Raw genomic sequence first — 55060 nt, 5'->3', positions numbered from 1 at the left:
CTCCGTCGGCCTGCCGTTGGCGGAAGTCGGCGAGCATTCCCTCGAAGCGGGCGGTCCGTCCTTCGTCGTTCCCGCCGGTGTCGCTGTCCACGCCTTCACGGACCAGCAGCCGGAGCATGTCGGGCTGCGCCATCGCCGCGCGGGCGTAGGCACCGACCACCTCGCCGAGGGTGCCGGCGTCGGCGGTGATCGTCGGCTCGCTCGCCCGCCACTGCTCGGCGACCGCGCGGTAGAGACCCTCCTTGCCGCCGAAGTAGTACGAGATCAGCTGCTTGTTGACCCCGGCCCGCCGGGCGATCTCGCTGACCCGCGCGCCGCTGAAGCCGTGCGCGCCGAACTCGGCGACGGCCGCGTCCAGCAGCTGCTGCCGGCTCCGCTCGGCGTCGCGCTGCCGCTCGTCGGGTCCTGGTGATCTCCGCACGCAGTGATGGTAGCGGACTGCCAACCAGCGTGCTAACTTAATCAACCATACGGATGATAAAGTCGTCGGAACGGTTGATTAGGGAGAGTTGTGATGCGAGTAGCGGTCGTCGGTGCGGGGATCGGTGGGCTGGCGCTGGCTCAGGGATTGGCCGAGGCGGGCGTGGACGTGCAGGTGTACGAGCGGGATCCGTCGCCGCGGCATCGCAAGCAGGGGTACCGGATCCACATCAGCCCGGTCGGGGAGGAGGCGCTGGCCTCGATGCTGCCGGAGGTCGTCCGTCGTCGTGTCATCGAGACCGCGACGCATCCCGGGGATCTGCTCGCCGGGTTCGACAGCCAGTTGAAGCCGATGTTCGAGCAGGTCTTTCCGGGTGGCGGGCCGGACAGGGTGACCGCGGTCGATCGGTATGCGTTCCGGCGGGCGCTGATGACAGGGCTCGACGACGTCCTCGTGTTCGGCAAGGAGTTCGTGTCGTACGTCGCTGACGGCGACGGGGTCGGGATCCGGTTCGCGGACGGGACTTCGGCGACTGCCGACGTACTGGTCGGGGCGGATGGTGTCGGATCGCGCGTCCGGGCTCAGGTGGTGCCGGACTTCGAGGTGGCCGACATCGGCGTGCGGTGCATCTACGGCAAGGTGCCGCTGACCCCGGCGGTGAAATCCCTTGTACCACAGGCGTTCCTGCGCGGTTTCAGCTTCGTCACCAACGGGCGCGGGGCGGGTGCGGCGTTCGCGCCGGTGCTGTTCCGGACACCGCCGGAGGAGTACGGCGACTACCTGATGGCGGTCCTCACCGGAACGAACGCCGTACTCGGATGCGCCGATGACGAACTCTTCACGATGTCCCCGGCCGACCTGTGGAGCATCGTCACCCGCGTGACCGCGTCGTGGCACCCGACCGTCCGCGAGTTGGTCGCGTCCGCGGAGGTCGACGCCGCGTTCCCCATCACGCTCCGGACCTGCAAGCAGGTCGCCACGTGGCCCGTCTCCCGCGTCACCCTGCTCGGCGACGCCATCCACCCGATGACCCCCGCCGCCGGCGCCGGCGCCAACACCGCCCTCTGGGACGCCGCCCGTCTGACCCGGGCACTGACCGGCGAAACCCCACTCCTCGAGGCCCTCACGTCGTACCAGCAAGAAGTAACCCCCCACGGCCAAGCCGCCGTCACCGAGTCTCTCCACAACGCAGAACGCCTGTTCGGCCCGCGATCGTGAGGCCGGCCGGAGGCCGGCTGGGAATCTGAGGGTTCCTGCCGCGGATCTGAGGGTTTCCTTCGGATGTTGCAAACGGTGGCGTGAGAGTAGTTATTGGAGTACCAGCAAACAGGGGGAGGTTTCGCGATGAGCGAGGTAGTGGTCGACAGTTCACAATCTGTCGACGAGTTGGACGAAAGTACGCTGCTGCCGTTGAACAAGTCGGCGGGGGTGGTGGCGGATGACCCGGCGCTCGACAGCGAGTTCGCCGAGCCGGGCGGGAACAGCGACGAGGTCGCCTTGGAACCGGGCGAGGAGCCGGGGCAGGAGACCCGGCCGGACGATGCCGTGAAGTCGGCCGACGAGGTCGATCCGGACGGAGGGCAGTGAGATGGCGATCCGCACCGGGCAAGCTGCGATCAACTTCGCTACGGGACAGGTGACCAACCCGAGCCAGGATTGGTTCCGCCAGTGTCTGGTCTTCGTCCGGAAGTGCTTCAACGTCGGACCGCTGTACGGGTCGGCCGAGAAGGGCTACTTCGGGGCCGACCTCAGGCACGGCACCACCAGTACGCCGCCACTCGGAGTCCCCGTCTGGTGGACCAACGGAGGTGACGGGCACGTCGCCATCAGCGCCGGCGACGGGACCTGCTTCAGCAACGACATCAAGCGGCGCGGCAAGATCGACAGGGTTGCGATCTCGTTCATCACCCGCACCTGGGGACAGCGGTACCGCGGCTGGAGCGAGGACGTCAACGGAGTCCGGGTCTGGCGACCCGGGTCTCCGATACCGTTGCCGGTCGTCGACCTCAGCAACGTCATCGACGCCGCCCGCCGTGACCAGTTCCGTCCGAGTGGGGACGGGCTGCACAAGCGCGACGTGCTGATCGTCGAGAAGGCGCTGCGGCACCAGGGCCTCAAGCCGCCGGAGTTCGTCGACGGCTACGCCGGCACCGAGTTCCGCAAGGCCTACGCGCTCTTCCAGAAGGCCACGGTCCCACCGCCGTTCGACGGGATCCCGGGGAGGCTGAGCCTGACGAAACTGGGTGCACGCAACGGCTTCCGCGTCATCGACTGACGCCACGCCACCCAGAACCGCCGGCGGGCGGCCGCACGCCCGCCGGCGATTCGCCGCGCCCCTCGAGGCGGGAGCGGCGAGCCAGTTCTGGGCCGAGGTCTTGCGTTGACCGGGGTGACAGGGTCCACTGCTGGCAGCTCATCGGGCCAGGGGAGGACCGCCACATGACTCTGTCGACGATGCCTGCGTACCGCCGGAAGGCGCGGCTTGCTGCCGTGCTCGCCACGGTGCTCGGGTTGGCAACCGCCACCGTCACCACCGTTCCAGGGGCCGCGGCACAACCGCGGGGAACCGACCACGCCACCACCGCCGCCACCGATCCACATCCGAAGTCGGACCAGGACCTCGGCGACACCGACCGCGCGCGGATCGCCGCGGCGCAGGCCGCCGGCAAGAAGACCGTGACGCTGCTGGTCGCGGCCCAGCGAGACCGGATGTCGGCCGCCGCGGACCAGCTGCGCGCTCTCGGCGGGGTCGTGCTGAAGACCGACGCGACCGTCGACTACCTCAAGGTCGAGATGCCCGTCGGCAAGGCCGAGCAGGCCGCCAAGGCGAGCGCGGTCGAGGCCGTCGACGTCGACGGCCTGTTCAAGATGGACGATCCGCAGCCGGACGGGACCCAGCTGCCGATCCCGCAGACACCGCCCAGCGCGACCACGCCGCGGGTCAACCCGTACCTGCCGACCGGCGACACCCAGGCCGCGCAGTTCGCCCTGGCCAACCCGAAGTGGGACGGCCGCGGCACCAAGATCGCGATCCTGGACTCCGGCATCGATCTCGACGTACCGGCCCTGAAGACCACGACGACCGGGCTGCCGAAGATCGTCGACTGGTACAACGCGAACTCCCCGACCTCGGGTGACGCGACCTGGATCAGTACGACGGGACGCTTCAACGGCACGTTCACGGCCGGCGGCCGGACCTGGACCGCACCGGCGACGGGTGGTCCGTACGCGCTCGGTCTGCTCCGTGAGGCGGCCGGCGAGCTGGCCCAGGGCGAGCTCGGCGGCGACATCGACCGGGACGGCGTGACCGCCGAGTCGATCGGCGTCCTGCAGGACCGTACGACGAAGCGGGTGTACGTCGACACCGACCAGGACGGCGACTTCACCGACCAGACCTCGATGATCGACTTCAAGGTCAATCGCGACACGGGTCACCTCGGCACCGACAACCCGGCGACGGCCGTCAACGAGAGCGTCCCGTTCGTCGTGGTCACCGATCGCTCGGTGTACAACCCGGACTCCGACGCGGGCTCGGTGGTCAACCTGGGCATCGCCGGTGCGCAGCACGGTACCCACGTCGCCGGCATCACCGCCGCCAACGGCCTGTTCGGCGGCCAGATGAGCGGCGCGGCTCCGGGCGCGCAGCTGATGGCGGTCAAGGTCTGCCTGACCACCACGTCCTGTACGACGAGCGGCCTGATCGACGGCGTGCTGTACGCCGCGCACAACGGCGCCGACGTCGTGAACATCTCGATCGGCGGTCTGCCGGGGCTCAACGACGGCAACAACGCCCGGGCGGAGCTCTACAACCGGACGATCGACGAGTTCAACATGCAGATCTTCCTCTCGGCCGGCAACAGCGGCGCCGGGGCGAACTCCGTCGGCGATCCGGCGGTGGCCACCAACTCGATCGCGGTCGGCTCGTACATCACGAGGGCGACCTGGCTCGCGAACTACGGCTCGGATCCCTTGAACAGCAAGGGCTTGCACCCGTTCTCGTCGCGCGGCCCGCGGGAGGACGGCGGCTTCAAGCCGGACGTCATCGCGCCGGGTTCGGCGATCTCCACCACGCCGCTCTGGCAGCCCGGTGGTCCGGTGGCCGGCACGTACACCCTGCCGCCCGGCTACTCGATGCTGAACGGCACCTCGATGGCTGCTCCGGAGACCACGGGCGCCGGTGCTCTGCTCGTCAGCGCTTACAAGGCGACGTTCGGGACCCGGCCGACCGCGGCCGCTCTGCGGAGCGCGATCCGGTCGAGTGCGGCGTACCAGAGTCAGCTCGGCGCTTACGAACAAGGCGCAGGTCTGGTCCAGGTGACGGCTGCCTGGAAGCAGCTTCGCGCCGGGCAGCGGCCGAACGCGATCACCGCGTCCGTTCCGGTGAACACCGTGCTCAGTGGTCAGCTGGCGACGCCGGACGTCGGTGTCGGCATCCACGATCGTGAGGGCGTCACCCGTGGGGTCAAGTACGTCCGCACGTACACCCTGACCCGGACGACCGGGCTCAACCTGCCGATACCGCACCTGGTGCGGTGGGTAGGCAACGACGGCACCTTCACGTCGCTGCCCTTGGTGTTCCTGCCGTTGAACAAGGCGGTCTCGTTCTCCGTCCAGATCAACCCGTCCAGTACGGGCGCCCACTCGGCGGTCCTGCAGCTCGACGACCCGACCACTCCTGGCGTCGACCTGATGACGATGAACTCGGTGTTCGTGCCGGCCGACCTGACGGCGGCCAACGCGTACACGTTCCAGGCCAGCGGCAAGGTCGGGCGGGACGCGACCCGCAGCTACTTCGTCCGCGTGCCGGCCGGCACGAGCGCGCTCAAGGTGGACCTGACCGGCGGCGGCGACCAGGCCGGCGCGGGGCAGATCCGCTTCCTGCGGTACAGCCCGCAGGGTCTGCCCGTGGACAGCAACGCGAGTACGAGTTGCTACGACCCGGACGCCGGCGCAGGTTGTGCGGGTGGCTCACCGCATAGCCGTACGTTCGTCAACCCCCAGCCGGGCGTCTGGGAGGTCGTCGTCGAGGCACGCCGTACGTCGGACGTCAAGGAAGCGCCCTTCGGCCTGACCGCGACAGTCCTCGGTACGACGATCTCGCCGAACCCGGACGTGGTGTCGTCAGTGGCGCTCGGCGTACCGGTCACTCGCAACTACACGGTCTCCAACCAACTCGCCGGCTTCACCGGCCGGCTCGTCGGCGGCGGCTCGTTGGCCAGCACGCAGACCCAGCGTCCGACGATCGCCCACCTGGCGACGCAGACGTTCGACGTCACGGTGCCGGCAGGTGTCACGTCGTACACGATCCGCACCGGGAACTCGTCCGATCCACAGGCCGACATCGACCTCCTCGTCTACCGCTGCGCCCCGACCTGCGTCCTGGTAGGAGCCAGCGGCGGCGCGACGGCCGTCGAACAGGTGACGCTCGCCAACCCGGTCGCGGCGCTGTACAGGATCGAGGTCGACGGGTTCAACGTGCCGAGCGGCAGTACGGCGTACGACCTGGTCGACTCCTACGTCGCGCCGGCACTCGGCACCCTGGTGAGCGCGGACACCAACGCGCTGCACCCGTCAGGCTCGTCGTGGTCGCCCACCGCGACCCTGACCGTCAACGCCGACCCGGGCGCCGGCCGGACCATCACCGGCACCCTCACCGTCCAAACCGACACCAACGCCACCATCGGCGCCGGCTCCGTGATCGTGAACGCGGTCACCGGGCCTTAGCCCTCGAAGCCGTCGGCGGACGCTCCCGCGTCCGCCGACGGCTGTCACGTCCGGGTGATGAGGAGCCAGGCGAGGTAGGCGAGGTAGGCCGCGACGAAGACACCGCCTTCGGTGCGGGTGATGCGGCGGCCGGACATGAAGACGGGTATGCAGGCGACCGCGGCGCCGACCATCAGCAGGAGGTCGCCGCCGATGATCTCGTCGGGGACGTCGACGACGCTGGGTGATACGAGGATCGTGATGCCGAGGATGATCGCGATGTTGTAGACGCTCGAGCCCAGGAGGTTGCCCAAGGCAATGTCCCGGTTGCCTCGGAGCGTGGAGACGATCGTGGTCACGAGCTCGGGAGCCGACGTACCGATCGCGATGATGGTCAGTCCGATGACGGCGTCGCTGACGCCCAGGTCCCGGGCGGCGTCGACGGCGCCGTCGACGAGGAGCGTCGCGCCGATCACGATGACGGCGATGCCGACGAGGAGGCTGACGATGTGCAGCCAGGGCCGCTGCTGTGGCGCGTCGGTGTTCGCCTGGTACTCCGCCTGGACGGCGGGCGTCTCCTGCCGGCTGGTGCGCAGTACCGCGAGGGTGTAGCCGATTCCGAGCAGCACGAGGATGACGCCGTCGATCGTGCTGAGGACGCCGTCGAGGGCGACGAGCAGGAGCACGAGCGAGGCCGCGGTCATGCAGGGCAGGTCGAAGCGGATCGTGCGGGTGTCGAGGGTGAGGGGGCTGATCAGGGCGCTGAGGCCGAGGATCAGCAGGATGTTGACCAGGTTGGTGCCGACGATGTTGCCGACGGCGAGGCCGGCGTTGCCTTGCCGTGCGGCGTCGATGCCGATGGCGAGTTCCGGCATGCTGGTGCCGAGGGACACCACCGTGACCCCGACGACGATCGGCGCGATGCCGAACCGTAGGGCCAGGCCCGTTCCGCCGCGAACCAGCAGCTCGGCTCCACCCAGGAGCCCGATCAGACCGCCGATGATCAGCAGCGCGCTCGACATCCACTCACGGTCTCACGCCCCCTGACAGCGGACCAGTCCACGCCGGACCAGCGGTCAGGCTCGCCAGCGGTCGGCCAGCTCCTCAGTGCTGGGCGGCGGTCCGGGGAGCTCCGAACCGCCGTCCGGTCGTTCGCCGGGCCGACGCATCGCCTCCAGCATCAGCGTGAGGTACCGATGCCGGAGCTGGTTCGTCCGCGCCTCGTCGCCGAGCTTGATCGACGTGATCTGCTCCAGGATCATGCCGAAGTCCTCGACCACGATCCCCGGCCGGAGGTAGTCCTTCGTCCGCGCGTAGATGGCCTGGTTCAGCTCAGCCGCCCGGGCGGCGTCCTGCCAGAGGTCGGGTGTCGGGGTGAACGTGCCGGCCAGCCGCTGGGTCAGTGAGTTGGTGTCGGCGTCGACCAGCGCGTGCAGGAACGCTCCGAACGCGACCCACGGATCGCGGTCGTCGGCGAGCGCTTTCTCCGACTCCTCGATGTACCGGCCCAGGCCGTCGCTGCAGAGCTTGCGGAGCAGCTCCTCCTTGCTCGCGTACCGCCGGTAGAGCGCGCTGATACCGACCCCGGCGCGCTCCGCCACCGCGGAGATCGGGGCGCCGGGGTCGGCGATGAACACCGCCCGGGCCGCGGCCAGGATCACGCCGTCGTTGCGGGCCGCCTGCGCCTGCCGGCCACTGAGAGCTTTCGTCATGTGACCACAATAGCACTTGAACGGAATGCTCCGTTCCGTTAGAGTTGGAACAGAACATTTCGTTCCGTTTGGACCTGGAGCCGATGATGACCGCAGTCGCAGAACTCCCCGCCAGCCAAGCAGCCGTCCCCGAGGCCACCCCGCAGCGCAAGCGCTGGTTCGCCTTCTCCGCGGTCATCACCGCGTCGGTGATGGATCTCCTCGATTCGACCGTGATGAACGTCGCGGCTCCCGCCATCCGCGCGGACCTCGGCGGCTCCTACGCGAGCCTCCAGTGGATGGCCGCCGGGTACACGATGGCCCTGGCCGTCCTGCTCCTGGCCGGCGGGCGCCTCGGTGACCTGCTCGGCCGGAAGCGCGCGCTGCTGATCGGCGTCGGCGGGTTCACCGTGACCTCGTTCCTCTGCGGCCTGGCGGTGTCGTCGGAGATGCTGATCGGCGCGCGGGTCGCTCAGGGCGCGTTCGCCGCGATCATGCTGCCGCAGGGCTTCGGGCTGGCCCGGGACCTGTTCGCACCGGGCGAGCGGGCCAAGGCGTTCGGGTTCTTCGGTCCGGTGATGGGTCTGTCGGCGGTGATCGGCCCGATCGTCGGCGGCACGCTGCTCGACGCGGATCTGCTGGGCATCGGCTGGCGGGCGATCTTCCTGGTGAACATCCCGATCGGCATCTTCACCTTCCTCGTCGCGGCCAAGTACCTGCCGGACACCCAGCCCATCGGCCGCCGGATCTCGCTGGACATTCCCGGCCTGCTGATCGCCGGCGCCGGCCTGGTCGCCCTGGTCTACCCGCTGGTGCAGGGTCACGAGATCGGCTGGCCGCTGTGGTCGAAGGCGCTGCTGATCGCCTCGGTGCCGATCCTCGCCGGGTTCGGCGTCTACCAGTCCCGCCGGCAGCGCGTCGGCGCGACCACGCTGATCGAGCCCCGGCTGCTGCGGAGCCGCGCGTACCTGTCCGGTGTGTTCTTCGCGGTCGTCTTCTTCGGTGCGATGGCCGGCACGTTCGTGCTCGGGATGTTCCTCCAGGTCGGCCTCGGCTACACCCCGATCCACGCGAGCCTCGCGATGGCGCCCTGGGCGTTCGGGGCGCTGATCGGCTCGGCGGTCTCCGGGATCACGATGCAGAAGTACGGTCGAAAGTTGCTCCACGCCGGCCTCGCGCTGATGGCGGTCGGCCTGATCGGGCTGTACGGCGTACTCGCGCTCTCCGGGCTGAACGTCGGGCACTGGGATCTCGTCGCACCCAACCTGATCGGTGGGACCGGGATGGGGATGGTCTTCGTCCCGCTGTTCGACATCATCCTGAGCGGCGTCCGCGACGAGGAGGTCGGCTCGGCCACGGGCATGCTGGGCTCTCTCGAGCAGGTGGGCATCGCGCTCGGTATCGCGGTGATCGGCTCCATCTTCACGGGCAAGGTGGCCCACGCCGCCCCCGCCATCCGCCCGTCGGCCGCCCTCGACGGTACCCAGACCGCCCTCCTCGCAACCACCGGCGGCATCGTCCTCGCCTTCGCGATCGCCTTCCTGCTCCCGAAGACCGCTCGCACCGGCACCGAGCACTGACCCCCGGCCGGCCTGCGAGGCGCCGCTTCAGCGGCGCCTCGCAGGTGACAACTATCAGAAGCACGCCTCGGCGTAGTAGCACGGTTGCGTGTACCACGGGTCGGGCGGGGGCGGGTCGACGAAGAAGATGCGGAAGTGCGCCTGGTTCTGGACGAACCGCCCCGAGTTACCCGTGAGGTAGTTGGCGCGGACGGTCCAGACCTCTCCCGCAACGGTGTGCCTGGCAAGGCCGACCGTCGTCTCGTTCGCGACGCAGTTGCTTCCGGCGACGCGGCCGTTGAAGACGAACGACCCGCTGACGTTGCTCTCGACGGTCCACGCCGGCGACGTGTACGAACGAAGGCCGTTGCCGCCGACCCGGAACGACGTCCAGTCACCGGTGAACATCTGGTAGTCGTCGGTGCCGCCGTCGACAGGCTGGTCCTCGGTCCGCACGCTCCAGGGGTTCACCGACGTCAGATAGACGTGACCGTTCGTCCGGCACCCCGTCGCCTGAGCGGGCCCGGCAGAAACAACCGAGATCGCCGCCACCGGAACCAACACAGCCGCTACGGCCGCCAGCCGTCTCACCAACCGCCACCAGCGGCTGGATTTACGCGTGTCCTGCATGACTCTTTCCTCTCCCACAGATGCTGATCGCTCGACCGGTCGACCGAAGGAACACCCGTCGTTCGCGACCACCGCCCCCGCAGATAGCCGACGGATGGTTGCTACCGTGGCGCGGCCGACTGCTGGAGGGACTGCTTCAGCGCGGCACGATCCGGATAGCCGTGCCGGGCACCGACTGTGTAGACGTAGTGCCGATCGCTCTTGATCACCGCGGCGACGTACCAGACCGGGCTGCCGGCGGCCAGCATCCCCACGATCGTTCGGTGTTCGGGTGTCGTGCACATGCTGACCCTCCTCGGCTCGGTGGTGGCTCTGACCGTGATTCGGAACCGATGAGTTACCGGATTGTGCCGCCGTTGCTCGTGCGGGTCTGGTCCTCCGGTGGTTCGTTGGGTACAGGTTGGTTATGACGATGCGGCGGGCAAGTGTGACTGCGGTCGTCCGGACGCGGAGCTGGCGGTTGCTCCGGGGTGTCCTGGCGATGCTGGTGTTCGCGCTGCCTGTGGTGCTCCTCGGGTTCGCCGTACGGCAGCAGTTCGATCCGTTGATCAGGGCCGACGAGGCGGCGATCCGGACGGCCACGGGGTTCAGCGTTCGGCATGGGCTGGTGCCGGCGCTGACCGTGGTTCAGCTCATCAGTCAGCCGGTTTTCGTGTACCTGCTGGCGACCGTGGTGGTGGTCTGGGCGTGGAGGTCCAAGAAGCTCAAGGGGCGGGCGTTGTGGGCGTTCGTCACGATGATGGTCGGCTGGGGGATCGGCGGCATCTCCAAGCTCATCGCCCAGCGTGCCCGGCCGGTCGTCGACGACTCGGTGCCGCACGCGGAGGGTTACTCGTTTCCCTCCGGCCATGCCTTGAACATCACCTTGGCGGCCGGTGTCATGGTCTTCCTGCTCTGGCCGCTACTGTCCGCGACCCAACGTCGCATCGCCGTCGCGCTCGCGATCGTGGTGCCGGTGATCGTCGGTCTGGACCGGCTCTTCATCGGCGCGCACTTCCCGTCCGACATTCTCGCCGGGCACGTACTCGGTCTGGGCATTATGTTCGCTTCATGGATTGGATTCATCGGCAAGACGGCAGCGACCTCCTCACCCGGACCGTCGCACCCGGCGTAGCCCTCGGTGGCGTGATCATCGGCATCGGGCTCGCACTCAAGGGACCACTCGAGGGGATCTCCCACGCCGAAGAGTCGGTGAACAAGGATCTCGCCGCCGACCGGACCGGAACCTGGGACACGATCACCGCGGTGTGGTCGCAGATCGGCAACACCGCGGGCGTGATCGCGGTCTGCATCGTGGTCTCGTCCCTGTTGCTGTGGCGGACCCGGGACCTGCGCCTGGCGCTCGTCGCACCGGTCGCGATCGCCATGCAGGGCCTGATCTTCCTGATCGCGGCCAAAGTTGTGGACCGCGACCGCCCAGAGGTCGACAAGCTCGACGCATCACCACCGACCGCGAGCTACCCCAGTGGGCACGTCGGCGCCTCGACCGGCTTGTACGTCGCCTTCGCGCTGCTCGCCCTGCGCATCGAACGCACCTGGCTGCGATGGACGACCGTGATCCTCTGCCTCGCGATGCCACTGCTCGTAGCGTTCTCGCGCCTCTACCGCGGAATGCACCACGTGACCGACGTCACCGCGGGAGTCCTCAACGGCGCCATCTGCGCCCTCCTCGCCTACGCCTGGTACCGCCACTGCGCCAGCCGCCGCCAAAGCACCCCTACATCGCAACCCACCGCCACCACCCGGCACCAACGCACCCGCCCGTAATGTCACGAGCACTTGCGCTGCATGTCAGGCGGTATGCGGTGCCTGGTGGTCGCGGTGGCGTTGCACGCCCAGACTGATGCCCAGACCCGCCCCACTCAGCGCGATTCCGCACAGGGCGCCGAGTGCCACTGAGCTCAGATCCACCGTGTCGGCCGCCGGCGGCGGGCTGTACTCGATGGATCCGCCACGCGGCTCGGGAGGCTCCATAGCCATCGCCGGCGCGGCGGTCGTCATGAAGGCGAGGCTGACTGCCGCCCCTGCGGCCAACCGGGCGAGCCGGCTGGTCATGGATTGCTTCCTGGTGCGTCCGGCGTTGGTGATCATGGCTCCCTCTCCTGCTCGAGCGAGGTCCGCCGTGGTTGGCGGTCCGGCTGCGCTTCGAGCGTTGGAACCGTTGTCCCGCCCGGCGGTATCGAGCCGACCGAGGCCGGTATCACGGCGGTATCAGCGGCCTTGACGGGTGGCTGACCACAGTCGACAGTCGAAGAGTGGGTATCGCCGTTCTCGGCCCGCTCACGATCGAGGGGGAACACAAAGTTCTCGGACGACGTGATCGCGTCGTGCTCGCGGCTCTGGTCGTCCACCCGGGGGAAGTGGTCAGCGCAGAGGAACTGGCGGACGTGTTGTGGGGTGAGCAACTGCCGCCGTCGTGGGTCAAGATCGTCCAGGGGTGCGTGGTCCGGCTGCGCAAGCTGCTGGGCGTTCATGCCATCGAGACGACCGCTCTCGGCTATCGGCTGGTCGTGCCGTTGGACGAGATCGACGCGCAGCGCTTCGAGCGTGCCATCTCTCGGGCGCACGACCTGCTCGCCGCCGATGACGCGGAGCGGTCGGCGCTTGTGCTGGCGGACGCGTTGGCGTTGTGGCGGGGCCGGCCGCTGGCCGAGATCGACGGATGGGACGCCGCCCGGGTCGAGGCGGCCAGGCTGACCGAGCTCCTGTACACAGCCGAGGAGTTGTACGTCGAGTCAGCCCTGCGGGCGGGCCAGCACGACAAGGTCCTGGCGAAGGCGCAGGCGTTGGTTGCTGAGGCCCCGTTGCGCGAACGTCGGTGGGCCCTGCTGGCCACGGCGCAGTACCAGTCCGGCCGTCAGGGTGAATCGCTGCGGACGCTTCGCCAGGTCCGCTCGGTGCTGGATCGTGACCTCGGGGTGGATCCAGGACCGGAGATCGCCGCCTTGGAGCAGGCGATCCTGCGGCAGGATCCGGCGCTGGTCGTGGAGAGCGCGCTGCCCGAGCCGAGCGCAGTGTGCCCGTACCAGGGACTCAAGCCGTACGACGTCGACGACGCGGAGGTGTTCTTCGGTCGGGATGCCGACATCGCCGCGTGTCTGCGACGGCTGGCCGACAGCTCGGTCCTCGCCGTCGTCGGGCCGTCGGGGTGCGGCAAGTCCTCGCTGGTCCGCGCCGGCGTCACCGCCGCCCTGCGCCGCGACGGGGTCCGGGTCGTCGTGATCACCCCCGGCGTGCATCCAGTCGCCGCGCTGGCCGACGCGATGCCGCGGTCAGGCCCGACGCCGGCGCTGCTGGTCGACCAGTGCGAGGAGGTCTTCTCGCTGTGCCAGGACACCGCGGAGCGCGACGCGTTTCTCGGCGCGCTGGCCAAGCACCCGACCGCGGCGCCGCTGATCCTGTCGTTCCGGGCCGATCGGCTGGCCGACATCTCGTCCCATTCCGGGTTCGCGCGGGCCGTGGAGCAGGGCCTGTACCTGCTCGCCGCAATGGCTCGAACCGACCTCCACGCCGCGATCGAGGAACCTGCCCGGCTTGCATCGCTGGTGGTGGAGCCAGGTCTGGTGGATCTACTGGTGAACGAAGTGGCCGACCAGCCCGGTGCGCTGCCGCTGATGTCGCATGCGCTGGCCGAGACCTGGCGACGTCGCGAGGGCCGGACCCTGACCGTCGCGGGCTACAACGCCTCGGGTGGGATCCGCGGCGCGGTCGCCCAGTCCGCCGAGGCGGTCTACGAACGGATCCCGCCTCAGCGTCGCACGGTGCTGCGCGACCTGCTGCTGCGACTGATCACCCCCGGTCCGGACGGCGAGCCGGTCCGCAGCCGGCTGCCGCGGCGCCTGGTCGTCACCGGGCCGGACAACGAGGCGATGATCGATCTTCTGGTCGGCGCGCGGCTGGTCACCAGCGACGACGGCGTTGTCGAGCTCGCGCACGAGTCACTCGCCCGCGCCTGGCCCCGGCTGCGCGGCTGGCTGGATGACGACCTGGAGGGCCAGCGGATCCTGCACCACCTGACCGTGGCCGCGGACTCCTGGGACGGTCTCGCTCGTCCCGACAGCGAGCTCTACCGCGGCGTCCGCCTCGCCAAGGCCCTGGACTGGCAGCACCACAGCAACCCGACGCTGACCGACACCGAACGCGACTTCCTCGCGGCCGGCCGCCGCCTGTCCGAGGCCGAGCTCCGCGCGGCCGAAGACATCGCCCGCCATCAGATCCGGGTCAACCGCCGCCTCCGCACCGCCCTCACCACCGCCGCGTTCCTGCTCGTCGGCGCGCTCATCGCCGGCTTCGTCGCCGTCCGCCAGGCCGAGCGCGCCGACCAGGAAGCGGCCGCCGCCGAGCAGGCGGCAGTGGCTGCGGATGCCGGCAAGGCCGGCGCGAAGGCCGTCGTACAGGACGACATCGGCAAGTCGATGCTGCTCGCCGTGGCCGGCCTCCGGCTCGACGACACCCCCGAGTCCAGGGACAACCTGCTCGCCGTACTTGCCAAGAACTCCCAGCTGATCCGGTCGTTCGAGACCGAAAGCCTGGACGTCCGCGGCCTGGACATCAGTCCCGACGGCAGGACTGTTGTTGTGCACGACTCGACCGGCACGGCCGTGGTGTACGACCTGACGACCGGCAAGCGGACGGCTGAGCACCGGCCCCAAAGCCAACCGGGCCAGGAACCCGAGGACGGGTGGGGAGCAGTCTTCAGTCCGGACGGCCGTCAGTTGGCGATCGGGATGGCCTCGCCGACGACTCAGCCAGTGCTGCTGCTCGATCCGAAGACGCTGGAACCGGTGCCGGAGTCGCAGCAACTACCACGCTCCGGGCTGCCGGCACGCGCGACGCATGTCAGCTACAGCAGGGACGGGAACTCGCTCACAGCCATGCTGCACTCTTACCGCAACGGGACACCGACCGATGAGGCCACAGTGCTCGTCTGGGACGTCCGATCGGGCGGAACACCGAAGGTACGGATGACCCTGCAACTGTCGGACCTCGCGGGGAACGGCGGGCTGGTGATGAGTCCGGACGGGAGCCGGTTGTACACGAGCAGACCGCTGAGCGCCTACGACGTCCCGACCGGGAGGCTGCGCTACTCACGCCCCGAGCTGAGATACGGCGGCGTCGACGTCGCCCCGGACGGCTCGACGCTTGCCGTCGGCGGCTTCCTCGCCGGCTCGAACCTGGATCCCGGCCAGGTGCTGCTGGTCGACGCTGCGACCGGACTTCGTGAACGCCCGCTGCGGCGAAACGACGAGGCAATTGCCGCAGTGCGCTTCTCACACCGCGGGACCCTGCTGGTGACCACGACAGCCGAGCTGCAGGCGACCGTGTGGGACGTGCGAGCCGGCCGCGCGGTGGAGGACCTCAATGTCGGCCAGGCGGGCGTCAACGGCATCGGCTTCAGTCCGGACGACGCGACCCTCTACGTGGCCAACGAAGGCGCCCTGCGCAGCTACGACCTCGCGGGCCGGCGCAGATACATCGCGCACCTCATCCCTCCAACCGGTGGCGACTACGGCTGCATCAGTCCGGCCCCCGGCGGCAAGACCACCTACCGTCAAGGCCCCTCCGGGATCTCGTTCAAGGACGTCGAAACGCACCATGCCACCAGGCCGGTCCCGCTCCCCGGGAACTGGTGGGAGAGTGACACCGGCAACTGCGTCGCCTGGCACCCCGCCGGGGAACGAGCGGCGACGATGAAGTCGGACGTGCTCAGCGTGTGGAACGCGCGAACAGGTGAGCTCATCGCCAGCCGTCCGGTGGTAGGCAGTCGAGTCTCGGACTTCCACTACGCCGGGCGAGACGGGAGCCGGCTTGCCATCGGGCAGATGTCCGGCGTAGCCACGCTGCTGGACTCCGACACCCTCGAAGAGGTGGGCACACCGGTCCAGCTGAACGGCTCGATCAACTGGTTGTCAGCCGGCCCCGACGGCCACACCGCCGCGGTGCTCACCGGAGACACCATCGCGGACGGGGTGAAGACCACCGGTTGGGCACTGCTGGATCTCGAGGCCGGCGAGGTGATCCGCTCAGGCCGGCTGCCGCTGGCCGACCCCGAGGTCGTAGCACTCGCCCCGGACGGACGACATATCGCGGTCACGAGCGCGCAGGGCGAGGTACTCGTGCTCGACACCGCGCCCGGCGCACCGCCTGGACGACCTGTGAAAGTCAAACGGGGCGCGAACAGTCTCGCGTTCTCTGCCGACGGTTCCCTCCTGGTGGCGCCCGGTGAGGGGACGGTGAACCTGTACGACGGCTCCACCGGCGCTCCACTTGGCTCCGTCGTTGTCCCGAACCGGACAACCGTCACGGCGGACTTCCGGCCCGACGGCCACACCGTGGTGATCGCGTCCTACGACGACGCGATCTACACCTGGGACACCCGCCTCGACCACACCGTCGAGTTCGCTTGCCGAACAGCCGGCCGCGACCTGACCGCCGAGGAATGGCGCGAGACCTTCGGCCCCCGGCCCTACCGCAAGACCTGCCCCTGACATCGGGCCCGCGCGGTAGCAGAGCTCAGGTGTGCAGGGTTGGTCGGTAGATGAGCTCCTGGGTCTGGCCGTCGAGGGTGTGGCTCTCGAGCAGCTCCAGGTCGAAGTCGCCCGTGTCGTCGAAGATGCGGTCCTTCGCGGTTTGGCTTCGGCTGTTGATCACCGGGAAGATCGTCACCTGGACGCGGTCGACCAGGCCGGCGGCCAGCAGCGCCCGGTTCAGCGTCAGGCTGCCGTGCGAGCGCAGCGGCAGGTCCGACTCCTCCTTGAGCCGGGCGATGGCCTCGACGGGGTCGCCGCTCAGAACGGTCGCATCCGGCCAGTCGAGCGGTTCTTGCAGCGTGTTCGACACGACCGTCGTCGGCAGGTTCCTCATCCGGGTGACCCATGGGTCATGCACCTCGGCTCCCGGTGGGCTCGAGGCAAGCATCGAGGCGAACAGGCGATAGGTGTTGCCGCCGAGGACCAGCCGTTGCGCCTCGCCGTACTGGGTAAAGCGGTGATCGAGGAACTCCGGGCCCTGCTTCCCCCAGTAGCCGCCGTACGAACCGGTGGGGGAGCCGTAGCCGTCGAAGCTGGAGAAGATGTCGAAGGTGAAGGTGGCGCTCATGATTGCGGTGGTCTCCATCGGTTCGGTGAGCCGTCGTCGGCGGCCCTTCGCTCCTACTACGAACACATCGACTCAGATCCGACACTGCCCCAGCTCAGGTGTCGATGGCGGCTTGACGCATTCCGATATGGGAATATGATGGCGGACATGGCACGAGCAGCGACGACGTCGGATGCGTTCAACGCGATCGCCGAGCCGCAGCGCCGCGACATCCTGGCGCTGCTGCGGGCGGGCGAGCGGCCGGTGACCGACCTGGCCCAGGAGCTCGGGATGAGCCAGCCGGGGGCGTCCAAGCACCTGCGGGTGCTCCGGGAGGTCGGGCTGGTGCGGGTCCGCGGGGCGGGCAAGCAGCGCCTCTACGGCCTGGACGCCCGCGGGCTGCGGCCGGTCCACGAGTGGGTCGGCGGATTCGAGCGGTTCTGGAACGAGAGTTTCGATCGGCTGGACACCTATGTGCAGGATCTCAAGCAGACACGGCAGGAGGACTGACCGATGGCAGGGGCACGGCAAGAAGCGCGAGTGGAGCCGGCGACGGCCGACCGGGAGATCGTGATCTCCCGAGTCATCGACGCCCCGCGGGAGCTGGTGTTCGAGGCGTTCACCGAGGTCCGGCACCTGTCGCGATGGTGGGGACCGGAGGGGTTCACCACGACCACGCGGTCCTTCGAGTTCCGCGTCGGCGGGGAGTGGGACTTCGTGCTGCACGGGCCCGACGGGACGGACTACCAGGAGTGGATCTCCTGGACCGAGATCGCCCCGCCGGAGCGGATCGCGCTGCTCCACGGCGAGTACCGCGACGACCCGAACGCCTTCGAGTCGGTCCTCACGTTCGCGCCCGACGGCGCGGCGACCCGGATCGAGATGCGCACGGTGTTCCCCACCAAGGAACTGCGCGACGAGGCGGTCGAGAAGTACGGCGCGATCGAGGGTGGCCGGCAGACCCTGAGCCACCTGGCTGCCTACGTCACCGAGATCGTTCGGAAGGGAGTGGAGGATTGATGGCCGGAAAGGTGTTCTTCAGCGTGTCGATGTCGCTGGACGGCTTCATCGTGCCCGAGTCGATGGACTGGCTTCTCGCCACGCCCGAGCAGCGGGAGCAGGACCCGAGGCTCGAGCGCTGGATGACGCAGTGGATGGAACTGCAGCAGTGGGCCTTCCCGCTCCGGTTCTTCCGGGAGAACCTGAAGCTCGGCGAGGGCGGCGAGGAGGGCCGCGACAACGACATCGCGCGAGAGACCTTCGAGCGCACCGGCGCGAGCGTCATGGGCAGGCGGATGTTCGACCTCGGCGAGCAGTCATGGCCGGAGGAGGCGCCCTTCCACACCCCGGTCTTCGTCGTGACGCACACCAAGCGTGACCCGTGGGAGCGGCCCGGCGGCACCACGTTCCACTTCGTCAACGACGGCATCGAGCACGCCCTCGACCAGGCCCGCGGGGCCGCCGGCGATCGCGACGTCCGCATCGCCGGCGGCGGCGAGACGATCTGGAGCACCTGAACGCCGGCCTGGTCGACGAGTTCTCGATCGCGCTGTCACCGGTGCTGTTCGGCGCCGGCACCCGCCTGTTCGACGGCGTGGACGCGTCCAGGGTCGCACTGGAGCCGGTCCGTTCGGAGTCGCCGTCGCGGGTGACGCACCTGACGTACGCCGTACATCCACGCTAGCCACGCCACCCGAGCACCCACGCTAGCCGCGCAACCGCGCCACCCCAGCGACCCGAGCACCCAGGCTTGAATCGTCGAGCGCGGCAGCCCTGCGCACCGCTGGATCAGTCCCGCCGACCCTTCAGCCGGCGGCTGACCGCGCGCTCGACCTCCCGGGTCGCCTCGCGCTCGGCGAGCGTCTGGCGTTTGTCCCAGGTCTTCTTGCCGCGGCCCAGGGCGATCTCCACCTTCGCGCGACCGTCCTTGAAGTAGAGGGTCACCGGGACGATCGTCAGCCCGCTCTCGTTGACCTTGCGCTCGATCTTGTCGATCTGGGCCCGATGCAGCAGCAGTTTCCGCTTGCGGCGCGAGCCGTCGTTGAACCAGCGGGCCTGGGAGTACTGCGGGATGTGTACGCCGTGCAGCCAGATCTCCCGGTCCTCGACCATGGCGAAGCCTCCGACCAGAGACGCCCGCCCGGCCCGGAGCGCCTTCACCTCTGGCCCCTGCAGGACGATCCCTGCCTCCCAGGACTCGCCCAGATGGTAGTCATGCGCAGCCTTGCGATTGCGCGCGATCACGGGGTTGGCCTCGGGCTTCTTCACAAGGTGATTCTGCCCCGACACCCCGACTTGCGAGCCACCCGAGGTCGAGCTAGCCCCATGACCCCGCCGTAGCCCTTTCGAGGTCGGCATCACGAGCAGCCCCACGGCCAACCACGCCGAGCCTCTGCTTCGCGAGGCCGGCGACTCTACGCCGTTGGTGTCAGGTGACCGACCCGACCGAACACGTCCGCGAACCAGTCGAGTTGAGCGTCTTGCTGGTAGGCCTCGCCGCCCTCGTGCTCGTTGTGGCTGTAGATCTTGATGTCTTTGGCGACCCCGGCGTTCGCCTCGGTGCCATAGGCGTTGTACGCGGCGAAGACGGTCGAGGGCGGGCAGTTCGGGTCCATCAGGGCGACCGAGAACAGTGCTGGTGCCGTGGCCAGGCGGCCCAGGTTGACGCCGTCGAAGTAGCTCAGGGTCCGGTAGACGGTTTCGACGTGGTCCCGGAAACCTCTCAGGTACTCGGTGATCTCGGCGTAGGGGTCCTCATCGGTGATCTGCACACCCCGCTGGAAATGGCACAGGAACGGTACGTCGGGTGCGCAGCCGAGCAACTCGATCCCGGCCAATCCGGCCAGACCCGCCGCCGCGATCGCGATGCCACCACCCTGGCTGCCGCCCGTGACGATGATCTTGTCCGGATCCACGAGCGGGGACGCCGTGGCCGCGTCCAGGGCACGGACCGCGTCGATGAAGACCCGGCGGTAGTAGTAGGTCTCAGGGTCGGTGATGCCCGCCGTCATGAACCCCGGGCTGTGGTTGAGACCGGCGTACGCACTGTTGTCCGGGGTCGCATCGGGGCCGCCGCTGCCGTAGCCCTGACCACGGTTGTCCATCTGGAAGAGGGCGTAGCCGGCCTGGGCCCACAGTGTGCTGGCGTGCGGGAAACCGCGGCCTCCGGAGTAGCCGAAGTACTGCACGACCGTCGGCAACGGGCCGGTTGCTCCGGCCGGGACGTGCAGCCAGCCCTTGATCGGCGTACCGCCGAAGCCGGCGAACGTGACGTCGTAGGTGTCGATGACGGCGAGCTTGTTGTCGATCGCTGTGAACGTGGCGGACAGATCGTGAGTGCGCGCACTCTCGATCGACCGGCGCCAGAATTCGACCAGGTCGGCGGGTGCGGCCACCTCAGGCCGGTACTCGCGGAGCTCGTCGAGGGAAAGGTCGAACATCGCCATGAGCAACCAATCTGAACCAGACGCGTGGGCTGATGGCCCGGCGTACGAGAAAAGGAGGAGCGTTCGAATCCGGCGGGGGCGGCGTCGACCGGGGCGGGTAGCCGAACAGCTCGACTTCAAATCTATGGCAACCTCGCCGCCGAGCACGCCGATCCGCCCCCAGATTCCGTCTGCCCAGAGGAAAACGAATCAGCGCAGCGACTGCCCCACGCCCTGGAACGGCCATCGAACGACCAACCCCGCGACCGGCCGCAGACGCGGCCGACGCCCACCCTGAGACCGCTCGACCCCTCACGGAGCTCTGCGGGTTTGCACCGTAGGGCGGGCGGGACTCGAACCCGCGACCCAGGGATTATGAGTCCCCTGCTCTAACCAGCTGAGCTACCGCCCCGTGTCGGGTGATCGTATCTGGTGGGTTGGGGAGACCAGGGGTGGGTCAGGGGTTTGACGGAGGGGGCGGGTGGGTGGGAGCGGGCATGATGGAGGCAGGTCCGGACGAAGGGAAGATCGATGGGCTGGTTTATTTTCCTCGTGCTCGTGGTGGGTGCGATCGCGGCGTACAAGTATCGGGTGCCGTTGATCGCGAAGCTGACTGGACAGCCTCAGCAGCGGATTCAGCGTGCCATCGATCGGAAGAAGGGCAAGTAGGCGCTAAGGCCTGAGGTTCTCGTCGCCGTCGTGCTGGTGATTCGCGCAGTACGACGGCCTACCTGCATGCACTGCGGGCGCGTCAGGGGAGCTTGAGGCACCAAGCGGTGAGGGCGATCTTGCCTGTGGTGCCGATGTCGGTGACTACCGGCCAGACGGTGGGGTTCTCGTGCTTGGCGCGCGCGACGGAGAGGTAGGCGCCGGTTTCGTTCGTGCCGCCGATTTCCGCGGTGCCGGACCAGGAGATGGCGGCCAGCGCGGTCTCGCCCTTTCGCAGGCGGAGCTTGGTGGGACCGGGGTCAGTGGCCATGTACGACGTGCCGTGCGCGACGGTCATCTTCATCGTCCTGCGTTCGCTGTCCAGTACGGTCACATCGGGGTAGCCGGTGACGGTGATCGGCTCGGAGCGGCAATTGGTGAGCTTGGTGATGACAGCACGGTGGCCCACCGACGCGTCGAAATCTCCGACTGAGATCGACACTCCGGAGGCCGGGCAGGTGCGTGGTGGCGGAGTGGGCGTCGGCCGAGGTGTCGGTGTTGCGTGCCGGGTCGGTGTCCGCCTGGGGCTTCCGCTCGCCGCTGTCTCGGTGCCGCATCCGCCTGCCGCGAGCAGTACTACGGCGACCAGCATGATCCACCGCCGTCGATGCATTCCTTGAACCTATCTGTCGTACGTGCGAAGGCCCCGACCACTGGACGTGGTCGGGGCCTCTGGCGGTTAGGTCCTGTCTGGTAATCCAGCGCCTACTGCGGGGCACTCGGCACGGCACCTCGCCGCGCGGGTGCAAAGGCCACGATGCTCCGCATCGAGACCTTCGCCCCCGCGCGCCGATGCACCGCACCGAGCACCTCCTCGCTACGGCGCTGGACTACCAGACAGAACCTAGACGCGTACGGCGACGACCGACGCGGCGGCGGTGATGTCGCCGGAACCGGCCGAGCCGGCGTCGTCGTTGTAGCCGAAGGCGAACACCTCGACCTTGGTCGGTGCGGTGACGGTCACGATTTTCACGGTCGACCCGGTCAGCTCGCGGTCCTTGGCGGGGGAGATCTCGGCGCCGAGGATGGTGCCGAAGTCGTCACCGAAGGCGGTGTCAGTGGCGCCGACCCGGAGAGCCAACTGCGGGCGAGTGCCCGCGGGGCCGGCGGCGGTGCGGGCGAAGAATGCCGTCGAGTTCAGCAGCCACCGCCCGGCCGGGAGAGTGACCTCGCCGACCTTGGTCTTGTTCGTCTTGAAGGATCCGCCGATGTGCGCGATCACCACCGGGTCGAAGGACTTGGCCACCTCGGCCTTACCGAGCGCGTCCGTGTCCTTCAGGAACGCGGCGCGGTCAGCGGGGGCGAGCTTGCTGGCCGGCAGGCTGTTGTCGACGACCTGCGTTGCGGCGACGGAGCGCGGGCACAGCGGGTAACTCAGGTTCTTGCAGTCCGGCTTCACGGCACCGTTCGCCGCGACGGCGACTCCGACCAGCACACCGGCCCCCAGGACGGCGGCGACCACGAGACGGCCGCTCTTGCTGTTCAGGATCTTCTTGCTGATGTCCACAGGGTTCCTTCCCCTCATCCCCGAGGCCCCCTCGGGATTCTGGAGAGACGGTACGGGAATTGCTGGTCTAGGCCAATAGGGTTCCCGGCGCGTCGCGCGCCGGATGTGGGCCGGGGGAGAAGGGCCGGAGGCGGGTGGCACGAGAAAGGCCGGCTCCACTGGAGCCGGCCTATGAATTGATGCTGGTGTCTGCTGCTCCCGCGACTGGACTCGAACCAGTAACCTGCCGGTTAACAGCCGGCTGCTCTGCCAATTGAGCTACGCGGGATCGGTGGTGTTCCTGCCCTCCGAACCCCGAGGACCTGAGTAGGTTAGCAGGCGCGGCGCGAACTACAAAAACGGGATTCGGGAGTCCGGAGGCTCGCTTCCGGGTCAGATTCCGAACTCGTCGCGGACCTGTTTGAGGGCTGCTTCGGCGGCGTCGAGGACGCCGGGCTGGTCGGGCTCCAATCCCTTGTCCAGAACGAAGTTCCAGGTGACCGCGGCGTCGGGGCTGCTGGGGTTGCGGCGGCCGACGATCCGGACTCCGCGCTTGCCGGCGAGGGGGACGTGGCGCTGGACGACGATGCTCGCGTCGACGCGTTCCCGGAGGAGCTGGCCGAAGCGGCGGGGGTCGTCGACCTTGAGCTCGGTGGCGCGGAGGGGGGTGCCGAAGTCGGTGGTCTCGAAGATGGTGAGGACGGAGGCTTCGGAGTCCCAGGAGGCGCGTTCGATCTTCTCCCAGCCGACCCGGCGGACGGTGCCGGGGGAGTCGGTGGGGAGGTAGACGGCTGAGCGGGTGCCGGCGACCCAGTTGGCGTCGGTCAGTTGCACCGCGGCGAGGATCTCTTCCTTGCCGGTGGAGGTGTGTCTGGAGGCCACGTTCACCGCGTCGGCCAGCTCACGGGGCCAGGAGGTACGCCGGAGTCTCACGTCTTCATCATTCCAGTCGGTGGCAAACGGGTGTGGGGTGGTGGGGGTTTGCTGCCGCGAGCGTGGGTGGGGTGGCGCGGGTAGCTCCCGTTCGGTGCTTTGCAGGTTGGTGGTCGGGTTTGCGTTGGTGGCTAGGCAAAGCACCGAACGGGAGCAGTTGGAGGTTGAGGGGGCAGGTCGGGTGGCGGGGTGCCGGGCTGGGGCGGCCGGGGGGCGTGGGGGCATGTGGGTCCGATCTAGGCGGCGTAGTCGCGGAGGTGGTGGTGGGCTCGGCGGCGGAGGGTTTTCAGGGCTTCTTTTTCGAGGGTTCGGATTTGGTTGGGGTGGAGGTTGAGGGCGGTGGCGGTTTCTTCCGGGGTGCTGGGGGTGTGGCCCGCCAGGCCGTAGCGGTGGTGGAGGACTGATTGGTGGAGGTCGTCCAGGAACTGGAGGTGGTGGGCCACGTCGCGGCGGAGGGCGGCGCGGAGGACGATTGCGTCGTCGTCGATGACTGGGTCCGTGTCGTCCAGGTCGAGGGTTTCGGGGTGGATTCGCCAGGCTTGGGCGCGCTCGACGCGGGCTACGGTGAGGCCGCTTGCGGTGGCGAGGTCTGCGGTGGTGGGCTCGCGGCCTAGTGACTGGGTGAGGTCGTGGCGCAGGGACGCCAGGCGGCAGGCGTCGGCGTACGCTTGCGCGGGCATGCGGACGAGCCGGGAGCGGTCCGAGATGGCGCGGCCGATCGACTGCCGGATCCACCAGATCGCGTACGTCGAGAACCGGTGACCCAGCCGGTGGTCGAAGCGTTCGACCGCCCGCATCAGCCCGATGTTGCCCTCCTGGATCAGATCCAGCAGCGAGATGCCCTTCCCGGTGTACCGCCGGGCCAGCGACACGACCAGTCGCAGGTTGCCCTCGATCATCCGCCGCCACGAGTGCTTCCCGAGCGCGACCACCTGCCGCAGCTCGGCCGGATCGTGCCGGCCCGGATCGACGCTCAGCCGCTCGGCCGCGAGCACCCCGGCCTCGATCCAGTACGAGTGCTCGTTCACCTCCTCCAGTGTCAGTAGTTCGTGCCGCCCGATGTCCCGCAGATACGCCACCAAAGCGGTCACATCCGCCGGCTCGCAGTCCAGTTCAGCCATCCGTTCCCCTCTCTCCTGACAAAGAGAGTGCCGTGATCAGACGACGAAGAACCCGGTGACTTGGAGTATGTGGATAACTACTTGCCGCAGCGGTCAGTTCCAGGCTGGGTACGACGGCGCGACCTCGGCGTACCGATCGGACCAGTTCGGGAGGTCGGTGCCGGCGAGGTGGGCGTCTAGTCGGTCGAAGAACGCGTGCGTACCGGGGATGAAGCCGCGGGCGTTGGTGACGGACAGGCCGGTGTGGGTGAAGGTGAGCAGCGTGCCGTCGCCCTCGGCGGTCAGTTCGTAGCGAACGACGCTGTCCTCGACGATCCGCTGGCGCCACTCGTGCTCGAGGACGTGCGGCGGGTCCCAGACGAGGATCCGGCCGGTCAGCCGCTTGGCGTCGGGTGCGGCCGGCGGCTCGTCGGGCATCATCTCGATGGTCCCGCCGGTCCGGCCGTCGATGACGGTCTCGCCGAACCAGGCCTTCCGCTCGAGCGGATCGGTCAACGCCGCCCACACCACCTCGATCGGATGGGGGAGGTGGCGCCGGAACGTCATGGTGGCGCGGTCGCCGTCGATGGTCAGCTCGCCGTGGCGGTCGGTCAGGCTCATTCGGTGGACTCCTTCTGGCTGAAGTGGTTCTCGAGGGCGTCGAGGTGCCGCGGCCAGTACTTCCGGTACCGGCTGATCCAGTTCTCGATCTCGATCAGCCGGTCGGCGCGCAGGGCGTAGATCCGCCGCTGACCGTCCGGCCGGACCTCCACCAGCCCGACCTCGCGCAGGATCCGCAGATGCCGCGACACCGCCGGCTGCGTCAGCCGGTCCAGGTGGGCGACCAGCTCACCGGCTGGTCGCTCCCGCTCCGCAAGGAGATCCAGTACTTCGCGCCGGCTCGGCTCGGCGATCGCCTCGAACACATCCATGACCGGAAGTATTACAGAAGGCATATATACACTTCAAGTGATACATCTCAGGCGTACGCGCGCAGCCCACTGAGCAGCCCGTCGTGGAAGGGATTGGCGTCGACCGCGTCGAACCAGCTGTCGCCCGTGGTCAGTGGCTCCAGCGGTGGGACGGTGACCGCGTCCGGGGTGGCGCCGGCCGGGCCGCGGCGGCGGACCTCGACGTCGATCTCGGGTGCGGGCATGTCCGGCAGGAGCACGAAGCCGTCCGTGCCGACGTCGGTGGAGGTGAAGGTGTCGAAGCTGCCACCGGCGGCAAGGCCGTCGAAAGCGCCCTGATCGGCGAGAGCGGCGAACGTCGTGGCGGCACGGTTGGCGGCGCCGGCGGGGTCGGCGCGGACCTGCTCCAGCTCGGCGACCACTGTCTTCCATGTGACGGCCGGGTCGCCGTAGTCGATGCTGCGGGAGAGCTTGCCGACCGTGATCTGGGTGGCCGACGCGGCCAGCGGCTTCATCAACGAGCGCAACCCGTACCGGGCGCGTCCGCCGACGACCACGAGCCGGATGTCCACCTCGGTGGCCTCGATCAGGCTGCGGTGGACGTCCGAGCCGGAACGCCGTACGACGATCAGGTCGGCCAGCGCGCCACGCTCGACCTGCCCGACCGGATGCGGCCAGACGCCCGACAACGCCGCACCCGGGTTGGACGTCGCCATCCGCACCAGTTCCTCATCGGTGAACACCGACTCGGCCTTGTTCCACAGATCGGCGACCTTCAACTCCCACAGCACGTTGCGCGTCCCCGACGGTCCCCAGTCCGACCCGATGCACAGTCGTACGCCGGCAGTGTGAGCGCTGCGCACATCCGCCGTCGCGCCGTACAGCCAGAGATTCGAGAACGGCGACCAGACCAGGCTCGAGTTCCCGGCTTTCATCGCGGCGAAGTCGTCCGCATTCAACGCGCCGCCGTGAATCGCGACCAGTTGTGGTTTCACCACCCCGACCTGTTCGAGCAACTCGAATTCCGAGCGCAGCTTCGGATCCGATCCCTCGGCCGAGTGGGCGATGAATCCACGCCCCTGCTCGACCGCCGCCGCGTACGGCGCCAGCGCTTCCTTGCTGTCGGCAACCAGTGTGCTGACCCGGATGAAGTCGTCGTGGGTGCCGAGTTTCTCGGAGTCGACGTTCCGGATCAGGTCGTTGTCCGGCGGTACGGCGCCCCGCGGGTTGCCCTGGATCGAGGTCGTCCCGCCGACGATCGCCCGCGTCTCGACGTACCGCAGCAGGGCGCGACCCGCGGCCGCGCCGAGCAACCTGGCCGGCTGGCTGATCTGCGCGCTGTATGTCGGCGCCCGCCCCCACTGGTTGTGCGAGGTCCACGGAACCGTGCGCGAAGGCTCGGTCCACAACGGCAGGCTGTTGTACATCAAATGATTGTGTAGATCGATCAGTCCGGGAAAGATCAGTCCGCCCGCGGTGATCTGCTCCGCGTTCTCGAATCCCGGCGGTACGGCGTCGGTCGGGGTGACGGCCGCGATCAGTCCGTCGTCGCCGACGTACACCGCGCCTTTCGGGAGGACCTGCCCGTCCGGTCGCATCGTCACCACGGTTCCACGCAGTACGAACATGGCTTCCCCTCCCGTACAATTTCCGTTGCCGCCCTGTTCACGAGCGTAGGTCAAGCATCGTCGAGGGGGAGGTATTTCGATGGCTGACTTCGACCCGGGCCCGCCCGCCCTGGTGGCGCGACACTTCGCGAAAGTGCCCAGTTATGCGGACTTCCGGGAATTGTTCTGGTACGACTGGGGCCCGGTGTTCTACCGCGGCCGGCTGAATCGCGCCGCGCGGTTGCTGGCGATCGCGTCCGATCCAGGTCCGACCGAACGCGTCGCCGGACGCACGCTGGTCGGCGACGCGGGCCAGCGCGTGCAGGGTTTCCTGACCAAGCTCGGTCTGACCCACAGCTACGCGCTCGTCAACGCCTACGCGTACGCGCTGCGGCCGTCGCGCGCCATGCAGGCCGCGCCGCTGCTGTCCCGGCCGGACCAGCTGGACTGGCGCAACACGCTGCTGCGGATGATCACCGGCCCGGAGTTGCAGGCGATCGTCGCGTTCGGAGCGCAGGCCCGGTCCGCGGTGCGGCTCTGGGACGACAAGCCGAACGTGCCGGTGTTCGAGGTGCCGCATCCGACGAGCCGCGATCCGCAGGCGTTGGTCGACAAGTGGCGGCAGGCCGTGACGGAACTGCGGGCCATCGTCACGCCGGACCCCGACGGCGATGCCACCGGACCGAACTACGGACCGAAGTTCCTCGAGACCGACTACGCGCCGATCCCGCCGAGCGACCTGCCGTTCGGGGTACCGCCGTGGCTCGGCGACGACGCGTGGGGCCGCAAGGACAAACCGCGCCACAACAACAGCGTCGAGCGCCCGGAGGAGGATCTCCTCAACACGTTGGTCTGGCGAGCCCCCAAACTGGGCTGAAATGGTCCGTGGTCGGGTTTACCGTGATCCAGTGCGAGTGGCTACCTGGAATGTGAACTCGGTCAAGCAGCGGTTGCCCCGGTTGCTGGGGTGGCTGGATGAGCGGCAGCCCGATGTGGTGTGCCTGCAGGAGACGAAGCTGGCGGACGACGCGTTCACCGCGTTGCTGGGCGACGAGCTGGCCGGCCGCGGCTACGAGACGGCCCTGTACGGCGAAGTCCAGTGGAACGGTGTCGCCCTGCTGTCCAAGGTCGGCCTGGAGGACGTCGCGACCGGCATCGCCGGAGCGCCCGGCTTCCCGAATCCGGAGGCCCGTGCGGTCGCGGCGACCTGTGGTGGGATCCGGATCCACTCGCTCTACGTCCCGAACGGTCGCGTCCCGGACTCGGATCACTACCACTACAAGCTCGCCTGGCTCGCAGCCCTGAGAGACGTCGTCGCCGCCGGCCCGGCCGACCAGATCGTCTGCGGCGACATGAACATCGCCCCGACCGACGCCGACGTCTTCGACCCAGCGGCGTACGTCGGTCAGACGCATGTGACCCCGCCCGAGCGGAAGGCGCTCGCGGACCTGATGGCCGCCAAGGGTCTGCACGACGTGGTCCGCGATCGCTGGCCGGACCAGCGTGTCTTCAGCTACTGGGACTACCGCGCCGGCATGTTCCACCAGGACCTCGGCATGCGGATCGACCTGATGCTCGCGACCGATCCGGTCGCCGAGCGGGTCAAGGCGGCGTGGATCGATCGCAAGGCCCGCAAGGGGACCGGACCGAGCGACCACGCGCCGGTGATCATCGATCTCGATGTCGCGCCGGACGGTGACATCGGGCCTGTGGTACCACCGCCGTCCGCGCCGCGGACCGGTCGGAAGACCACCACCAAGCTCCCGCAGAACCGCTGATGCGGCGCGCCATCGCAGTCGCGCTGCTACTCGCGACGATCGCAGCCTGCAGTGACGACAAGCCCCCGACGCCGCCGCCGGCGGTCGCGTGGTCCAAGGTCGACGTCGGTACGGCGGAGCCCGTCGTGCTCACGGATCACGGCGACCAACTGCTCGTCGGTCTGCGCCATCGCGGCGCGAAGGTCGTCCCGGAGCTCGTCCTGCTCGACGGGGACCAGCGCACGCCGATCGCGGTCAAACCGAACCCCAAGAGCCCGTACGCCTTCGAAGCGATCTGGTACTCGATCGCGTACGACGGCAAGCAACTGCTCGCCCTCGGGGGAGCGTCGGGTGGCGCGCACTCCAACACGCGCTGGACGGTGTGGACCGGCACGCCGCAGACCGGGCTCGTCGAGCGTCCGCAGGACTTCTTCACGTTCGGCGGCCAAACCGCGGGCGACCTCTACAGCGCGGTCATCACACCGACCGGCCGCGCGCTGCTCGGCTCGTGGGGCGGCGTGGAGACCGGCAACGACGCGATGGTGTGGCTGCCGCAGGGCGACGCCAAATGGACCCGGCAGGACCCGACCAAGACCGTCCTGCAGAGTACGCCGTCGCTCCTGGTCGGCCCCGGCTTCGGGACGACGCTCGGCAACAGCATCGTCCTCGTCGGGTCCCAGGTCCGCCTCGAATCGAACGTGGTCGCCCAGGAGGCAGCCGTCTGGCGGTCCACCAACCTCAACCAGGGCTGGTCCCGGATCGCGCTCCCCGAGCCCGGCAGCCGCAGCCAGGCGAACACCGCGACCTGCGCCACGGACTGCGTGATCTCCGGGTACGTCGACGGCAACCTCGCCATCTGGCAGCTGGACAACAGCGGCCGGGCCACCCGCCTCAAGGGCGTCCCGGCGATCCCGGTCGGCGACAAGGACAAGCTGCCCCCGCCGATCGTCGACGACGGCAAGATCGTCCAGATCGTTGCTCAGGACAACAAAGTAAAGGTGCTCACCGGCGTCGACGGCCACTGGACCACGCAGGAGTCCCAAGGCCCGCAGGGCCCGGTCACCGACGCGGTCCTGCTGCCGAACCACAAGCTCTACCTGATCGCCGGCACCTCGCTCTGGCAGACCACCCTCAGCTGAGCAGACCCCTCACGTACGCCGCCTGGCCGGAATGCTGGGCACAGTCGTCGATCACGCTGACCAGCCGCACGCCCAGGGTGACCGCGGGAGTCCACCGGCGGTCGACGATCCGGTCCAGGCCGTCGTCCGTGACTGTCTTCAGGAACTCGACCGTACGAGCGTGCACGGCGTCGTAGTACCCGAGCAGTTGAACCGCCGAGAGCTGGACCAGCGCGACCTGGTCGGACGAGTGCGCATACCCGGTGTCGGCCGCGTCGAGCGGCAGCCCGAGCCGCTCGTGCCAGCCGTCCGCGGTGTGGACCTGCTCATACCCACCGGCGTCGGCGAGGTGGTCGTCCTGCACGCGCGTCAGGTGCCAGACCAGCCACGCGATCGAGTTGGCCGTGTCGCCGGGCCGGGTCGCGAGCGTCTTGTCGTCGAGACCCTCGACCACCTCGTGCACGACCTCCTGGATCCGGCTGTGGGCGTCGATGAGCAGTTCACTTGTCTTCATAGCGGCCACCGTAGTCTTCACTTCGGACAGTTCCGAGGAAGGGATCAACCGTGGAATACCGCACTCTCGGTCCGAGCGGCGCCGTCGTCTCGACGTACGCGCTCGGCACCATGACGTTCGGCAACGAGACCGACGAGGCCGGCGCGCACGCGCAGCTGGACCGGTACGTCGAGGCCGGCGGCACCTTCATCGACACCGCCGACGTCTACACGGCGGGCGTGTCCGAGGACATCGTCGGCCGCTGGCTGGCCAAGAGTTCGGCGCGCGACAGCGTCGTCCTGGCGACCAAGGGCCGGTTCCCGACCGGCGACGGACCGAACGACGTCGGCACGTCGCGCCGGCACCTCCGCCGCGCGCTGGACGCGTCGCTGAGCCGCCTCGGCGTCGATCACATCGACCTCTACCAGCTGCACGCCTGGGATCCGATCACGCCGCTCGAGGAGACGCTCAGCTTCCTGGAGGACGCCGTCCGCGCCGGCAAGATCTCGTACGGCGGCCTGTCGAACTTCACCGGCTGGCAGCTGCAGAAGGCCTGCGACCTGATCGCCCACCGCGGCTGGTCGCGGCTCGTCACGCTGCAGCCGCAGTACAACCTGCTGGTGCGCGAGATCGAGTGGGAGATCATCCCGGCCGCGCATGAGAACGGGCTGGGCCTGTTGCCGTGGTCGCCGCTCGGCGGTGGCTGGCTGACCGGGAAGTACTCGTTCGACGAGCTGCCGACCGGTGCCACCCGGCTCGGCGAGAACCCGGACCGCGGCGTCGAGTCCTGGCATCGCCGCAGCCGGAACCAGCGAGTGCGCGACGTGGTCGACGCGGTCCGGGAGATCGCGGCAGCGCGCGGCATCTCGATGGCGCAGGTCGCGCTCGCCTGGCTGGTCGACCGCCCGGCGATCACCTCGGTGATCCTCGGCGCCCGCACGCTGGAACAGCTCGACGACAACCTCGCCGCCGCGGACCTGCACCTCACCGCGGAGGAGACCGAGAAGCTCGACCGGGCCAGCGATCCCGGCGCGGCGGACTACCCGTACGGCGGTCCCGGCGTCGCGCAGCGCGATCGCCCGATCATCGGCGGTCGCGGCTGACCTCAGGCTCCACCGCGGCGCGGAGGGCGGCGTACGACGCGACGAGTGCGCGCCGCTCCTCCGCGAGCAGTGGGTCGTCCAGCCGGCGCCCGGCCTGGACCCACCGGTCGGACAGCAACATCGCCTCGACCCGCTTGCGCGCGGCCGAGCGCATCGCCTCACGGTCGCCGCCGTACACGTACGCGTACAGATCGATCAGCGCGTTCTCGAGCTGCTCCTCGGTGACCGACTCGTCGTGCTGGTTGGCTCGATGGACCCGCCACCACTCGACCTCCAGCCAGGCGGCCCGCGCCGGGTCGAACAGGAGTCCGTCCGACTCTCGGACGAGCTCGTAGAAGCGGCGCATGTACGCGCGGGCCGCATCCGGCTGGTTGTCCGGGAACGGCGACCACATCTGATTGGCCCGCAGCACGTACCAGGCTCCGGCCAGGGTCCGGCGCGGGGACATCCCGAATCCGGCCGCGACCATTCCGACGGACGCGACCATGAACCGCCGCCAGTCGTGCCGGTAGTAGGACGCCCAGGCGTCGGTTTCACGGTTGCCGACGACCACTGGGTCGAAGGACAGTGGACTTGTTCTGGTGCCCCGCATGATCCCTCCCCCTGAGGAGATCCGATGAACGATGGTAGTCCGGTGGCCGGTGTGGTCGCGCGGATGCGGCAGCGAATGGACGATCTGCCGGACGGGCTCGCACACCGCAAGGTCTTCCTCGGGACCTACCTGCGGACGACGCAGGCGGTCGGGACAGCGATCGACCAGGCCCGCTTCGAGGACCCGGACTGGGTCGAGGACTGGGACGTGAAGTTCGCCGAACTGTACCTGCACGCCCACGATGCGGACCTCAACGGGGGCGGTGTGCCCAGGCCGTGGCGGTTGGCGTTCGATGCGTCGGCCGACCTGCCCGGCCTGGCGCATGTGCTGCTCGGCATCAATGCGCACGTCAACTACGACCTGCCGCAGGCACTGCTGGCCGTGATCAGCGACGACGACTTCCTGGATCCGTTCCTGATGGATCGGCGGCGCAGGGACCATGAGCGGATCGACGGTGTCCTCGCCGAGCGGGTGGGTGCGGAGGACGGCGAGCTTGCGGCCACCGGGCCGAAGAGTCTGCTCGATCAGGTGCTGACGCCGCTCAACCGCTTGTCCTCACGACGGTTCTTGCGCGAGTCCCGCCAGAAGGTCTGGCACAACACTATCGAGCTGCAGAAGGCACGTGTGCAAGGCAACTACGCACAACGTCTGGCGGAGCTGGAGTTGTTGAGCGCCGCGAAGGTCGCCGACCTGCTCAGGCCAGGACAAGTCCTGCTCCGCCTGGCACTCACCGGCTTCGGTGTGACGCTGCCGCCACCGGTCTAGCCCGGCAGCACTCCGGACCACAGCACGCCGAGCGCCAAACACGCGAGCGTCACGAGCCCGAACACGCCGACCCACATCAACGCAGGTACGCCGGTCAGCCGTCGAAGCTGATCCGCGTCCGAACTCCGTCCCTGCCCACCACGTCGTGAGTGCTGCAACTCCAGTACGGCGCGCGGCGCGGCCAGGAGCAGGAACCACGTGAGCAGATGAGCGAAGGCGGACTGGACCGACGGCGAGCCCCACCACGTCACCCCGAAGACCAGCGCACCGAAGACCACGACCGACCAGAGCCCGTAGAGATTGCGGATCTGGAGCAGCAGGACCACCAGCGCCACCAACAGTCCCCACAGCAGCGCAACGGCGTACCCGCGACTCAGTACGAACGCGGCGGCGAGGCCGAAGAGTGCGGGACCGGGATAGCCGGCCAGCAGGACGGCGATCATCCCCGGGCCGGTCGGGCGGCCGCGCGACACGGTGACGCCGGAGGTATCCGAATGCAGGCGAATCCCCGCCAGTTTGCGTCCGACGAGTGCGGCGATCAGGCCGTGCGCACCTTCGTGGGCGATCGTCACGACCTGCCGGGTCAACCGCCAGAACGGTCGCCACGCGATCAGCAGCAGCGCGACGACGCCCGTACCGATCACGACGCGCAGCGACGGCTCGGCCTGTGCCGACGTGATGCTGTCCCAGAACTCACTCACCCGCACATCCTTGCAGCCCGGTGGTCAACCACTGACCGTTGACATCACCGGGTGCGCGGACGACGGTTGAAGAATCGCGGCCCGGGGAGGGGCGCTGTATTTGGGGGAGCCATGTCTCAGCCACGCAGTATGAAAGGCACGGGGAAGAAGACCGCCGCCGCCGGCAAGACCGCGGCAGCGAAGAGGACGACCACCGCGAAGAAGACGACCGCCGCGAAGAAGACAGCGGCCCGGCGCGAGCCGGCGAAGACGGCGACGGCGACGAAGCGCGCCGCCCGTGCGTCCGTCGCGAGTACGAACAGAGCCCGGACAGCCAGTGCTGCGACGGAACAGGCCGCGGCCCTCGTGCCGCTGCCTGACTTCCTGGCATCGGCGGGCACCCTGACACTCGATCAGCGCAAGCTCCTGGTCGACCAGGCACTCCTGCTGCTCAGCGAGAACTACGTGCACCTGCCGCTGAAGGTCGCGATGCACGCCGTCAACCCGCTGCAGCGCCTGCGGGTGATGCGGGCTCGGATGGAGCGCCAGACCGCCGCCACGATGGAAGCCGAGTGGATCTTCCACCGCGCGATGTCGAGCATCTTCCACTCGGTCCGCGATCTGCACACCAACTACCTGCTGCCGGTGCCGTTCGCCGGCAAGATCGCGTTCCTGCCGTTCATGATCGAGAAGTGCACCGACGAGGCCGGCGCCGACCACTACCTGATCACGCGGACCATCACCGGCTACTCGGCGCCGCAGTTCGGCCCGGGCGCCGAGGTGACGCACTGGAACGGTACGCCGATCGCCCGCGCGGTCGCGCTGAACGGCGCAGTGTTCGCCGGCAGCAACGACGCGGCCAACCTCGCCCGTGGCCTGGAGTCGCTCACGCTGCGCCCGCTGGTGATCCAGGCACCGCCGGACGAGGACTGGGTCACGCTGACCTACCTCGGCCTCGACGGCTCCGAGCAGGAACTGCGCGAGCAGTGGAAGGTCACTACCAACCTCCCGCCGATGACGGACCTGGATGCGATCAGCGCTGCGTCCGCCTTGATGGGTCTGGACCTGGACTCCGACGAGAAGGCCCGCGCGAAGAAGGCGCTCTACGTCCGCGATGTCGTCGACCTCGAACAGGGCCAGAGCTCCGCCGAGCTGAGCACCCCGGCCGCCGTCAGCGGGGCCGACATCCCGACCACGATGCCCGGCGTCTTCCGGGCCCGCCAGGTCAGTACGCCGTCCGGGACCTTCGGGCACCTGCGCATCTTCACGTTCAGCGTGCAGGACCCGGTCGCGTTCCGGGACGAGTTCGTCCGGCTGGCCGGCCTGTTGCCGCAGATCGGTCTGATCGTGGACGTCCGCGACAACGGCGGCGGCCACATCTACGCCAGCGAGTTCACCCTGCAGACGATGACGCCGCGGCACATCTCACCGGAGCCGGTGCAGTTCATCAGTACGCCGGTCAACCTGGCGATCTGCCGCCGGCACAAGGAGAACCCGGCCGGCATCGACCTCGGTCCGTGGTTCGACTCGCTCGACCTGGCGACCGAGACCGGATCGACCTACTCGGCCGCGAAGCCGATCACGCCGGAGGACGGCGCGAACGACATCGGCCAGACGTACCTCGGCCCGGTGGTGCTGATCACCGACGCCCGGGTGTACTCGGCGACCGACATCTTCGCCGCCGGCTTCGCCGACCACGGGATCGGCACGATCCTCGGCGTCGACGACAACACCGGCGCGGGCGGCGCGAACGTGTGGACCCACGGCTTGCTCGCCGCGTTGCTGAACGAGCCGCCACCACCGGACGAGACCTCGCCGTACGTCGCCCTGCCGAACGGGGCGAACATGCGCGTGGCGATCCGCCGTACGTTGCGCGTCGGCGATCTGTCCGGCACGCCCGTCGAGGACCTCGGGGTCAAGCCGACGGAGACCCACCGGATCACCCGCGACGACCTGCTCGCAGGCAACGTCGACCTGCTGAACCGGGCCGGTGCGCTGCTCGCGGCGATGCCGGTCCGCCGGCTCGACCTGACGACGTCCTTCAGTGGTACGACGCTCACCGTCGCGATCGATGTCCAAGGCATCGATCGGGTGGACATCTACCTGGACGACCGGCCGATCAGCTCCGAGGACCTGACTCCGGCGCCGCTCAGCATCGACATCCTCGAGGTCACCCCCGGCCAGCTCCTGCGCGCCGACGGCTTCGAGTCCGGGGCCCTCGTCGCCTCCCGGCGGACGAAGGTCTAGTTTCGGGGCATGCAGAGTCTCCACCTGACCGCCGAGGAACAAGCAATGCTCGGCGGTCAGGAGGGCGACGGCGTCGCGCTCGCGATGCGGGTGATCGTCAGCTCGGCGGGGATCTCCGAGGCGCCACGGCTGGTCGAGATCACGTCGGCGCACGTTGACTCCTGCCTGTACCACGGCCAGGTCAGCCTCGACTTCGCGCATCGGCTGGTCGACCTCGGTGCGAAGGTCCGCGTGCCGACCACGCTGAACGTCGGTTCGCTGGATCTGCTACATCCCGAGCTCGTCCGGGACCGGGAGCTCGCGGCCGCGGGTCGTGAGCTGATGTCGGCGTACGTCGCGCTCGGATGTACGCCGAGCTTCACGTGTGCGCCGTACCAGCTGCCGGACCGGCCCGGGCTCGGTGAGCATGTCGCGTGGGCGGAGTCGAACGCGATCGTGTTCGCGAACTCCGTGCTCGGCGCGCGGACCGACCGGTACGGCGACTTCCTCGACATCTGCGCCGCCATCACCGGGCGAGCGCCGTACGCCGGACTTCAGACGACCGAGGCGCGGCGGGGGACCGTGGTGTTCGACTGCCGTCCGCTGGGCGGGTTCCTGGAATCGGAGCTGGCGTACCCGCTACTCGGGCATCATGTCGGATCGGTGGTCGGCGCCGGAATCCCTGTGCTGCTGGGGATTCCGGCGGACGTGAGTGAGGACAGGCTGAAGGCTCTCGGGGCGGCGGCCGCTTCGGCCGGGGGAGTCGCGTTGTTCCACGCGGTCGGGGTGACGCCGGAGGCTCCGACCGACGTGTCCGGTCTGCCGGTCCGTGAGGTCGACGTTGCCACACTGCGCGAGGTGCGACGGTCGTTGTCGACGTTCTCCTCGGGTGAGCTCGACGCGGTCAGCGTCGGTACGCCGCATGCGTCGTACGCCGAATGCGCGCGACTGGCCGCGCTCGTCAGAGATGGGCCCAGGCTGAGGGTGCCGTTCTACTTGTCGACTGGCCGGGTGACGCGGGCGCGGGCGGAGGAGACCGGCGTACTGCAGGTTCTCGAGGCCGCGGGGGTGACGGTGGTGGTCGACACCTGCACCTATGTGACGTCGATCCTTTCGCCTGGTTGGAAGAACGTGATGACGAACTCGGGCAAGTGGGCGCACTACGCTCCCGGCAATATCAACGTGTCGGCCGTTCTCGGATCGCTCGAGGAATGCGTGGCCTCCGCCCGCGCCGGCCGCGTGGTGCTCGACGCATGATCGTTCCGGCCCGCACTCTCCATCCCGGCACGGCCTCCGGCGATCCCATCCGGCTCACCGCGCCGCTGTCGTTCTGGGGCGGCACCGACGAGAACGGTCGCATCGTCGACGCGCATCACCCGCAATGCGGCGCCGTTCTGGCCGGCCGGATCCTGCTGATGGAATCCGGCCGCGGCTCCAGCTCGTCCTCGAGCGTGCTCGCCGAACAGATCCGCGCCCGCACAGCCCCGGCCGCTGTCATCTTGGCGCGCCCCGACTCGATCATCCCGCTCGGGGCCCTGATCGCCCGCGAGCTCTACGACCTGGCGACTCCCGTGATCGTCGTCGACCAACCGGCGTACGACGCGCTGCCGACCGACATACCCCTGCGGGTCGTGGCCGGAGCTGCGCACGCCACCGTCAGCTGGTCTACAGTCTCCCGGTGAACACACGGGGTGTGCTCGCGCTCTGCGCGGCCGCTGTCTTCCTCCTCTCCGCTTGCTCCAAGACCGACGCGTCGGAAGGTGCCGCGAAGGCAGCCGCATCCGAGGCGGCCAAGCTGCGATCGGAGGTGCCGACGACGGTCCCGACCACGGAGTCGACCGGACCGGTCAACGCCCCGGCCGAGCCGGCGGCGCTCGCGCGGAACCCGATCTACCGCGCCGGCAAACTCCCGTCGCCGAACTGTGCGGAGCCGGCCATGGAGCCGACCTCGCTGCGGAACGTCCGGGCCTACTACACCGACTTCGTCGCCTGCCTGAACAAGGCATGGGCGCCGGTGATCCGGAAGGCCGGGTTCACCTTCACACCACCGAAGCTGGATGTCGTGCTGGGCAAGTCGCCGTCGTCGCCGTGTCACTTCTACGACGGGCCGGCGTACTACTGCGGCGACACCATCTACCTCGATGCCCAGGCCGATCTGGACAGCTATGAGGAGGATCCCGAGCGGGCGCTCGGCTGGATGGCGGTGATCATCGGGCACGAGTACGGGCACCACGTGCAGTTGCTGACCGGGATCCTCGCGGCGAAGTACAAGCGCGGCATCACGCTCAACGGGATCGACCTGCAGCGGGAGGAGAGTCGCCGGCTCGAGTTGCAGGCGTCCTGCTTCGGCGCCGCCTACCTCGGCGCCGACCGCGCGACGTTCCCGGTCGACGGCGACTGGCTCGAGGTGTGGGACGAACTCGTCGCGAACACGACCGACCCGAAGCACGATCACGGTGGTGCCGGGAACCACGCGTACTGGAGCAATCTCGGCCTCGCTGCGGGCGGGCCCGGCGCATGCAACACCTATACGGCGGACTCGGCCTTGGTCGGCTGACGCATCAGCACGGCCGTTGCCGCGAAGAGGATCGCGCACGCGGTGAGTGCCAGGGGAAGCGTGGTCAGTCGGGCGATGCCGGCGATGGTGAGGCGCAGACGATCTCGCCCAGGTACTCGAGTTGGGCGAGGAACGAGTGGGTGGTGGCGCGGACGTCCGCGGTGGTCCGCGCGTTGACCCAGATCGTGCTGATCACCCGCGTGAGTGGAGTGACGAGGCCGGCGAGGAGTACGACGGCGATCGCGCCGACGACCGGGTCGCGGGCGAACGCGAGCATGAGCGTGCTGAGTACACCGGCCACGGCCGCCAGGGCGTAGTCGGTACGCGCGTGGGCGCCGTCGATCCGGTGGGTCACCAGGCGGAGTGCGATCGCGCCGACGATCAGGCCGATCACGCTGAGGGCGGTGAACCAGACGATCGGGTCGGGATCGGTGGGCAGGCCGAGGTCGAGGAGCTGCTTCTGGGTGAGCCGGCCGGCGGCGTCCGAGGCGCCGTTGACCAGGAACGTGGCCGCGAAGATCAGCAGGATCGCGCGACTGCGGCGTACCAGGGTGAGACCGCGGCGGAACGTGGTCCAGGACGCAGACCATCGGGCGGTCCGGGTCGCGACGAAGTTGTGCTCGGTGAAGCGGAGCGCGACGTACAGCGCGAGTGAGGTCATCGCGGCGCCGGCGATGACGATGGTGAGGTCGCGGCGGGTCGCCCACGCGAGCAGGCCGAGAGCGATCAGGCCGGCCGCCGCGCCGGTCAGCTGCGCGCGGGCGGCGCGGGCGAGGACGCCGCTGATCCGGTCCGGCTGGTCGAGCTCGTCGGTGATCCAGGCGACGTCGGAGCCACTCGCGAAGGTCCACGAGATCCCCCACAACACCTGGGTCGCCACGAGGGCCGGGAACGACTCGAACAGTCCGGTGCTGATCATCGCGGTACCCATCAGCACCTGCGAGATCACCAGCGACCACTTGCGGCTGACGGTGTCCGCGAAGACCCCCGCCGGAATCTCACAGACCAGCGCAAACATCCCCTGCACGGATCCGATCAGCACCAGCTCAGCCGGTGACAACGCCGCATCCACCACCAGATAAACGCTCGCAACCACCCACCACCCGCGATGCAGCACCGCCCGCAACCACACCCACCGAACGAAGACCACCTCCAACCCAGCACCCTCCCGACCCCACCCCACCACCGTCCACCGATTAACCCCCACCCCCGCGAAGCGCGAGGCCACCCCACCCCGAGCGGAGCAACGGGTTCTTTCCGCTGGGTGTGAGTTGGTTCATATTGTTCGTAAGTATCAGCAGATTGCGATAGTTTGAAAGGGTGCCAGGGATCACATCTGAAAACGAATAACCGTTCTTGATTTTGGGATGGGACTCGGCGCAGGGTGGAAGTTCAGAGAACGGGCGTTCGGTTTGAGCTGGGGGTCGGCGTGGCGCAGATGACTCTGGAGCGGGTGGGACAGCCGGTACCAAAGGCCACCACGCACAGCGGGATCTGGCGGATCGTGCGGGAGATCGCACTGCTGGCGGTGCTGTTCGGGGCGTACAACCTCGGCCGGTTCCTGTCCGCGGAGCACACGGGCTCGGCGTACAGACACGCCGACGAGCTCATCCGCTGGGAGAACTGGCTCGGCCTGCCGAGCGAGGCGACGGTGCAGCAGCAGGCGTTGCGGGTGCACGGCCTGGCCGACCTCGCGAACGTGTTCTACGCGAGCGTGCACTTCCCGCTGACCGCGGCAGTGCTGCTCTGGTTGATGATCCGGCGCCCGGCCGAGTACGGGAAGGCCCGCTGGGCGCTGGCCTCGCTGACCGGGCTGGCGTTGCTCGGGCACATGTTCTTCCCGCTGGCACCGCCACGGATGATGCCGGGCTGGGTGGACACCGGCGTACTGCTCGGGCAGTCCGTCTACGGACCGAGCACCGACTCCGGGGTGGCGAACCAGTTCGCGGCGATGCCGAGCCTGCACGTCGGCTGGGCGTTCATGGTCGCGGTGTTCCTGATCCGCGCCACCCGTTCACGCTGGCGCTGGCTGTGGGTCGTCCATCCGCTGCTGACCTTCACGGTCGTCGTCGTGACCGCCAACCACTACTGGCTCGACGGCCTGGTCGCGATCAGCCTCGCGCTCCCGCTCCTGCTGATCTTCGACGTACGGCGGGTGCGCATCCCCGCCGACGCCCGTGAGTTGGATCAGCGTTTGCCCGAGGCGGCGAGCTCCTCGTCGGCGCGGACCAGGTAGGGCTCACGGTCGAGCACCAGCCGGGCCGCGGCCGCGCCGATGTCGAACCAGAGCCCGATCAGCTCGAGCCGGCCTTCCGCCTCGGCCCGCCGGACGCAGGCGAAACTGCGCAGGTTCGCCAGCTGTACGCCGACATTCGCGACGGACAGCTTGTCCGCCGGGGACAGCTTCACCCCGGTCGCCGGGTCGACGATGTCCGGCAGCCCGACCGCTCGCCGGACCGACGGTTCCAGGTGCCGCAGCCAGTTCTGCAGGCCTGACCCCGCGGGGACGTTGGCCTCCAGCGCGGCCGCGGCGGCGCCGCAGTGCGAGTGACCGCAGACCACGATCGACTGCACGCCGAGCACCTCGACGGCGTACTCGATCGCGGCGTCGACGGAGTTGCTGTTGGAGCCCTTCGGCGGCACGAGGTTGCCGATGTTCCGCACGCAGAACTGCTCGCCGGGACCGCTGGTGGTGATCATCGTCGGCACGATCCGCGAGTCCGCGCAGGTGATGAACAGGTGGGCCGGCCGCTGCCCGTCCGCCGCGAGCTTGGCCAGCATCGGCCGGATCTCGTCGGCGGCCGCCTCGAACGCGCGGATCCCGTCGAGCATCGAGACCCGCTGGTCGGGCGCCGGGATGACCTGGGGTTGCCAGGGCAGCAGCCGTCGCGCCGGGTCGGAGTGCATCGCGGCCCGGAACGCCGCCCGGTTGAGCTCGACCGAGCCGCCGCGCGCGATGTGCCCGCGCCGCCAGTCCTCGATCGCCTCGTACGCCGCATGGTCGAGATGGTCCACGTCCAGGTCGACCCGGACCCGGGCACCGGTCGGGATCGACCGCAAGGTCCGGACCAGTGAAGCGACGCCGAGGAACACGAGCGTGCCGCGGATCCGCACGGTCCACAGCCCGTCGTGTTCGGTCGCGGTGACCGTGGCCCGCGCCAATCGGTAGAGCACCCGCGCGATCGCGAGCACCAGACCGATCAGGACGCCTTCGGCGAGTCCCAGTACGGCGACGCCCGCGGCGGTCACGACGTACACGAGCAGCTCGTCGTGCCGGCGGAGCGTGCGGATGTGAGCGAGCTGGACCAGGCGCAGCCCGGTGACGAGCAGGACGCCGGCCAGCGCGGCCATCGGGATCAGCTCGAGCATCGAGCCGGCCGCGAGCACGAACGCGGCGATCCAGAGGCCGTGCAGGATCGCGGAGGCGCGGGTCCGCGCGCCGGCCGCGACGTTGGTGGAGCTGCGCACGATCACGCCCGTCACCGGCATGCCACCGAGCGCGCCGGACACTGCGTTCGCGGCACCTTGGCCGATCAGTTCACGATCCAGGTTGCTGCGTTTGCCGCGATGAAGCTTGTCCACGGCAACGGCCGACAGCAGCGACTCGACGCTGGCGACGAGGGCGACGGTCAGCACCGCGGTCAGGATCTCCACCGGTGTGCCGTCGGGAATCGCCGGCAGGATCAGCTCCTTCAACGGCTGATCCGGCAGGTCGACCCGGGTGACGTCGACCATGAACACCGCGGCCAGTGCGGTCACCGCGACCACGGCGACGAGTGGCGCCGGAATCACCTTGACCTTGGGGAGTCTGGGCCACACCAGCACGATGGCCACGGTCAGTACGCCGACCAGGACCGAGTGACCGTGGTGGGCGACGAGTTGCGCGGGGAGCGCGGCGACGTTCTCGATCAAGGAGCTCTGCGCCTTGCCGCCGAGCACCACATGCAACTGCTGGACGGCGATCGTGACGCCGATGCCCGCGAGCATGCCGTGCACGACGGCGGGAGACAGGGAGAGGGCGAGCCGCCCGATCCGGGTGACGCCCAGCAGGATCTGGACCAGGCCGGCGGCGCAGGTGATGCCGGCGGTCGCGGCCCAGCCGAACTGACCGACGAGGCCGGCGACGACGACGGTCAGGCCGGCGGCCGGACCGCTGACCTGCAACGGGGAACCGCCGAGCGCTCCGGCGACGACACCGCCGACCACCGCGGCCACCAGGCCGGCGATCAGCGGAGCGCCGGAGGCCGCGGCGATTCCGAGGGAGAGCGGTACTGCGATCAGGAAGACCACCAGGGAGGCCGGGAGGTCGTGGTGGAGAACGGACCTCCAGGCGCGCGCGGGCGCGGGGCTGGAGGTGGGTGGGGAATGGGAGGTTGACATGGTCGGCACGGGTCCTCCGGCGTCGGTGCTCTGGGCAACTTGCTCGAACATCAGGCGTCGAAACAAAGAGTGTCGATCTGGTCACCCATCGTACTGATCCGTTCAAGGCCCGAACAGCGGCAATTCCAATTCGTTGCCGACGGCCCAGAAAGCGCGGGGGAACTGACGATTGCTCAGGGCATCGAGTGGCCCGGGAACAGCACCCGGCGGGCGTGATCGGTGTCGGTGTACTCCCGGACCGCGACGATCAGACCGTCCCGGACAGTGAAGACCGCTCCACATTTGTTGTCGTAGGCACCACCGCCCACCGCGGTCGCCCGTGCGGTCCACTCGGCGAACACCTGCTCGCCGTCGGCGATGACGTTGGTCGGCGTGATGGTGATCGTTCCCGGCGCGAAGAGGTCACCGGCCGCGGCACCGAGGAACTCGTCGACGACCGCGTCCCGGCCCTTCCAGTCACCCGACAGTGGGAGGTCGCCCGGGTACGTCCACACGACATCCGGCGCGAAGCTGGCGCGAATGGCCGACCGGTCGCCCGCCGCCACGGCCTCGACGTACCGGGTCACAACTGTCCTGGGGTCCATCTGTGGTGTCTCCTCCTGAAGAGTCAGTACGGCGTTGCCGCGGATCCGGCGGTTGCGGAGGGCATCGAGTACGGCGTTCGTCTGCGACCAGTCCTCGATCCGGCCGAGCTCCGGGTGCAGCCGGCCGGTGGCGACCAGCCGGACCAGGGTCGCCAGGTCCTCGTCGTCGCGGCCGTCGGTGTAGTGGAAGTGCCGGATGGTCGCGTTCTCCGGCCCGTCGAACATGCTGAAGAAGTCCAGCTCGATCGGTTGCCGGCTCGCCTGTCCGAACCAGATCAGCTGCCCGCCGTACGCGAGCTTGGACAGGGCGACCGGCAGGCTAGTGCCGCCGACGGATTCGAGCACCAGGTCGAAGGGTCCGGTCGCGTCGGCGACGTCGTACACGAGCCTGTCGGCGCCGAGTTCGAGCAGGCGCTCGCCGCGGGCGGGGGACGAGACCACCGCGGTGACGGATGCGCCGGCCGCGGCGGCGAGCTCGGTGACGTAGTGGCCGACCCCGCCGGACGCGCCGGTGAGCAGGATCCGTCGCCCGATCACGCTGCCCGCCGCGCGCAACAACCGCAACGCGGTCAGCCCGGCGAGTGGGAGAGCGGCGGCCTGCTGGAACGAGACGTCGTCCGGCAGTACGGCGAGCTGCGTGGCCGGTGCGGTCACGCGCTCGGCCCAGCCCGAATGCGGGAGATGTGCGACCACCCTGGACCCGCTCGGCGGCCCATCGCCGGCGGATCCGCCGACGACGACGCCGGCGATGTCCTTGCCCGGCCGCCAGCCGTCCCGCGGCCGCTCCAGCTGGAAGGTCTCACCGCGGTTGACCGAGAACGCGGCCACCTCGATCACCACCTCGCCCGCGGCCGGCTCGACCTCGTCCACCTCGGCTACCGCAACCTCACCCGGTCCGACGGGTACCACTGCTCTCATCAACTTTGCCTCTCGTGCTTAGACTCGCCACTGACGCTACGAATCCCTCGGAGCGGGCGGAAGACGGCACTAATTACTGCGGTAGGCACCAAATGGATACCGACCAGGTCAGAGGTAAGTGGGACGCCACCAAGGGCGCCTGCCCGACACGTCAGGTGCTGGGCCGGATCGGCGACACCTGGACGATGCTGGTGATCAGCACCCTGGAGAAGCACGGCACACTGCGGTCCGGCCAGCTCAAGTCGGCGATCGAGGGCATCACCCAGAAGATGCTCACCCAGACCCTGCGCCACCTCGAGCGCGATGGCGTGGTCCGGCGTACGGTCGTCGCCACGGTGCCGGTGACCGTGAGCTATACGCTGACACCGCTCGGCCTGAGCCTGGCCGCGGCCGTCGCCACGATGCGGACCTGGGCCTACGACCACATGGACGAGATCGCCGCCGCCCGCGACGAGTACGACGCGAACAGCTGAGACGCCAAACCCTGAGGAGTCACGTGGATCTGCAACTGTCCGGCAAGACCGCGGTCGTCACCGGAGCCAGCAAGGGAATCGGACTCGCGTGTGCCGAGGCACTGGCCCGGGAGGGTGTGAAGGTGACCGGGATCTCCCGTGATCCCGGCAACCTGGCGAAGGCGCAGGAGGCGCTGGCGGCGAAGGGGCTGAGCTACGACGTCGAGGCGGTCGACCTGACCGATCCCGACGCGACCAAGGCGGCGTTCGAGCGGATCGGCGTACCGGACATCCTGATCAACTGCGCGGGCGCGGCCCGGCGGACTCCGGTCGACGAGCTGGACAGCAAGGCGCTGCACGCCGCGATGGAGGCGAAGTACTTCACCTACATGCACGCGACCGAGGCGGTCATCCGCGGCATGGCGGCGCGGGGCAGCGGCGTGGTCGTGAACGTGGTCGGCCAGGGCGGCCGTGCGGCGAACCCGCTGCACATCGGCGGCGGCGCGGCCAACGCGGCGCTGATGCTGGCGTCGGTCGGCTACGCCAAGGCGTACGCCGGGCAGGGCGTCCGGGTCAACGTGATCAACCCGGGCACGACCCGCACGGGGCGCGTCGACGAAGGCCTCGAGGCCGCGGTTCGCGCGACCGGACGCCCGAAGGAGGAACTCCTCCACGAGCTGGTCGCCGAGATCCCGATGGGCCGCGCCGGCGAACCGGAAGAGGTCGCCGACGTCGCCGTCTTCCTGGCCTCCCCAAGGGCCAGCTACGTCACTGCCTCGATCATCACCATGGACGGCGGCACCACCGCCGGCATCTGAGCTCAGTTCGGCGGACCGGACCTGATGTCGCGGTCGGAGAACGGCGTGATGGGACGGGCCATCGGCTCGCCGTCGATGGTCAGGTCGACCTTCTCGTTGAAGAAGGAGACGAGGCCGGCGATCGGCAGCAACGTCGCGGTCGGGAAGTCGTACGACCAGGCGAGATCGAGGCGATCGCCGACGGACCAGTAGTCGGACGTCCGGCCCTTGTACGGGCACGCGCTCCGGGTGTCGCTCGGGGTCAGGTGCTCGAAGTTCACCTCGGTCCGCGGGAAGTAGTACCGCGGCGGCAGCCCGGTCTCGAACACGATCACCGTCGAGCGGGACTCGGCCAGCAGTTTCCCGTCGAGCTCGACCTTGACGTGCCGGCCGGACCGGATCGCGTCACAGCGGGAGAACGGGTTCCGCGGATGGACGAAGACTTCCTCGTCCTCCTCGAACCAGCTGTCGAGAGCGTCCCATTGGAACCGCACCCGGTCCTTTGCGACACCCTCGTCGTACACCCAGGCGTGGCCGGATCCGGCGGTGTGCACCCGCGCGACACCGTGCCCGAACTCCTTCGTCTCGCCGGTGTCGGTCAGCACACCGTCGGCCACGTCCGCGAGCGGGATGTAGTACTGCGGGTACGGCGGGAACTCCCACAGGTAGATCGCGTCCAACGTGTCGAGGACGACGCGGTCGTCAAGGGTCGCGCGCACCCGGCGGGGGACCGGAGCGGTTCCGCCGGGTGGCACGAGTGCTTCTGGATAGGCGCTCATGAATCCATCGTCCGTCATACCTCGTCACTACGGCAGACGTCGGACGAACGGTTCCTGAACACCTCAGACGGTGATCCAGTCGATGTCGGCGATGTAGCCGGACGGGTTGCTGACCTTGATCGAGTTGGCTCCGGCGGTCAGCTTCATCGGGAGGTAGGTCACCTGCGGCGTACCCCAGTCGTTGTCGCCGAGGCCGTGGTAGTTGACCCAGTAGCTGTCGGCGTCGTTGACCGTGAGCATGCTCTGCCGGCTGGTGTCGCCGTCGGTGTAGGCGATCTTGACCAGGTAGGTGCCGGTGGCCGGGACGGTGATGTCGTGCAGTGTCACCGAGGCGTCGTACCCGATGTTGCCGATCTTCTGGCCGCCCGAGCACAGGCTGCAGCCGGAGATGCCGGCGTTCCCGGTCAGCGTGCTGGTCGACGCCTCGGCCTCGTAGCGGACCGGACCGCCCGACTTCGAGGTGAACATCGTGACCGGTGCGCTCGCGTCCGACGTACTGCCGCCCTTCACGCCCTTCACCGTGAAGGTGTACTGCGTCTGCGGCAGCAGCCCGGTCACGACAGTGCTCGGGGTCGTGCTCGTCGCCACCTGCTTGCCATCGGCAAACACCTTGTACGACGTGGCGCCGGTGCTCGGCCGCCAGTTCAGCGACACCGTCGTGCGGCTGACGTCCGTCGCGGTCACGTCGGCCGGGATACCGACAGACGGCCGGCTGTTCGGGGTGATCTTGTACAGCTTCGACCCGTGGGCGGGAAGCGCCGCGCTGACCGCGCCGGAGACGTCGCGCGTGTTCTGGTTCGCCCAGATGTCGCGGACGGTGGCCTTGCCGTTGAGACCGAGCTGGGCGAAGTCGCCGGTCACCGTGGCCGGGGTCTCGGCCAGGTTGAACAGCGCGACCGTGACACTGCCGTCGGCGTTCTTGGCGTACCAGGTCTGCTGTAACTGGTCCTGGTTCAGCGGGCGGGCCGGGTTGCCGGACTGGTTGATCGCGATGACCTCGCGGTTGGTCAGCAGCTTGAGACCGTACGCGTCCAGCTTGGTCAGGTCGTCACCGGCGAACAGCGGCGCTGCGTTGATCGCCCAGAACGTCATGTAGCTCTGCCGCTCGGCCTCGTTGAGCCCGTCCATCGCGCCGACGCCGACGTTGAGCGCGTCCAGGTTGTTCCAGTGCCCCGGCCCGGCGTCGTCGATCCACTGCGGGAGGTCCCACCAGCGCGCCTTCACCGAGCTGTCCCAGCGGACGATCGTGTCGCAGTAGCACTCCACGTCGGTGTCGATCCGCCAGCCGTTGGAGTTCTGCTTCCAGACGTCGGCGTACCGGTGGCTGAGCGACCAGGACAGCGTGTACAGCATCGGGCGGCCGGTGTTCTGCACCGCGCGCCACCAGGCCTCGATGTCCTCGGTGTTGTTGTGGTTCGGGTCGTCCGGAGCGCCCTTCCAGGAGCCCGGGCCGACGCCGTCCATCTTGATGAAGTCGACACCCCAGGACGCGAACAGGTTCGCGATCGAGTCGGCGTACTTCTGCGCGCAGGGGCTCGCATAGTTGATCTTGTACGCCGCGTCCCAGCCGTTCGTCGTGCGCAGGTCGGGGTAGACGATGTCGCGGGTGAAGCAGCCGGGCGCGTCGTAGATCGGCGTGTTGCCGTCGCGGTAGACGTCCTTGCCGAGGCCGACGGTGGTGTAGATGCCGAACTTCAGGCCGAGCTTGTGGATGTCGTCGCCGACCGCCTTCATCCCGCGCGGGAACCGCGTCGCCATCGCGACCGGGCGGCCGTACTCGTCACCGCCGTCCTGCCAGCCGGCGTCGACGTTGACGTACTCGTAGCCGTACGGCTTGAGCTTGGTCGCCAGGGCCTGCGCCTGGGTGAGGATGTTCTTCTCGCTGATGAAGCTGCCGGGACCGTCGGGGTTCACGCCCGGGTAGTTGGTCGACTGCAGGCTCCAGCTGCTCCAGCCCATGTAGGGCTTGGCGGCGACCTGCGGGTACTTGGCTGGTACCGGCTTCTCGGCCTGGACGGCTACGGGCTGGACGGCTACGGGCTGGACGGCAGGAGGCTGGGCGACAAGGGGCTGGGCGGCAGCGGGCTGGGCCGCGTCGGCGGGGGCGATGGCGGCGGCCGTCGACACCAGGGCGACGGCGGCGAGCGCTGCCGCGGCGGAGCGGCGTCTCATGTTCAACACGGTGTGTTCCTCCGGATGACCGGGGAGTGAGCGGACGCGGCCGAGCCTAGGAGGGTTAATTTACCTGGTCAAGTATTCGGCACCCATGACTTCCTGTGACGAGACCCGCCATCGAATCTTCATCAACTTCGGTCCGCGGCGGGGGGCTACGGCGCACCGGTGAAGCTTGCCGTCGGCAAATACAAGGCCACGGTCACGGTGAACAAGTCCTACCGGGACTTCTTCAGCATCGGCGCGTACGACGCTGCCGTGAAGCTGAACGTGACCGTGCGGCAGAGCGACGGGTGCGGCGACGGGCACGGCGTTCGTGGCTGCTTCGCTGGGGCCGGTGCCAGCGTGGGGATCGAGGTCACACCGGGCGAGGAGGGGACGCCCGATGCGACAAAGGACTTCCTGCAGTTCTCGGCGACCGTGTGGAACGCGGGTCCGTCTGGTGGTCGCCAACCCGGAGAACCGCTGTTCGAGTCCAGCACCAAGAACAACGTCGCGCTGCGCCAGGTCGTCCTGGGCGGCACCAAGCACCATCGCAAGGTCAAGGTCCCGCCGGTCGGCATGATCAACGTGCCGTGATGATCCGGGGCAGAGCCGGGGGCAGCTTCCCGGCCCTACCCCGGAGACTAGTGGTGCTGGGGCCGGCGTCGCGCGCGCACGGGCCGGGCGTGGGAATCGGTACGGGCGTGCTGCCGGCGACCGAGGACGAACGGGCGGGACGTCCGCGGGGCCGGGATGCTCGTCGGGGCCGAGAGCTGGATCGTGGTCTGCTCGAGGCGGAGCGGCGCCTGGTGCCACGGTGAGCGACTGCGCACCAGCACCACCCGGAACCGGCCGTCCCGCCGCAGGCGGAGGGCGATCGCCACGGTGGCCACGGCCGGGATCAGGCCGGCGAGCATCAGTGCGGTGCGAGCGCCGAAATGCTGGGCGAGGAAGCCGACCGTCGGCCCACCGATCGCACCGCCGCCGATGAACACCAGGTTGTAGATCCCCGACACCCGGCCGCGGAGCCCGTCCGGCGTGGTCAGCTGGACCATCGACTGGGCGGCGGTGAGGAACATCAGCGTCGCCATCCCCATCGAGGCCAGCACCGGGATGAAGGTCCACAGCGACGGCTGGATCGCGGCCAGGACCTGGGTCAGCGTGAGCAGCGTCGCGATCCCGACCAGGTTCCGCAGCCGGGTCGGGCGCACCCGCCGTGCGGACAGCAGTGCGCCGGTCAGTGCCCCGACGGCGACCACCGAGTTGAGGACGCCGTACCCCGACGCGCCGGTGTGGAAGACCCGGTCGGCGAACGCGGTCAGCGTCACCGGCAGGCTGATGCAGAACATCCCGTAGATGCCGACCAGCGCGATCGCCCAGCGCACCGCCGGCTCGTGGAACGCGTACCGAACGCCGTCGCGCAGCCCGTCCCGGATCCGCAGTCCGGCACTGGCCTTGCGGGCCGCGTGCAGCCCGGGCATCTCGGACTCGCGCATCCGCAGCAGCGCGGTGATCGAGGCGAAGAAGGTGCACGAGTTCAGTGCGAACGCCCAGCCGGTGCCGATCGAGCCCAGCAGTACGCCGCCCAGCGCCGGGCCGATCAGGCTGCCGAGCTGGAACGTCGACGACACCATGCTGATCGCGTTCCGGACCCGGTCCTTGCCGACCAGCTCGGTGACGAAGGACTGCCGGGTCGGGTTGTCGACCGCGGTGGCGAGACCCAGGAACAGAGCCATCGTGTAGACCTGCCAGACCTGCACCTGACCGGTGAAGGCGAGCACGGCCAGGGTCCCGGCCGCCGCGCCCATCATCGACTGGGTGACGAGCAGGACCTTCCGCTTCGGGAAGCGGTCGGCGATCACGCCGCCGTACAGACCGAGCAGGAGGGTGGGCAGGAACTGCAGTGCGGTGGTGATGCCGACCGCGGTGGCGCTGCCGGTGATCGTGAGCACCAGCCAGTCCTGGGCGATGCGCTGGATCCAGCCGCCGGTCGAACTGACCAGCAACCCGCTGACCAGGAGGCGGAAGTTACGGACCTGCAGTGCGCTGAAGGTGTCCTTGAAGCCGGGGCGCCGCTGGGTCTCGCGGAGCTCGGCCGGGGTGGTGGTGCGGTGGGTGTGGAAGTCGGAGACGGACGGAACAGAACCGGTGGCCCGGGTGGTCAAGAGTGTTCCCTACGAGTGGACTGGTCAGGGGAGGACACGTCCATCCTCAGGGTTGGGTCCTGAATTCCGACAGCGAATTACTCCTATTACTCTTATTGCGTCACGTAATGGGAGGTGCATCGATGTACGATCCGGACCAGCTCCGGACGTTCCTGGCGGTGGCGCAGTCGCTGAGCTTCACCCAGGCGGCCGAGCGGCTGGGCATCCGGCAGCCGACGGTGAGTCAACATGTCCGCAAACTCGAGCTGGCCGTCGGGCGGCCGCTGTTCGTGCGGGACACCCGGACGGTGACGCTGACCGCGGACGGCGAGGCGATGGCCGGGTTCGCCCGGACAATCCTGGCCGCGCACGAGGAGGCGGCCGGCTACTTCACCGGCTCGGAGCTGCGCGGGCGGCTGCGGTTCGGGGTGACCGACGACCTGGCCCTGACCCCGCTGCCGCGGATCCTGCGCGACTTCCGTCAGCTCTACCCGCGGATCGACCTCGAGCTGACCGTCGCCCAGAGCCCGAACCTGCTCCGCCGGGTCGAGTCCGGGCACCTGGACCTCGCCTACGTGAAGCACGGCGCCGGAGGCGCCTACAACGGGCGGCTGGTACGGCGTGACCCGCTGGTCTGGGCCGGGATCGCCGGGACCCGGATCGCCCCCGACGGGCCGGTCCCGCTGGTCGCCTACCAGGCTCCGTCCCTCAGCCGCTCACTCGGCGTGCAGTCGCTCGAGCAGGCCGGCCGGTCCTGCCGGATCACGTGCATCGTCCGCGGCGTGAACGGCGTACTCGCGGCGGTCCGGGCCGGCCTCGGGATCGCGATCTTCGCCCGGTCGCTGATGCCCGCGGACCTGGTCGAGCCGCCGCCGAGCGCCGGGCTGCCGGAGCTGCTGCCGATCGACCTGGTGCTGATCACCAACCCGCGGGCCTCGAAGGAGCCGGCCGAGGCGCTCACGGCCGCCATCCTCGGCAGCAACGCCCCGCTCAAGCCGGACGCCGCCTAGACCAGGGCATCACCTCGGAAGACCAGGGCGAGGATGCTGACCGCGGCGATCGCGATCGTGATGAGGAACGGCGCGTCCCGCCAGGCCAGGATCACGATGAGCAGCCCGGCGACGAGAGCCAGCGCGATCCAGCCGACCACGCCGATCGCACCCGGCGGTGCGATCACCAGCAGCCCGGTCGCGGCCGCCAGCGGCACCGGCGCGAGCAGCCGGGCATAAGGCCCCAATCGTTGCGGCCAGCCCCTGACACCGGTCGCCAGGTCGTCGTCCAGGTCGGGTACGACGTTCGCCAGATGGGCACCGATACCGAGTAGGGCGCCCGCCGCGGTCGCCCACCACGGCGCCCAGACGTCGGCGGTGCCGAGCGTGACGAACGAGGGCAGTGCGCCGAACGCGACGGCGTACGGGAGCCAGGAGATCGCCGTCGACTTCAGCCCGAAGTTGTACGCCCAGGCGCAGGCGACGAAGAGCAGATGCACCAGTCCGGCCGCGATCCCGTTGGCGAGCGAGAGCGGGATGGTGACGACCAGCATGACGCCCGCGCCGATGGCGAGAGTACGACGACTCACCAGTCCACGCACCACGGGCTTGTCCTGGCGGTTCACAATGGTGTCGCGGGCGGCATCAATCGCGTCATTGCTCCAGCCGATCGAGAGGTGGCCGGTGAGGATCGTTGCTGCGACGAGGAGACATCCGGCCGGACTTCGCCCGGTCGACCAGGCCACGGCCGTGACCAGCGCGGTGACCGCGACCGTCGGTCCGGGGTGGCACGCGAGCGCGAGACCTTCGACGGTTCTCCACACGGGTCGGCTCACCGAAGTAACGATGCCACGATGACGCGGATCGCAGCGGTCCGGCCCGCGTTGCCGGCGTACCGCTATCCGCAGTCCGAGTTGACCGCCGCTTTCGCCGACATCTGCCTGCCGGACGGCAAGGGCACGGCGCTGCTCCGCCGGCTGCACGCGAACGCCGGGGTGTCGTTCCGGCATCTCGCGCTGCCGCTGGAGCAGTACGCCGTCCTGAAGGACTTCGGGGACGCGAACGACGCGTGGATCGCGGCGGCCGTGGATCTCGGGGCGGAGGCGGTCACGGGAGCGGTGAAGGCGGCCGGGCTGACGCTCGACGATGTCGACGTACTGATGTTCACCACGGTGACCGGGGTGGCGGCGCCGTCGATCGATGCGCGGGTCGCGATGCGGCTCGGGTTGCGGGACGACGTCAAGCGGCTCCCACTGTTCGGACTCGGGTGTGTGGGCGGGGCGGCGGGGATCGCCCGGTTGCATGACTATCTGCTCGGTCGGCCGACGCACGTGGCCGTACTGCTGTCAGTGGAGTTGTGCTCGTTGACGTTGCAGCGGGACGACTCGTCGCTGCCGAACCTCGTCGGTGGGGCGTTGTTCGGGGACGGCGCGGCGGCGGTGGTGCTGACCGGCTCGGAGCATCCGTCGGCGTCGGGGCCGTCGGTGGTGGCGACGCGGAGCCGGCTGTATCCGGACTCCGAGCGGGTGATGGGGTGGGACGTCGGGTCGGGCGGTTTCCGGATCGTGCTCGGGGCGGATGTGCCGGATGTGGTGCGCACCTATCTCGGTGACGATGTCCGGGGGTTTCTGGCCTCTCACGGGCTGACGGTGCCGGACATCGGGACGTGGGTGAGTCATCCGGGCGGACCGAAGGTGCTGGAGGCGGTGGCGGAGACTCTGGAGCTGCGGCCAGGAGCACTCGATCTGACCTGGAAGTCACTCGATGCGGTCGGCAACCTGTCGTCCTCCTCGGTGCTGCACGTGCTCGGTGACACCCTGCGGCTGGATCCTTCGGGAAGGGGTCTGTTGCTTGCGATGGGCCCGGGTTTCTGTTCCGAGCTCGTCCTGCTGGAGTGGTGATGTACGGCTGGTATCTGGGATTGGTGCTGCTGGTCGCCGCCGAGCGGGTGGCCGAGCTGGTGGTGTCGCTGCGCAACGCGCGCTGGAGCTTCGCCCGGGGCGGAGTGGAGTCGGGGCGCGGGCACTACCCGTTCATGGTCGCTCTGCACACGGGGTTGCTCGCCGCGTGCCTGGTTGAGGCGTTGCACCGCCCGTTCATCCCGGTGCTCGGGTGGACGATGCTCGCGGTGGTGTTGTTGTCGCAGGGGCTGCGGTGGTGGTGCATCGCGGTGCTCGGCCACCAATGGAACACCCGGGTGATCGTGGTGCCCGGATTGCATCTGGTTGCCCGTGGCCCCTATCGGTGGATCCGCCACCCGAACTACGTGGCTGTCGTCGCCGAGGGCATCGCGCTGCCCCTGGTCCACACCGCGTGGATCACCGCACTCGTCTTCACCGTCCTCAACATTCCCCTCCTCGCCATCCGGATCCGTACGGAGGAAACCGCCCTGAACTCCGCCCTGGTCAAGTGAACGGATCCGGTGGTGCCCGCTCGCCGCGGCCGGGCAGACCCGGCGCTTTCTCGGCGCGGCCGGGCAGACCCGGTGCCGGCTCGGCGCAGCCGGAGGTCGATCTGCTGGTGGCCGGTGCCGGACCCGCCGGCGCGGCCACGGCGATCCGGGCGACGCTCGCCGGACTCTCGGTCGTGGTCGTCGAGCCCCGCTCGGCCCCGATCGACAAGGCCTGCGGCGAAGGCATCGCCCACAGCGCCGCCTCCTACCTGACCCGGCTCGGCGTGACGCTGACCGGTCGGCCGTTCCACGGCATCCGGTACCTCGACGGTTGTCATCAGGTTGACGCGCGCTTCCGGCTCGGCCCCGGTCTGGGGGTCCGCCGTACTGTGCTCCACCAAGCTCTGACCGACCGCCTCGCCGACCTCGGCGTACCGGTGGTCCGGACCCGCGTCGGCCCGATCACCCAGAACACCACGTCGGTCACCGCCGCCGGTATCACCGCGCGCTATCTGGCCGCCGCCGACGGCCTCCACTCACCCGTCCGCCGTCAACTGTCCCTCTGCCGCCCACCCTCAGGCGACGTACGCCGAGGCCTCCGCCAACACTTCTCGGTAGTTCCCTGGACCGACCTCGTGGAGGTCTACTGGTCCAAGCTGGGCGAGGCCTACGTGACCCCGGTGGCCGACGACCTCGTCGGCGTCGCGATCCTCACGTCCGCCCGCGGCACCTTCGACTCCCACCTCGACGCCTTCCCCGCCCTCAAACGCCGCCTGTACGGCGCGCCGCCGGCGAGCTCCGTCATGGGTGCGGGCCCGCTCCGCCAACGCGTCCGCGGGCGGGTGGCCGGACGCGTCCTGCTCGTGGGCGACGCCGCCGGGTACGTCGACGCGCTGACCGGCGAGGGGATCGCGGTCGCCCTCCGGACC

At 69.1% G+C, this 55060-nt stretch carries 56 protein-coding genes and 2 tRNA genes (2 of these 58 only partly in view); 30 read left to right on the top strand and 28 right to left on the bottom strand.

All coding sequences use genetic code 11. The features are described 5' to 3' along the window. Positions 1-421 carry the 5' portion of a TetR/AcrR family transcriptional regulator gene (locus ACZ6O0_RS34225; protein ID WP_465769168.1) on the bottom strand. Its footprint begins 182 nt before the window's first position, so the window shows 421 of its 603 coding nt (coding positions 1-421); it begins with the start codon at positions 419-421; the stop codon falls past the left edge of the window. 93 nt (positions 422-514) lie between these two features. Between ACZ6O0_RS34225 and ACZ6O0_RS34220 the strand changes: the two genes are divergently transcribed. From ACZ6O0_RS34220 to ACZ6O0_RS34205, 4 genes are all read left to right on the top strand, one after another. Continuing rightward, positions 515-1639 (top strand): FAD-dependent oxidoreductase, encoded by a 1125-nt coding sequence (locus ACZ6O0_RS34220; protein WP_465769167.1) that lies wholly within the window; start codon positions 515-517, stop codon positions 1637-1639. A 126-nt stretch (positions 1640-1765) separates the two neighbouring features. Continuing rightward, a complete protein-coding gene (locus ACZ6O0_RS34215) occupies positions 1766-2008 on the top strand; it encodes a hypothetical protein (protein WP_465769166.1) in 243 nt (80 codons plus the stop codon). A 1-nt stretch (position 2009) separates the two neighbouring features. Then, a complete protein-coding gene (locus ACZ6O0_RS34210; protein WP_465769165.1) occupies positions 2010-2696 on the top strand; it encodes a peptidoglycan-binding domain-containing protein in 687 nt (228 codons plus the stop codon). Between the two features lie 164 nt (positions 2697-2860). Then, positions 2861-6145: a S8 family serine peptidase gene (locus ACZ6O0_RS34205; protein ID WP_465769164.1), complete on the top strand. Its 3285-nt coding sequence runs from the start codon at positions 2861-2863 to the stop codon at positions 6143-6145. 44 nt (positions 6146-6189) lie between these two features. Here the strand turns inward: ACZ6O0_RS34205 and ACZ6O0_RS34200 are convergent, their stop codons facing one another. Both ACZ6O0_RS34200 and ACZ6O0_RS34195 read right to left on the bottom strand, forming a co-directional pair. Continuing rightward, positions 6190-7146, bottom strand: coding sequence for a calcium/sodium antiporter (locus ACZ6O0_RS34200; protein WP_465769163.1), 957 nt, complete (start codon positions 7144-7146; stop codon positions 6190-6192). A gap of 54 nt (positions 7147-7200) precedes the next feature. Then, positions 7201-7836, bottom strand: coding sequence for a TetR/AcrR family transcriptional regulator (locus ACZ6O0_RS34195; RefSeq protein ID WP_465769162.1), 636 nt, complete (start codon positions 7834-7836; stop codon positions 7201-7203). Between the two features lie 86 nt (positions 7837-7922). On the opposite strand from ACZ6O0_RS34195, the gene ACZ6O0_RS34190 reads away from it, so the two are divergent. After that, positions 7923-9395 (top strand): MFS transporter, encoded by a 1473-nt coding sequence (locus tag ACZ6O0_RS34190; protein ID WP_465769161.1) that lies wholly within the window; start codon positions 7923-7925, stop codon positions 9393-9395. A 54-nt stretch (positions 9396-9449) separates the two neighbouring features. On the opposite strand, the gene ACZ6O0_RS34185 is transcribed toward ACZ6O0_RS34190, so the two are convergent. Beyond that, positions 9450-10004 (bottom strand): hypothetical protein, encoded by a 555-nt coding sequence (locus ACZ6O0_RS34185; protein WP_465769160.1) that lies wholly within the window; start codon positions 10002-10004, stop codon positions 9450-9452. A gap of 101 nt (positions 10005-10105) precedes the next feature. Continuing rightward, entirely contained in the window at positions 10106-10288 is a 183-nt protein-coding gene (locus ACZ6O0_RS34180) for a hypothetical protein (RefSeq protein WP_465769159.1), read from the bottom strand. A gap of 128 nt (positions 10289-10416) precedes the next feature. Between ACZ6O0_RS34180 and ACZ6O0_RS34175 the strand changes: the two genes are divergently transcribed. Both ACZ6O0_RS34175 and ACZ6O0_RS34170 read left to right on the top strand, forming a co-directional pair. After that, on the top strand, positions 10417-11118 hold the full coding sequence (locus tag ACZ6O0_RS34175) for a phosphatase PAP2 family protein (RefSeq protein WP_465769158.1): 702 nt from the start codon (positions 10417-10419) through the stop codon (positions 11116-11118). Continuing rightward, complete coding sequence (locus tag ACZ6O0_RS34170; RefSeq protein ID WP_465769157.1) at positions 11055-11771, top strand: phosphatase PAP2 family protein; 717 nt, start codon at positions 11055-11057, stop codon at positions 11769-11771. The genes ACZ6O0_RS34175 and ACZ6O0_RS34170 overlap by 64 nt, the downstream gene beginning before the upstream one ends. Positions 11772-11795: 24 nt before the next feature. On the opposite strand, the gene ACZ6O0_RS34165 is transcribed toward ACZ6O0_RS34170, so the two are convergent. Next, positions 11796-12095, bottom strand: a complete 300-nt coding sequence (locus tag ACZ6O0_RS34165) for a hypothetical protein (protein WP_465769156.1) — start codon at positions 12093-12095, stop codon at positions 11796-11798. 164 nt (positions 12096-12259) lie between these two features. On the opposite strand from ACZ6O0_RS34165, the gene ACZ6O0_RS34160 reads away from it, so the two are divergent. Beyond that, positions 12260-16492, top strand: coding sequence for an nSTAND1 domain-containing NTPase (locus ACZ6O0_RS34160; RefSeq protein ID WP_465769155.1), 4233 nt, complete (start codon positions 12260-12262; stop codon positions 16490-16492). A 25-nt stretch (positions 16493-16517) separates the two neighbouring features. Here the strand turns inward: ACZ6O0_RS34160 and ACZ6O0_RS34155 are convergent, their stop codons facing one another. Further along, positions 16518-17120 carry a dihydrofolate reductase family protein gene (locus tag ACZ6O0_RS34155; RefSeq protein ID WP_465769154.1) on the bottom strand — a complete coding sequence of 201 codons (603 nt, stop codon included), beginning with the start codon at positions 17118-17120 and terminating at the stop codon, positions 16518-16520. Between the two features lie 129 nt (positions 17121-17249). On the opposite strand from ACZ6O0_RS34155, the gene ACZ6O0_RS34150 reads away from it, so the two are divergent. Genes ACZ6O0_RS34150 through ACZ6O0_RS34135 form a run of 4 tightly spaced genes read left to right on the top strand, consistent with a single transcriptional unit; the run spans position 17250 to position 18765 of the window. Beyond that, the gene (locus ACZ6O0_RS34150) at positions 17250-17591 is read left to right on the top strand and encodes an ArsR/SmtB family transcription factor (protein WP_465769153.1); all 342 of its coding nucleotides are present in this window, start codon (positions 17250-17252) and stop codon (positions 17589-17591) included. 30 nt (positions 17592-17621) lie between these two features. After that, positions 17622-18101 carry an SRPBCC family protein gene (locus ACZ6O0_RS34145; protein ID WP_465769152.1) on the top strand — a complete coding sequence of 160 codons (480 nt, stop codon included), beginning with the start codon at positions 17622-17624 and terminating at the stop codon, positions 18099-18101. Next, positions 18101-18598, top strand: a complete 498-nt coding sequence (locus tag ACZ6O0_RS34140; protein WP_465769151.1) for a dihydrofolate reductase family protein — start codon at positions 18101-18103, stop codon at positions 18596-18598. The genes ACZ6O0_RS34145 and ACZ6O0_RS34140 overlap by 1 nt, the downstream gene beginning before the upstream one ends. 41 nt (positions 18599-18639) lie before the next feature. Further along, the gene (locus tag ACZ6O0_RS34135; RefSeq protein ID WP_465769150.1) at positions 18640-18765 is read left to right on the top strand and encodes a hypothetical protein; all 126 of its coding nucleotides are present in this window, start codon (positions 18640-18642) and stop codon (positions 18763-18765) included. A 104-nt stretch (positions 18766-18869) separates the two neighbouring features. On the opposite strand, the gene smpB is transcribed toward ACZ6O0_RS34135, so the two are convergent. The 3 genes from smpB to ACZ6O0_RS34120 form a co-directional block, all read right to left on the bottom strand. Next, complete coding sequence (smpB, locus tag ACZ6O0_RS34130; protein WP_465769149.1) at positions 18870-19349, bottom strand: SsrA-binding protein SmpB; 480 nt, start codon at positions 19347-19349, stop codon at positions 18870-18872. 146 nt (positions 19350-19495) lie between these two features. Beyond that, a complete protein-coding gene (locus tag ACZ6O0_RS34125; RefSeq protein WP_465769148.1) occupies positions 19496-20527 on the bottom strand; it encodes an acetylxylan esterase in 1032 nt (343 codons plus the stop codon). Positions 20528-20844: 317 nt separating this feature from the next. After that, a tRNA-Ile gene (locus ACZ6O0_RS34120) sits at positions 20845-20918 on the bottom strand. A gap of 119 nt (positions 20919-21037) precedes the next feature. On the opposite strand from ACZ6O0_RS34120, the gene ACZ6O0_RS34115 reads away from it, so the two are divergent. Continuing rightward, complete coding sequence (locus ACZ6O0_RS34115) at positions 21038-21175, top strand: hypothetical protein (RefSeq protein ID WP_360379713.1); 138 nt, start codon at positions 21038-21040, stop codon at positions 21173-21175. Positions 21176-21257: 82 nt separating this feature from the next. On the opposite strand, the gene ACZ6O0_RS34110 is transcribed toward ACZ6O0_RS34115, so the two are convergent. The 8 genes from ACZ6O0_RS34110 to ACZ6O0_RS34075 form a co-directional block, all read right to left on the bottom strand. Further along, positions 21258-21806: a DUF4232 domain-containing protein gene (locus tag ACZ6O0_RS34110; protein ID WP_465769254.1), complete on the bottom strand. Its 549-nt coding sequence runs from the start codon at positions 21804-21806 to the stop codon at positions 21258-21260. Positions 21807-22058: 252 nt separating this feature from the next. Then, positions 22059-22721 (bottom strand): hypothetical protein, encoded by a 663-nt coding sequence (locus ACZ6O0_RS34105; protein WP_465769147.1) that lies wholly within the window; start codon positions 22719-22721, stop codon positions 22059-22061. Positions 22722-22916: 195 nt separating this feature from the next. Further along, a tRNA-Asn gene (locus tag ACZ6O0_RS34100) sits at positions 22917-22989 on the bottom strand. 104 nt (positions 22990-23093) lie between these two features. Further along, the gene (locus ACZ6O0_RS34095) at positions 23094-23633 is read right to left on the bottom strand and encodes a hypothetical protein (RefSeq protein ID WP_465769146.1); all 540 of its coding nucleotides are present in this window, start codon (positions 23631-23633) and stop codon (positions 23094-23096) included. Between the two features lie 236 nt (positions 23634-23869). Continuing rightward, positions 23870-24754 (bottom strand): sigma-70 family RNA polymerase sigma factor, encoded by an 885-nt coding sequence (locus ACZ6O0_RS34090; protein ID WP_465769145.1) that lies wholly within the window; start codon positions 24752-24754, stop codon positions 23870-23872. 93 nt (positions 24755-24847) lie between these two features. Then, the gene (locus ACZ6O0_RS34085; protein ID WP_465769144.1) at positions 24848-25354 is read right to left on the bottom strand and encodes an SRPBCC family protein; all 507 of its coding nucleotides are present in this window, start codon (positions 25352-25354) and stop codon (positions 24848-24850) included. Further along, positions 25351-25665 carry an ArsR/SmtB family transcription factor gene (locus ACZ6O0_RS34080; protein WP_465769143.1) on the bottom strand — a complete coding sequence of 105 codons (315 nt, stop codon included), beginning with the start codon at positions 25663-25665 and terminating at the stop codon, positions 25351-25353. Before ACZ6O0_RS34080 ends, ACZ6O0_RS34085 begins: the two co-directional genes overlap by 4 nt. Positions 25666-25712: 47 nt before the next feature. After that, complete coding sequence (locus ACZ6O0_RS34075) at positions 25713-27272, bottom strand: amidohydrolase family protein (protein WP_465769142.1); 1560 nt, start codon at positions 27270-27272, stop codon at positions 25713-25715. A gap of 79 nt (positions 27273-27351) precedes the next feature. Between ACZ6O0_RS34075 and ACZ6O0_RS34070 the strand changes: the two genes are divergently transcribed. The 3 genes from ACZ6O0_RS34070 to ACZ6O0_RS34060 are packed head-to-tail and all read left to right on the top strand — an operon-like array spanning position 27352 to position 30147. Then, on the top strand, positions 27352-28128 hold the full coding sequence (locus ACZ6O0_RS34070) for a uracil-DNA glycosylase family protein (RefSeq protein WP_465769141.1): 777 nt from the start codon (positions 27352-27354) through the stop codon (positions 28126-28128). A gap of 31 nt (positions 28129-28159) precedes the next feature. Further along, a complete protein-coding gene (locus ACZ6O0_RS34065; RefSeq protein ID WP_465769140.1) occupies positions 28160-29029 on the top strand; it encodes an exodeoxyribonuclease III in 870 nt (289 codons plus the stop codon). Beyond that, the gene (locus ACZ6O0_RS34060) at positions 29029-30147 is read left to right on the top strand and encodes a hypothetical protein (protein ID WP_465769139.1); all 1119 of its coding nucleotides are present in this window, start codon (positions 29029-29031) and stop codon (positions 30145-30147) included. Before ACZ6O0_RS34065 ends, ACZ6O0_RS34060 begins: the two co-directional genes overlap by 1 nt. Here ACZ6O0_RS34060 and ACZ6O0_RS34055 read toward each other — a convergent pair. Next, entirely contained in the window at positions 30140-30640 is a 501-nt protein-coding gene (locus ACZ6O0_RS34055) for a mycothiol transferase (RefSeq protein WP_465769138.1), read from the bottom strand. The genes ACZ6O0_RS34060 and ACZ6O0_RS34055 overlap by 8 nt on opposite strands. 50 nt (positions 30641-30690) lie before the next feature. On the opposite strand from ACZ6O0_RS34055, the gene ACZ6O0_RS34050 reads away from it, so the two are divergent. Then, a complete protein-coding gene (locus ACZ6O0_RS34050; protein ID WP_465769137.1) occupies positions 30691-31722 on the top strand; it encodes an aldo/keto reductase in 1032 nt (343 codons plus the stop codon). On the opposite strand, the gene ACZ6O0_RS34045 is transcribed toward ACZ6O0_RS34050, so the two are convergent. Then, on the bottom strand, positions 31703-32314 hold the full coding sequence (locus ACZ6O0_RS34045; protein ID WP_465769136.1) for a hypothetical protein: 612 nt from the start codon (positions 32312-32314) through the stop codon (positions 31703-31705). The genes ACZ6O0_RS34050 and ACZ6O0_RS34045 overlap by 20 nt on opposite strands. Positions 32315-32338: 24 nt before the next feature. On the opposite strand from ACZ6O0_RS34045, the gene ACZ6O0_RS34040 reads away from it, so the two are divergent. Next, on the top strand, positions 32339-33079 hold the full coding sequence (locus ACZ6O0_RS34040) for a DUF5995 family protein (protein ID WP_465769135.1): 741 nt from the start codon (positions 32339-32341) through the stop codon (positions 33077-33079). Here the strand turns inward: ACZ6O0_RS34040 and ACZ6O0_RS34035 are convergent. After that, complete coding sequence (locus tag ACZ6O0_RS34035) at positions 33076-33780, bottom strand: M50 family metallopeptidase (RefSeq protein ID WP_465769134.1); 705 nt, start codon at positions 33778-33780, stop codon at positions 33076-33078. The two genes, ACZ6O0_RS34040 and ACZ6O0_RS34035, sit on opposite strands and share 4 nt — an antisense overlap. Positions 33781-33909: 129 nt before the next feature. On the opposite strand from ACZ6O0_RS34035, the gene ACZ6O0_RS34030 reads away from it, so the two are divergent. The 4 genes from ACZ6O0_RS34030 to ACZ6O0_RS34015 are packed head-to-tail and all read left to right on the top strand — an operon-like array spanning position 33910 to position 38542. Beyond that, entirely contained in the window at positions 33910-36006 is a 2097-nt protein-coding gene (locus tag ACZ6O0_RS34030; protein WP_465769133.1) for a S41 family peptidase, read from the top strand. A gap of 9 nt (positions 36007-36015) precedes the next feature. Continuing rightward, positions 36016-37242, top strand: coding sequence for an aconitase X (locus tag ACZ6O0_RS34025; protein WP_465769132.1), 1227 nt, complete (start codon positions 36016-36018; stop codon positions 37240-37242). Next, complete coding sequence (locus ACZ6O0_RS34020; protein ID WP_465769131.1) at positions 37239-37667, top strand: aconitase X swivel domain-containing protein; 429 nt, start codon at positions 37239-37241, stop codon at positions 37665-37667. The genes ACZ6O0_RS34025 and ACZ6O0_RS34020 overlap by 4 nt, the downstream gene beginning before the upstream one ends. Continuing rightward, on the top strand, positions 37664-38542 hold the full coding sequence (locus tag ACZ6O0_RS34015) for a neutral zinc metallopeptidase (RefSeq protein ID WP_465769130.1): 879 nt from the start codon (positions 37664-37666) through the stop codon (positions 38540-38542). Before ACZ6O0_RS34020 ends, ACZ6O0_RS34015 begins: the two co-directional genes overlap by 4 nt. Before the next feature lie 64 nt (positions 38543-38606). Here the strand turns inward: ACZ6O0_RS34015 and ACZ6O0_RS34010 are convergent, their stop codons facing one another. Next, complete coding sequence (locus tag ACZ6O0_RS34010; RefSeq protein WP_465769129.1) at positions 38607-39692, bottom strand: MFS transporter; 1086 nt, start codon at positions 39690-39692, stop codon at positions 38607-38609. A gap of 288 nt (positions 39693-39980) precedes the next feature. On the opposite strand from ACZ6O0_RS34010, the gene ACZ6O0_RS34005 reads away from it, so the two are divergent. Continuing rightward, a complete protein-coding gene (locus ACZ6O0_RS34005; RefSeq protein WP_465769128.1) occupies positions 39981-40778 on the top strand; it encodes a phosphatase PAP2 family protein in 798 nt (265 codons plus the stop codon). Here ACZ6O0_RS34005 and ACZ6O0_RS34000 read toward each other — a convergent pair. Further along, a complete protein-coding gene (locus tag ACZ6O0_RS34000; protein ID WP_465769127.1) occupies positions 40730-42922 on the bottom strand; it encodes a bifunctional SulP family inorganic anion transporter/carbonic anhydrase in 2193 nt (730 codons plus the stop codon). The genes ACZ6O0_RS34005 and ACZ6O0_RS34000 overlap by 49 nt on opposite strands. Positions 42923-43095: 173 nt before the next feature. Then, positions 43096-44424, bottom strand: coding sequence for a nuclear transport factor 2 family protein (locus ACZ6O0_RS33995; protein ID WP_465769126.1), 1329 nt, complete (start codon positions 44422-44424; stop codon positions 43096-43098). Positions 44425-44516: 92 nt separating this feature from the next. On the opposite strand from ACZ6O0_RS33995, the gene ACZ6O0_RS33990 reads away from it, so the two are divergent. Further along, a complete protein-coding gene (locus tag ACZ6O0_RS33990; RefSeq protein WP_465769125.1) occupies positions 44517-44897 on the top strand; it encodes a winged helix-turn-helix transcriptional regulator in 381 nt (126 codons plus the stop codon). Between the two features lie 23 nt (positions 44898-44920). Further along, positions 44921-45694 (top strand): SDR family NAD(P)-dependent oxidoreductase, encoded by a 774-nt coding sequence (locus ACZ6O0_RS33985; RefSeq protein ID WP_465769124.1) that lies wholly within the window; start codon positions 44921-44923, stop codon positions 45692-45694. Positions 45695-45696: 2 nt separating this feature from the next. Here the strand turns inward: ACZ6O0_RS33985 and ACZ6O0_RS33980 are convergent, their stop codons facing one another. After that, entirely contained in the window at positions 45697-46452 is a 756-nt protein-coding gene (locus ACZ6O0_RS33980; RefSeq protein ID WP_465769123.1) for a DUF427 domain-containing protein, read from the bottom strand. Positions 46453-46515: 63 nt separating this feature from the next. Next, positions 46516-48624 (bottom strand): fibronectin type III domain-containing protein, encoded by a 2109-nt coding sequence (locus ACZ6O0_RS33975; protein WP_465769122.1) that lies wholly within the window; start codon positions 48622-48624, stop codon positions 46516-46518. A 168-nt stretch (positions 48625-48792) separates the two neighbouring features. On the opposite strand from ACZ6O0_RS33975, the gene ACZ6O0_RS33970 reads away from it, so the two are divergent. Beyond that, positions 48793-49203: a hypothetical protein gene (locus ACZ6O0_RS33970; protein ID WP_465769121.1), complete on the top strand. Its 411-nt coding sequence runs from the start codon at positions 48793-48795 to the stop codon at positions 49201-49203. A 47-nt stretch (positions 49204-49250) separates the two neighbouring features. Here ACZ6O0_RS33970 and ACZ6O0_RS33965 read toward each other — a convergent pair whose 3' ends face one another. Next, on the bottom strand, positions 49251-50771 hold the full coding sequence (locus ACZ6O0_RS33965) for an MFS transporter (RefSeq protein ID WP_465769120.1): 1521 nt from the start codon (positions 50769-50771) through the stop codon (positions 49251-49253). 122 nt (positions 50772-50893) lie between these two features. On the opposite strand from ACZ6O0_RS33965, the gene ACZ6O0_RS33960 reads away from it, so the two are divergent. Beyond that, positions 50894-51760 (top strand): LysR substrate-binding domain-containing protein, encoded by an 867-nt coding sequence (locus tag ACZ6O0_RS33960; RefSeq protein ID WP_465769119.1) that lies wholly within the window; start codon positions 50894-50896, stop codon positions 51758-51760. Here the strand turns inward: ACZ6O0_RS33960 and ACZ6O0_RS33955 are convergent. Then, positions 51757-52575 (bottom strand): UbiA family prenyltransferase, encoded by an 819-nt coding sequence (locus ACZ6O0_RS33955; protein ID WP_465769118.1) that lies wholly within the window; start codon positions 52573-52575, stop codon positions 51757-51759. The two genes, ACZ6O0_RS33960 and ACZ6O0_RS33955, sit on opposite strands and share 4 nt — an antisense overlap. A gap of 18 nt (positions 52576-52593) precedes the next feature. Here ACZ6O0_RS33955 and ACZ6O0_RS33950 point away from each other — a divergent pair, with 18 nt between their 5' ends. The 3 genes in view from ACZ6O0_RS33950 to ACZ6O0_RS33940 are tightly spaced (each overlapping or abutting the next) and all read left to right on the top strand, a layout consistent with a single transcriptional unit that may run on beyond the window. After that, positions 52594-53640 carry a type III polyketide synthase gene (locus ACZ6O0_RS33950; RefSeq protein ID WP_465769117.1) on the top strand — a complete coding sequence of 349 codons (1047 nt, stop codon included), beginning with the start codon at positions 52594-52596 and terminating at the stop codon, positions 53638-53640. Then, positions 53640-54152: an isoprenylcysteine carboxyl methyltransferase family protein gene (locus tag ACZ6O0_RS33945; protein WP_465769116.1), complete on the top strand. Its 513-nt coding sequence runs from the start codon at positions 53640-53642 to the stop codon at positions 54150-54152. The genes ACZ6O0_RS33950 and ACZ6O0_RS33945 overlap by 1 nt, the downstream gene beginning before the upstream one ends. Beyond that, on the top strand, positions 54149-55060 hold the 5' portion of the coding sequence (locus ACZ6O0_RS33940) for an NAD(P)/FAD-dependent oxidoreductase (RefSeq protein WP_465769115.1). 201 nt of this gene lie beyond the right edge of the window; only the first 912 of its 1113 coding nucleotides appear in the window; the start codon lies at positions 54149-54151; its stop codon lies off the right edge, out of view. The genes ACZ6O0_RS33945 and ACZ6O0_RS33940 overlap by 4 nt, the downstream gene beginning before the upstream one ends.

The sequence above is a fragment of the Kribbella sp. NPDC048837 genome (assembly GCF_055586945.1).
This window is presented reverse-complemented; position numbering and strand designations above follow the sequence as displayed.

What these genes read in the sequence shown, in the direction of transcription:
- ACZ6O0_RS34220 (WP_465769167.1), top strand. Translation starts at nt 515, where the DNA reads ATGCGAGTAGCGGTCGTCGGTGCGGGGATCGGTGGGCTGGCGCTGGCT.
- ACZ6O0_RS34215 (WP_465769166.1), top strand. Translation starts at nt 1,766, where the DNA reads ATGAGCGAGGTAGTGGTCGACAGTTCACAATCTGTCGACGAGTTGGAC.
- ACZ6O0_RS34210 (WP_465769165.1), top strand. Translation starts at nt 2,010, where the DNA reads ATGGCGATCCGCACCGGGCAAGCTGCGATCAACTTCGCTACGGGACAG.
- ACZ6O0_RS34205 (WP_465769164.1), top strand. Translation starts at nt 2,861, where the DNA reads ATGACTCTGTCGACGATGCCTGCGTACCGCCGGAAGGCGCGGCTTGCT.
- ACZ6O0_RS34200 (WP_465769163.1), bottom strand. Translation starts at nt 7,146, where the DNA reads ATGTCGAGCGCGCTGCTGATCATCGGCGGTCTGATCGGGCTCCTGGGT.
- ACZ6O0_RS34195 (WP_465769162.1), bottom strand. Translation starts at nt 7,836, where the DNA reads ATGACGAAAGCTCTCAGTGGCCGGCAGGCGCAGGCGGCCCGCAACGAC.
- ACZ6O0_RS34190 (WP_465769161.1), top strand. Translation starts at nt 7,923, where the DNA reads ATGACCGCAGTCGCAGAACTCCCCGCCAGCCAAGCAGCCGTCCCCGAG.
- ACZ6O0_RS34185 (WP_465769160.1), bottom strand. Translation starts at nt 10,004, where the DNA reads ATGCAGGACACGCGTAAATCCAGCCGCTGGTGGCGGTTGGTGAGACGG.
- ACZ6O0_RS34180 (WP_465769159.1), bottom strand. Translation starts at nt 10,288, where the DNA reads ATGTGCACGACACCCGAACACCGAACGATCGTGGGGATGCTGGCCGCC.
- ACZ6O0_RS34175 (WP_465769158.1), top strand. Translation starts at nt 10,417, where the DNA reads ATGCGGCGGGCAAGTGTGACTGCGGTCGTCCGGACGCGGAGCTGGCGG.
- ACZ6O0_RS34170 (WP_465769157.1), top strand. Translation starts at nt 11,055, where the DNA reads ATGGATTGGATTCATCGGCAAGACGGCAGCGACCTCCTCACCCGGACC.
- ACZ6O0_RS34165 (WP_465769156.1), bottom strand. Translation starts at nt 12,095, where the DNA reads ATGATCACCAACGCCGGACGCACCAGGAAGCAATCCATGACCAGCCGG.
- ACZ6O0_RS34155 (WP_465769154.1), bottom strand. Translation starts at nt 17,120, where the DNA reads ATGGAGACCACCGCAATCATGAGCGCCACCTTCACCTTCGACATCTTC.
- ACZ6O0_RS34150 (WP_465769153.1), top strand. Translation starts at nt 17,250, where the DNA reads ATGGCACGAGCAGCGACGACGTCGGATGCGTTCAACGCGATCGCCGAG.
- ACZ6O0_RS34140 (WP_465769151.1), top strand. Translation starts at nt 18,101, where the DNA reads ATGGCCGGAAAGGTGTTCTTCAGCGTGTCGATGTCGCTGGACGGCTTC.
- ACZ6O0_RS34125 (WP_465769148.1), bottom strand. Translation starts at nt 20,527, where the DNA reads ATGGCGATGTTCGACCTTTCCCTCGACGAGCTCCGCGAGTACCGGCCT.
- ACZ6O0_RS34115 (WP_360379713.1), top strand. Translation starts at nt 21,038, where the DNA reads ATGGGCTGGTTTATTTTCCTCGTGCTCGTGGTGGGTGCGATCGCGGCG.
- ACZ6O0_RS34110 (WP_465769254.1), bottom strand. Translation starts at nt 21,806, where the DNA reads ATGCTGGTCGCCGTAGTACTGCTCGCGGCAGGCGGATGCGGCACCGAG.
- ACZ6O0_RS34090 (WP_465769145.1), bottom strand. Translation starts at nt 24,754, where the DNA reads ATGGCTGAACTGGACTGCGAGCCGGCGGATGTGACCGCTTTGGTGGCG.
- ACZ6O0_RS34085 (WP_465769144.1), bottom strand. Translation starts at nt 25,354, where the DNA reads ATGAGCCTGACCGACCGCCACGGCGAGCTGACCATCGACGGCGACCGC.
- ACZ6O0_RS34080 (WP_465769143.1), bottom strand. Translation starts at nt 25,665, where the DNA reads ATGGATGTGTTCGAGGCGATCGCCGAGCCGAGCCGGCGCGAAGTACTG.
- ACZ6O0_RS34075 (WP_465769142.1), bottom strand. Translation starts at nt 27,272, where the DNA reads ATGTTCGTACTGCGTGGAACCGTGGTGACGATGCGACCGGACGGGCAG.
- ACZ6O0_RS34070 (WP_465769141.1), top strand. Translation starts at nt 27,352, where the DNA reads ATGGCTGACTTCGACCCGGGCCCGCCCGCCCTGGTGGCGCGACACTTC.
- ACZ6O0_RS34060 (WP_465769139.1), top strand. Translation starts at nt 29,029, where the DNA reads ATGCGGCGCGCCATCGCAGTCGCGCTGCTACTCGCGACGATCGCAGCC.
- ACZ6O0_RS34055 (WP_465769138.1), bottom strand. Translation starts at nt 30,640, where the DNA reads ATGAAGACAAGTGAACTGCTCATCGACGCCCACAGCCGGATCCAGGAG.
- ACZ6O0_RS34045 (WP_465769136.1), bottom strand. Translation starts at nt 32,314, where the DNA reads ATGCGGGGCACCAGAACAAGTCCACTGTCCTTCGACCCAGTGGTCGTC.
- ACZ6O0_RS34040 (WP_465769135.1), top strand. Translation starts at nt 32,339, where the DNA reads ATGAACGATGGTAGTCCGGTGGCCGGTGTGGTCGCGCGGATGCGGCAG.
- ACZ6O0_RS34030 (WP_465769133.1), top strand. Translation starts at nt 33,910, where the DNA reads ATGAAAGGCACGGGGAAGAAGACCGCCGCCGCCGGCAAGACCGCGGCA.
- ACZ6O0_RS34025 (WP_465769132.1), top strand. Translation starts at nt 36,016, where the DNA reads ATGCAGAGTCTCCACCTGACCGCCGAGGAACAAGCAATGCTCGGCGGT.
- ACZ6O0_RS34020 (WP_465769131.1), top strand. Translation starts at nt 37,239, where the DNA reads ATGATCGTTCCGGCCCGCACTCTCCATCCCGGCACGGCCTCCGGCGAT.
- ACZ6O0_RS34005 (WP_465769128.1), top strand. Translation starts at nt 39,981, where the DNA reads ATGACTCTGGAGCGGGTGGGACAGCCGGTACCAAAGGCCACCACGCAC.
- ACZ6O0_RS34000 (WP_465769127.1), bottom strand. Translation starts at nt 42,922, where the DNA reads ATGTCAACCTCCCATTCCCCACCCACCTCCAGCCCCGCGCCCGCGCGC.
- ACZ6O0_RS33995 (WP_465769126.1), bottom strand. Translation starts at nt 44,424, where the DNA reads ATGAGAGCAGTGGTACCCGTCGGACCGGGTGAGGTTGCGGTAGCCGAG.
- ACZ6O0_RS33990 (WP_465769125.1), top strand. Translation starts at nt 44,517, where the DNA reads ATGGATACCGACCAGGTCAGAGGTAAGTGGGACGCCACCAAGGGCGCC.
- ACZ6O0_RS33980 (WP_465769123.1), bottom strand. Translation starts at nt 46,452, where the DNA reads ATGAGCGCCTATCCAGAAGCACTCGTGCCACCCGGCGGAACCGCTCCG.
- ACZ6O0_RS33975 (WP_465769122.1), bottom strand. Translation starts at nt 48,624, where the DNA reads ATGAGACGCCGCTCCGCCGCGGCAGCGCTCGCCGCCGTCGCCCTGGTG.
- ACZ6O0_RS33960 (WP_465769119.1), top strand. Translation starts at nt 50,894, where the DNA reads ATGTACGATCCGGACCAGCTCCGGACGTTCCTGGCGGTGGCGCAGTCG.
- ACZ6O0_RS33950 (WP_465769117.1), top strand. Translation starts at nt 52,594, where the DNA reads ATGACGCGGATCGCAGCGGTCCGGCCCGCGTTGCCGGCGTACCGCTAT.
- ACZ6O0_RS33945 (WP_465769116.1), top strand. Translation starts at nt 53,640, where the DNA reads ATGTACGGCTGGTATCTGGGATTGGTGCTGCTGGTCGCCGCCGAGCGG.